This is a genomic window from Blautia sp. TF10-30 (assembly GCF_003481245.1).
GTDB lineage: Bacteria > Bacillota > Clostridia > Lachnospirales > Lachnospiraceae > Fusicatenibacter > Fusicatenibacter saccharivorans.
Window position 1 is genome coordinate 57,672 of record NZ_QUKM01000006.1, and the last position, 57,671, is coordinate 115,342.

General features: G+C 46.5%; 48 protein-coding genes, 1 tRNA gene and 1 pseudogene (2 of these 50 cut by a window edge). 31 read left to right on the forward strand and 19 right to left on the reverse strand.

Going from position 1 to position 57,671, the window contains the following annotated elements; translation table 11 throughout:
- The 3 genes from spoIIR to DXD02_RS07430 all read left to right on the forward strand — a co-directional run.
- A protein-coding gene (spoIIR, locus tag DXD02_RS07420) for a stage II sporulation protein R (protein WP_117510034.1) crosses the window boundary here: on the forward strand, positions 1-79 show its 3' portion. 668 nt of this gene lie to the left of the window's left edge; only the last 79 of its 747 coding nucleotides appear in the window; its start codon lies off the left edge, out of view; its stop codon occupies positions 77-79.
- Between the two features lie 197 nt (positions 80-276).
- The gene (gene murI / locus DXD02_RS07425) at positions 277-1,101 is read left to right on the forward strand and encodes a glutamate racemase (RefSeq protein ID WP_055221779.1); all 825 of its coding nucleotides are present in this window, start codon (positions 277-279) and stop codon (positions 1,099-1,101) included.
- Between the two features lie 39 nt (positions 1,102-1,140).
- On the forward strand, positions 1,141-1,593 hold the full coding sequence (locus DXD02_RS07430) for a DUF1934 domain-containing protein (protein WP_117801840.1): 453 nt from the start codon (positions 1,141-1,143) through the stop codon (positions 1,591-1,593).
- A 148-nt stretch (positions 1,594-1,741) separates the two neighbouring features.
- On the opposite strand, the gene DXD02_RS07435 is transcribed toward DXD02_RS07430, so the two are convergent.
- A complete protein-coding gene (locus DXD02_RS07435) occupies positions 1,742-2,197 on the reverse strand; it encodes a hypothetical protein (RefSeq protein WP_117510035.1) in 456 nt (151 codons plus the stop codon).
- Positions 2,198-2,440: 243 nt separating this feature from the next.
- Between DXD02_RS07435 and tig the strand changes: the two genes are divergently transcribed.
- A complete protein-coding gene (gene tig, locus DXD02_RS07440; protein ID WP_158568342.1) occupies positions 2,441-3,676 on the forward strand; it encodes a trigger factor in 1,236 nt (411 codons plus the stop codon).
- 238 nt (positions 3,677-3,914) lie between these two features.
- On the opposite strand, the gene fucO is transcribed toward tig, so the two are convergent.
- The 6 genes from fucO to DXD02_RS07465 form a co-directional block, all read right to left on the reverse strand.
- Positions 3,915-5,063, reverse strand: a complete 1,149-nt coding sequence (gene fucO / locus DXD02_RS07445) for a lactaldehyde reductase (RefSeq protein WP_022462806.1) — start codon at positions 5,061-5,063, stop codon at positions 3,915-3,917.
- A 110-nt stretch (positions 5,064-5,173) separates the two neighbouring features.
- Positions 5,174-5,281, reverse strand: coding sequence for a DUF6783 domain-containing protein (locus DXD02_RS16370; protein WP_368249169.1), 108 nt, complete (start codon positions 5,279-5,281; stop codon positions 5,174-5,176).
- Positions 5,282-5,286: 5 nt separating this feature from the next.
- Positions 5,287-5,868, reverse strand: a complete 582-nt coding sequence (locus tag DXD02_RS07450; RefSeq protein ID WP_118666644.1) for a TetR/AcrR family transcriptional regulator C-terminal domain-containing protein — start codon at positions 5,866-5,868, stop codon at positions 5,287-5,289.
- Between the two features lie 136 nt (positions 5,869-6,004).
- Entirely contained in the window at positions 6,005-7,249 is a 1,245-nt protein-coding gene (codB, locus tag DXD02_RS07455) for a cytosine permease (RefSeq protein WP_118666645.1), read from the reverse strand.
- Between the two features lie 66 nt (positions 7,250-7,315).
- The gene (locus tag DXD02_RS07460) at positions 7,316-8,404 is read right to left on the reverse strand and encodes a phosphoribosyltransferase (RefSeq protein ID WP_118666646.1); all 1,089 of its coding nucleotides are present in this window, start codon (positions 8,402-8,404) and stop codon (positions 7,316-7,318) included.
- A gap of 147 nt (positions 8,405-8,551) precedes the next feature.
- Positions 8,552-9,949, reverse strand: coding sequence for an alanine/glycine:cation symporter family protein (locus tag DXD02_RS07465; protein WP_118666687.1), 1,398 nt, complete (start codon positions 9,947-9,949; stop codon positions 8,552-8,554).
- A gap of 284 nt (positions 9,950-10,233) precedes the next feature.
- Here DXD02_RS07465 and DXD02_RS07470 point away from each other — a divergent pair, with 284 nt between their 5' ends.
- Positions 10,234-11,217 carry a dipeptidase gene (locus DXD02_RS07470; RefSeq protein ID WP_117801846.1) on the forward strand — a complete coding sequence of 328 codons (984 nt, stop codon included), beginning with the start codon at positions 10,234-10,236 and terminating at the stop codon, positions 11,215-11,217.
- A 2-nt stretch (positions 11,218-11,219) separates the two neighbouring features.
- Here DXD02_RS07470 and DXD02_RS07475 read toward each other — a convergent pair whose 3' ends face one another.
- The 6 genes from DXD02_RS07475 to DXD02_RS07505 all read right to left on the reverse strand — a co-directional run bounded on the left by DXD02_RS07475 (position 11,220) and on the right by DXD02_RS07505 (position 16,534).
- The gene (locus tag DXD02_RS07475; RefSeq protein ID WP_117801847.1) at positions 11,220-11,951 is read right to left on the reverse strand and encodes an ABC transporter ATP-binding protein; all 732 of its coding nucleotides are present in this window, start codon (positions 11,949-11,951) and stop codon (positions 11,220-11,222) included.
- 3 nt (positions 11,952-11,954) lie between these two features.
- Positions 11,955-12,833, reverse strand: a complete 879-nt coding sequence (locus DXD02_RS07480; RefSeq protein ID WP_117510044.1) for an ATP-binding cassette domain-containing protein — start codon at positions 12,831-12,833, stop codon at positions 11,955-11,957.
- Between the two features lies 1 nt (position 12,834).
- Positions 12,835-13,638 (reverse strand): ABC transporter permease, encoded by an 804-nt coding sequence (locus tag DXD02_RS07485; protein WP_022462692.1) that lies wholly within the window; start codon positions 13,636-13,638, stop codon positions 12,835-12,837.
- 77 nt (positions 13,639-13,715) lie between these two features.
- Positions 13,716-14,660, reverse strand: a complete 945-nt coding sequence (locus DXD02_RS07490; protein ID WP_022462693.1) for an ABC transporter permease — start codon at positions 14,658-14,660, stop codon at positions 13,716-13,718.
- A 257-nt stretch (positions 14,661-14,917) separates the two neighbouring features.
- Positions 14,918-15,469, reverse strand: coding sequence for a stage V sporulation T C-terminal domain-containing protein (locus DXD02_RS07500; protein WP_055221761.1), 552 nt, complete (start codon positions 15,467-15,469; stop codon positions 14,918-14,920).
- Positions 15,470-15,640: 171 nt separating this feature from the next.
- Positions 15,641-16,534 carry a DegV family protein gene (locus DXD02_RS07505; RefSeq protein WP_055267132.1) on the reverse strand — a complete coding sequence of 298 codons (894 nt, stop codon included), beginning with the start codon at positions 16,532-16,534 and terminating at the stop codon, positions 15,641-15,643.
- A gap of 357 nt (positions 16,535-16,891) precedes the next feature.
- On the opposite strand from DXD02_RS07505, the gene DXD02_RS07510 reads away from it, so the two are divergent.
- Entirely contained in the window at positions 16,892-17,113 is a 222-nt protein-coding gene (locus DXD02_RS07510; protein ID WP_055221757.1) for a hypothetical protein, read from the forward strand.
- 229 nt (positions 17,114-17,342) lie between these two features.
- Positions 17,343-17,738, forward strand: a pseudogene (locus DXD02_RS07515) (MATE family efflux transporter); the annotation flags it as partial.
- Here DXD02_RS07515 and DXD02_RS07520 read toward each other — a convergent pair.
- Positions 17,660-18,181: an Rrf2 family transcriptional regulator gene (locus tag DXD02_RS07520; RefSeq protein WP_330425862.1), complete on the reverse strand. Its 522-nt coding sequence runs from the start codon at positions 18,179-18,181 to the stop codon at positions 17,660-17,662. The pseudogene DXD02_RS07515 and the gene DXD02_RS07520 overlap by 79 nt on opposite strands.
- 230 nt (positions 18,182-18,411) lie before the next feature.
- Here DXD02_RS07520 and DXD02_RS07525 point away from each other — a divergent pair, with 230 nt between their 5' ends.
- Positions 18,412-19,038 carry a DUF3786 domain-containing protein gene (locus DXD02_RS07525; protein WP_055221749.1) on the forward strand — a complete coding sequence of 209 codons (627 nt, stop codon included), beginning with the start codon at positions 18,412-18,414 and terminating at the stop codon, positions 19,036-19,038.
- On the opposite strand, the gene DXD02_RS07530 is transcribed toward DXD02_RS07525, so the two are convergent.
- The gene (locus tag DXD02_RS07530; RefSeq protein ID WP_019162593.1) at positions 18,960-19,607 is read right to left on the reverse strand and encodes a TetR/AcrR family transcriptional regulator; all 648 of its coding nucleotides are present in this window, start codon (positions 19,605-19,607) and stop codon (positions 18,960-18,962) included. The genes DXD02_RS07525 and DXD02_RS07530 overlap by 79 nt on opposite strands.
- Before the next feature lie 168 nt (positions 19,608-19,775).
- Between DXD02_RS07530 and DXD02_RS07535 the strand changes: the two genes are divergently transcribed.
- The 21 genes from DXD02_RS07535 (at position 19,776) to DXD02_RS07640 (ending at position 49,903) form a co-directional block, all read left to right on the forward strand.
- Positions 19,776-20,546, forward strand: a complete 771-nt coding sequence (locus DXD02_RS07535) for an ATP-binding protein (protein WP_117762263.1) — start codon at positions 19,776-19,778, stop codon at positions 20,544-20,546.
- 85 nt (positions 20,547-20,631) lie between these two features.
- Positions 20,632-21,564 (forward strand): AAA family ATPase, encoded by a 933-nt coding sequence (locus DXD02_RS07540; protein ID WP_118666647.1) that lies wholly within the window; start codon positions 20,632-20,634, stop codon positions 21,562-21,564.
- 6 nt (positions 21,565-21,570) lie between these two features.
- Entirely contained in the window at positions 21,571-23,388 is a 1,818-nt protein-coding gene (locus tag DXD02_RS07545; RefSeq protein ID WP_118666648.1) for a cobaltochelatase CobT-related protein, read from the forward strand.
- Positions 23,389-23,404: 16 nt separating this feature from the next.
- Positions 23,405-23,599 carry a hypothetical protein gene (locus tag DXD02_RS07550; protein ID WP_055226254.1) on the forward strand — a complete coding sequence of 65 codons (195 nt, stop codon included), beginning with the start codon at positions 23,405-23,407 and terminating at the stop codon, positions 23,597-23,599.
- Between the two features lie 67 nt (positions 23,600-23,666).
- Positions 23,667-24,416, forward strand: coding sequence for an ATP-binding protein (locus tag DXD02_RS07555; RefSeq protein ID WP_118666688.1), 750 nt, complete (start codon positions 23,667-23,669; stop codon positions 24,414-24,416).
- A gap of 29 nt (positions 24,417-24,445) precedes the next feature.
- Positions 24,446-25,150: a LytR/AlgR family response regulator transcription factor gene (locus DXD02_RS07560; protein ID WP_117510049.1), complete on the forward strand. Its 705-nt coding sequence runs from the start codon at positions 24,446-24,448 to the stop codon at positions 25,148-25,150.
- A 23-nt stretch (positions 25,151-25,173) separates the two neighbouring features.
- A complete protein-coding gene (locus DXD02_RS07565) occupies positions 25,174-26,481 on the forward strand; it encodes an ATP-binding protein (protein ID WP_118666649.1) in 1,308 nt (435 codons plus the stop codon).
- Between the two features lie 183 nt (positions 26,482-26,664).
- Positions 26,665-29,526 (forward strand): glycoside hydrolase family 3 C-terminal domain-containing protein, encoded by a 2,862-nt coding sequence (locus tag DXD02_RS07570; protein WP_118666650.1) that lies wholly within the window; start codon positions 26,665-26,667, stop codon positions 29,524-29,526.
- Between the two features lie 26 nt (positions 29,527-29,552).
- Positions 29,553-31,991 (forward strand): glycoside hydrolase family 3 C-terminal domain-containing protein, encoded by a 2,439-nt coding sequence (locus tag DXD02_RS07575; RefSeq protein ID WP_243106466.1) that lies wholly within the window; start codon positions 29,553-29,555, stop codon positions 31,989-31,991.
- The gene (locus tag DXD02_RS07580; protein WP_005423172.1) at positions 31,988-32,578 is read left to right on the forward strand and encodes a hypothetical protein; all 591 of its coding nucleotides are present in this window, start codon (positions 31,988-31,990) and stop codon (positions 32,576-32,578) included. The genes DXD02_RS07575 and DXD02_RS07580 overlap by 4 nt, the downstream gene beginning before the upstream one ends.
- Positions 32,579-33,084: 506 nt before the next feature.
- Complete coding sequence (locus DXD02_RS07585; protein WP_117510053.1) at positions 33,085-33,552, forward strand: Hsp20/alpha crystallin family protein; 468 nt, start codon at positions 33,085-33,087, stop codon at positions 33,550-33,552.
- A 237-nt stretch (positions 33,553-33,789) separates the two neighbouring features.
- Positions 33,790-35,379, forward strand: a complete 1,590-nt coding sequence (locus tag DXD02_RS07590) for an ABC transporter substrate-binding protein (protein WP_117510054.1) — start codon at positions 33,790-33,792, stop codon at positions 35,377-35,379.
- A gap of 337 nt (positions 35,380-35,716) precedes the next feature.
- Positions 35,717-36,895: a cation diffusion facilitator family transporter gene (locus DXD02_RS07600; protein ID WP_117510056.1), complete on the forward strand. Its 1,179-nt coding sequence runs from the start codon at positions 35,717-35,719 to the stop codon at positions 36,893-36,895.
- A 135-nt stretch (positions 36,896-37,030) separates the two neighbouring features.
- Positions 37,031-37,102, forward strand: a tRNA-Gln gene (locus tag DXD02_RS07605).
- Positions 37,103-37,180: 78 nt separating this feature from the next.
- Complete coding sequence (locus DXD02_RS07610) at positions 37,181-37,885, forward strand: acyl-[acyl-carrier-protein] thioesterase (RefSeq protein WP_117510057.1); 705 nt, start codon at positions 37,181-37,183, stop codon at positions 37,883-37,885.
- A gap of 66 nt (positions 37,886-37,951) precedes the next feature.
- Positions 37,952-39,421 (forward strand): nicotinate phosphoribosyltransferase, encoded by a 1,470-nt coding sequence (locus DXD02_RS07615; RefSeq protein WP_055218976.1) that lies wholly within the window; start codon positions 37,952-37,954, stop codon positions 39,419-39,421.
- 13 nt (positions 39,422-39,434) lie between these two features.
- Positions 39,435-40,286 carry a CvfB family protein gene (locus DXD02_RS07620; RefSeq protein WP_022462037.1) on the forward strand — a complete coding sequence of 284 codons (852 nt, stop codon included), beginning with the start codon at positions 39,435-39,437 and terminating at the stop codon, positions 40,284-40,286.
- Between the two features lie 177 nt (positions 40,287-40,463).
- The gene (locus DXD02_RS07625) at positions 40,464-43,640 is read left to right on the forward strand and encodes an ATP-binding protein (RefSeq protein ID WP_118666652.1); all 3,177 of its coding nucleotides are present in this window, start codon (positions 40,464-40,466) and stop codon (positions 43,638-43,640) included.
- 11 nt (positions 43,641-43,651) lie between these two features.
- Positions 43,652-47,125, forward strand: a complete 3,474-nt coding sequence (locus DXD02_RS07630; protein ID WP_118666653.1) for a DNA polymerase III subunit alpha — start codon at positions 43,652-43,654, stop codon at positions 47,123-47,125.
- An 81-nt stretch (positions 47,126-47,206) separates the two neighbouring features.
- Positions 47,207-48,199 (forward strand): 6-phosphofructokinase, encoded by a 993-nt coding sequence (gene pfkA, locus DXD02_RS07635; protein WP_022462041.1) that lies wholly within the window; start codon positions 47,207-47,209, stop codon positions 48,197-48,199.
- A gap of 123 nt (positions 48,200-48,322) precedes the next feature.
- Positions 48,323-49,903 (forward strand): glucose-6-phosphate isomerase, encoded by a 1,581-nt coding sequence (locus DXD02_RS07640; RefSeq protein WP_118666654.1) that lies wholly within the window; start codon positions 48,323-48,325, stop codon positions 49,901-49,903.
- Between the two features lie 111 nt (positions 49,904-50,014).
- On the opposite strand, the gene DXD02_RS07645 is transcribed toward DXD02_RS07640, so the two are convergent.
- Entirely contained in the window at positions 50,015-50,920 is a 906-nt protein-coding gene (locus tag DXD02_RS07645; RefSeq protein ID WP_118666655.1) for a helix-turn-helix domain-containing protein, read from the reverse strand.
- Positions 50,921-51,129: 209 nt separating this feature from the next.
- On the opposite strand from DXD02_RS07645, the gene DXD02_RS07650 reads away from it, so the two are divergent.
- Both DXD02_RS07650 and DXD02_RS07655 read left to right on the forward strand, forming a co-directional pair.
- Positions 51,130-52,917: an ABC transporter ATP-binding protein gene (locus DXD02_RS07650; protein WP_118666656.1), complete on the forward strand. Its 1,788-nt coding sequence runs from the start codon at positions 51,130-51,132 to the stop codon at positions 52,915-52,917.
- A gap of 12 nt (positions 52,918-52,929) precedes the next feature.
- Positions 52,930-54,717, forward strand: a complete 1,788-nt coding sequence (locus DXD02_RS07655) for an ABC transporter ATP-binding protein (protein ID WP_118666657.1) — start codon at positions 52,930-52,932, stop codon at positions 54,715-54,717.
- Between the two features lie 79 nt (positions 54,718-54,796).
- On the opposite strand, the gene aroE is transcribed toward DXD02_RS07655, so the two are convergent.
- The 3 genes from aroE to DXD02_RS07670 form a co-directional block, all read right to left on the reverse strand.
- Entirely contained in the window at positions 54,797-55,669 is an 873-nt protein-coding gene (aroE, locus tag DXD02_RS07660; protein WP_118666658.1) for a shikimate dehydrogenase, read from the reverse strand.
- A gap of 201 nt (positions 55,670-55,870) precedes the next feature.
- Positions 55,871-56,761, reverse strand: coding sequence for a quinate/shikimate dehydrogenase (locus tag DXD02_RS07665; RefSeq protein WP_334291836.1), 891 nt, complete (start codon positions 56,759-56,761; stop codon positions 55,871-55,873).
- Positions 56,762-56,863: 102 nt separating this feature from the next.
- Positions 56,864-57,671: the 3' end of an oxidoreductase gene (locus DXD02_RS07670; protein WP_118666659.1), read on the reverse strand. Its footprint extends 1,214 nt past the window's final position; only the last 808 of its 2,022 coding nucleotides appear in the window; its start codon lies off the right edge, out of view; its stop codon occupies positions 56,864-56,866.

Consider the following 57,671-nt stretch of genomic DNA (forward strand, 5'->3'; position numbering starts at 1 on the left):
GCAGAATCTGTTGAGTGACGCCGCCTACCGCGAAATCCTGAAAAGTGACCGGATTTCGTTCCGGTTTTTCTGGCGTTAGGCGGATTTTTCGAAAGACTTTCAAGAGAAATGATTGCAATATTCCTCCATTCGGGTTAAAATAATGTATCAGCGACCTATTTTAACCAGGGTCGTGAAATGAAAAAAGAAATGTAAAAATTCAGATATATTAAATATAGAAATGAACCCCATTCGGCATGACAAAAAAGTAATGCCGGATGAAAAATGGAGGAAAGTATGAAAGCAGACAGACAGGCGCCGATCGGCGTCTTTGATTCCGGTGTCGGCGGACTGACCGTAGTGCGTGAGATTATGCGAAACCTGCCCGACGAACGAATCGTATATTTTGGAGATACCGCGCGTGTGCCGTACGGTTCCAAATCGAAAAATACCGTCATCCGTTATTCCCGCCAGATCGTACACTTTCTGGAAACCCAGCAGGTCAAGGCAATCGTCATCGCCTGCAACACCGCAAGTGCGCTGGCACTCGATACGATCGAAAAAGAGATTGATCTCCCGATCATCGGCGTGGTAAAACCGGGCGCACAGATGGCCGTCGAGACGACGCAGAACAAGCGCGTCGGCGTCATCGCAACCGAGAGCACTATTCAGAGCGGCCTCTACCAGCAGCTTATTACCGAGGCAGATCCGGCGATCACCGTTTACGGAAAACCGTGTCCGCTGTTCGTGCCGCTCGTGGAAGAGGGCTGGACAAAAGATCCGATCACCGAGGAAGTGGCGCGCCGCTATCTGGCAGAGATTCTGGATAAAGACATCGACACGCTGATTATGGGATGCACCCACTATCCGTTGCTGCGTTCTCTGCTGCGGAAAGTAGTCGGAGAAAAAGTAACACTCGTCAACCCGGCATACGAAACCTCACAGGCACTGCGCAGACTGCTGCGGGAGCTGGATCTGGAGAATCCGGGAAACGATGAGCTGGGCCGTCAGAAATACCAGTTCTTCGCAAGCGACGGCGTGGAGCGGTTCAATGCCTTCGCACATTCCGTTCTGCCGGAGCAGATCAGCGATACGAAACAGGTACAGATTGAAAACTATTAAAAACGACATACAGAAAAGAGAGAGGAACATCAGAAAAGGATGGAAAAAGACGTACTCATCAGCATCCGCGGACTGCAGTATCTGATGGATGAGGAATCCGGCGAACAAGAACCGGTGGAGGTTATGACGACGGGTTCGTACTACAAGAAAAATGGCCATCACTTTCTGATCTACGACGAGGCAACCGAAGGCTTTGACATGATGACGCACAACATGATCAAATTTACGGAAAACGCCCTCGAGGTGCGCAAGCGCGGCCTCATTGATGTCCATATGATTTTTGAGGAGGATAAAAAGAACATTTCGTTTTATCATACGCCATATGGCATAATCAACATGGGAGTTGCGGCGACGAAGGTCAGAATGAAAGAGACGCCGGATCAGATTTTACTGAAGGCAGAATACGCGCTCGACATCAACGACAGCTACGTGGGGGACTGCGTAATCGATATCGAGGTAAGACCGCGGGAAGGTGGAAAACTGAATTTATAAAAAAATACCCGGGAAGAATGAAAATTATTCAACTCGGGTATTTTCGCGAGCAACGAGCCAAAGTCCTGGCTTGCACGAGACCTTGGCGACTGCCGCGAAAGCAAAAAGAAACACGCAAAGCGTGTTTCTTTTTGCTTCAGATGAAATTTTATTTTTCCTCGCCGCGTGCCTTGCGGAGCATTTTCTGCCAGAAGCCGTTTTTCTTTGCCGGCTGCTCTAAAGAACCGCGGATGCCGCGAACTCCGGTGATATAGATACCGCTTACGGTAGCCTTGACTTCTTTTTTTACCGGGATCTGATCGAAGATAGCAGCGTCGCAGATCAGGGTCATGATTCTCGGACCGACTTTTGCTTTGACGATCGGCAGTTTTGCACGACGCATCATTTTCGGTGTCTGGTCGATGACCATCTGTGGAAGTCCGGAATCTTTCATGCGAAGCTTTTTCTTATCTATGATCAACATGGAGACAGTCTGTTTCATGGCCTCCATTTGTTCCTGCTGTGCGGCCTGTTTTGTCTGTGCTTTTTTACCGAAGTAATACAGCAGACCAAGGATGACAGCGATGACAGCTAATACGATTAATACGATAATCCAGGGTTTCATCCCTCTATTCCTCCTCTGCAAAAAATAATGTGGGCATCGGAACATACAATGCCAGTCTATGAACATTCTAACATTGATTTCGGCAAAACGCAAACACATTTTAGCGCAATCCAGGCGATTTTACGGTCGAAAATCATAAGAATTTCTAAAATCGGAGCCCCAGCCTTTTTTTTACCAGACAAGTATGGTAAAATGAGATTTACAACGCGCCGGGAACGGCGTAGTATGGAGGAAAATTCAAGAATGAAAAGAAAAGCAGCAGTCATGCTTCTGCTCATGACACTGGGAGCAGCCAGTGTGAGCGGATGTGGAAAAAACAATACAACAAGCAGCAGTTCCGTATCAAGCGCAAGCAGCACAAGCGCTTCCTCAGCATCCGATGCGTCGAGCGCAGGCAGCACATCGTCCGACAGCACAGCTTCTGAGGAATACGCTTCCCCGAGTGATGTAGACGGGATTCCGGTTGTCGATGAGGAAGTTGATCCGGCAGAGTGTGTAACGCTTGGAGATTACAAAAAGCTCACACTGGAAAAGAAAGTAGAGCAGGTAACGGATGATGACGTACAGACGGCCATTATGGCAGAGACAGCTGTCACCATGGACGATCCGGATGCCACCGTACAAAAAGGCGACACCGCCGATATTGCCTATGTTGGCAAAGTTGATGGCAAGGAGTTTGACGGCGGAAGCAGCGATTCCTACAATCTGGTGATCGGATCCGGTACCTTCATCGATGGATTTGAGGATGGTGTCATTGGAATGAAAACAGGGGAGACAAAGGATCTGAACCTGAAATTCCCTGACAGCTATCAGAGTACCGATCTGGCAGGAAAAGATGTTGTGTTTACCGTTACGGTAAATGCGTTTACCCGCCCGGCAGAAAACATTGACGGATGGGAGCTCGATGATGCATGGGTAGCAAAAAATACAGATTACAGTACTGTGGAGGAATACCGTGCCGGAAAACGCGCAGAGCTGGAGGCTGCAAATGAGACGACAGCGGAAAATAATCTGCAGAATGACGCGATGCAGCAGATGGCAGACGGCTGTACGTTTCACAAAATTCCGAAATCCTATATCACCCTTGGCGAAGAGGATTACGATAAACGGTATACCACTTATCTTCAGAATTACGGCATTTCCCTGGACGACTATCTGGAGCAGTATGCGGACAGAGCAACCTACAATCAGGAGAAAGCAACGTATGCAGGAACGATGGCAAAAAGTGCCCTTCTTCTGGATGCTGTAAAAGAGGCAGAAGGCTGGACTACAGATGACCAGGATTACCAGCAGATCTTAAACGACGAGGCAGCCAATGCCAATATGTCGCAGGAAGATTTCCTGAAAGCAGCCAATGACTATTACGGGGAAGATACGGTAGTGCGCAATATCATGATGGAGCGCATGATCAATATGGTTCTCGATAATGCAACGGTCAATACTGTGACTGTGGATGCAGACGGAAATACAGTAGAATAAAAAGAGAAATCACCCCGGAAAACAGGATAAAAATTTCTGTTTTCCGGGGTGATTTAACCGAATCAAGTAAGTCCCCTGCTTCCATTGCGAAAAGCAATAAGCAGTGGGTGGGGACTTGCTTGTATCAGGAGGAGTGCAAGCTCCTTCTGATAAACTGCGGAGCAGTTATTCAGTTATGAGCAAGTAGCGAAGCGGATTGCGAATATCCGCTTCGCATGTGGGAAACGAATTGTGTTCGTTACGCCATGATTTTGCGGAACAGATCCTTCAGATCTTCTACGCTTGCATCCTTCGGATTGCCCGGTGCGCAGGCATCTGCGTGTGCGGAATCTGCAAGGAACTGCAGATCTTCTTCTTTGACTGCCTCGAGAACAGACGGGATTCCAACGTCTGCGGACAGCTTCTTAACAGCATCAATCGCTGCTTTTCTGTACTCTTCCTGAGACATTTCGTCTACACCTGCAACGCCCATGGCACGTGCGATTTCACGGTATTTCTCACCGGTGCACTCCTGGTTGTATTCCATAACGATCGGAAGCATCATGGCACATGCAACACCGTGTGGGGTATCATAAACAGCACCAAGGGTGTGTGCCATGGAGTGAGCGATTCCAAGACCTACGTTCGAGAAGCCCATACCTGCGATGTACTGGCCAAGAGCCATTCCTTCGCGTCCCTCTTTGGTGTTTGCGACAGCACCGCGCAGAGATTTGGAGATGAGTTCGATGGCTTTCAGATGGAACATGTCAGTCATTTCCCATGCAGCTTTTGTGGTGTAGCCTTCGATTGCGTGAGTCAGAGCGTCCATACCGGTGGAAGCGGTCAGGCCTTTCGGCATGGAGGACATCATATCCGGGTCAACAACTGCGATGATTGGCATATCGTGCGGGTCAACGCATACGAATTTACGTTTTCTTTCAACGTCTGTGATAACGTAGTTGATGGTAACCTCTGCAGCAGTACCGGCTGTGGTCGGAACAGCGATGATCGGTACGCATGGATTTTTGGTCGGTGCAGTGCCTTCAAGGCTTCTGACATCCTCAAACTCCGGGTTTGCGATGATGATACCGATGGCTTTGGAGGTATCCATAGAAGAACCGCCGCCGATGGCGATCAGATAGTCAGCGCCGGATGCCTTGAAAGCTTCTACGCCGTGTTTTACGTTTTCGATGGTCGGGTTTGGCTTGATATCGCTGTAAAGCTCATAGTCGAGTCCGTTTGCGGTCAGAATATCGGTTACTTTGGAAGTAACGTTGAATTTAATCAGATCCGGGTCAGAGCATACGAAAGCTTTCTTGAAGCCGTGTGCCTTTGCTTCATTTGCGATCTCGGCAATAGCGCCTGCTCCGTGATAAGAGGTTGCATTTAAATTAATACGATTTGCCATGATTGAAAAACTCCCTTCTAAAATGAATAAATGGTTTTACTGAACTTGTTATTATATTAACAAATCCGGAAGGGAAAAAGAAAGTGACAGAAGAAGCGAAGTGTAACACTTTAAAAAAAATCGCCATTGTGACAAAAACAACAGAACAAAATTTGTGAAAAATAACCAGAGCGTGTCTGAAAAACCATTTCCGCAATCTGCAAGCCCCACTTTGACACGCGCTCTAAGAGAGCAGCTGCAGATTCCGGAACAGTTTTTTTAAGTCTTCCGGCATTGCCCGGACGAGAAGAGCGGCAAACTCGGAAGGTGTCAGATCCATGCCGGTAAGCACCCATTTTACGGTCATGGTGATGGAACCCTGACAGTACATTTCGAGAAGAAAATGCATTTCCGGTGAAACCGGACTGCCGCTTTTTTCGTGAATCAGATTTTCGTAGAACGCGAGAATCAGATCGAAATCGTGCTCACGCAGAGAATTCTGTTTGTCGTAGCGGAAGGCCGCGGCGAAAAAAGCTTTTTCTTTCTGAATATAGGTAAATTTCTTTTCCAGACTGTCAAAAACGGTCGTTCCGCGGCCCATATGTTCGAAGGATTTTGTCAGTAATTTATCAAAGTACCAGTTGATCAGATCGTATTTGTCGAGAAAATTACGATAGAAGGTCTGGCGGGTAACACCACAGATTTCACAGATCTGGCGCACGGTGATCTCTTCGACAGGGGTTGATTTCATGCACTCCTTCATGGATTCGGCAAGACGGTATTTTGTTCTTTCTCCTTTGGGAGCAGATACGGTGGAATGGATCATCCGGGCAGTTTCCTTTCGCTTCGAAAATTGTAACTATGCAGAGTTATGCATATATTATAACGCGAATCCGAAAAAATAAAAAGCCCTGAACATGTTCCGAAGATAAGATACAGGAACATATTCAGGACGATTTTGCTTATTTTCTTTTGTTTACGGCCTGTCCGACACAGTAGCATACAGCGGCAACAACCATACCGTTGATGGAAGCGATGCCCCAGTGTAAGAGGTTCGCAACAATGGCACCGAGAATGACACCGGCAACCGCAAACCAGTCTACGGTTTTAAGCTTCGGCTGATCGGCTTCAAAGTCCTCTTTGTTCATGAAGTAGGCGAGCACCAGAATCATGCCGACCGGCGGCAGGGTACAGTTCAGAATGTTGAGCCAGCCGCAGAAGTTGTAGTACAGCCATACGGAGGCAACCGTTCCGATGATACCGGAAAGGAGAACCATCGGTTTTTTCCTCTGATGGAAGATGTTGGCAAGACCAAGACCTGCGGTGTACAGAGCGTTGTCATTTGTAGTCCAGATATTAAGACCGAGAACGAGAACAGCCAGGTAGAACAGGTTCAGGCGGACCATAACCTCGAAGATATCGTTTCCGCCGACAAAGATCAAGGAAACGGCACCGAAGAAGAACATCAGGGAGTTTCCGATGAAGAAGGCCACAACCGTGGTGATGGCACCCGCTTTTCCGTCCTTTGCAAAACGTGCGAAGTTCGGGGTTGCGGTTCCGCCGGAAACGAAGGAGCCGATGACAAGACCGGCACCGCCGATGATAGTCAGAGATCCGCTGGATTTGGCAAACTGATCGATGATCGTTCCGTCGCCTCTCATTACGGCCATGACCATGGCGATCGTTCCGAGAATGGCAACACTTGGTACAGCGATATAGCTGACGATGGTCAGAGATTCAATACCAAAATAGGCAGAGGCGGTCATGCAGACGCCGGCAAGAATAACAAGTCCCCACTGTGCCGCAGTGCTTCCGCCAAGCAGCTCCTTGGAAACCGGAATTGCAAACATGGCAAGACCGACACCAAACCATCCGATCTGCGTAAAGCTGGTCATGGCTGACGGCAGATAGGAACCTTTTTCGCCAAAGGCTCTCTGGGACAAAAGATCAAGTGACAGACCGGTTTTTGCACCGACGTAGCCGAGCAGACCGGTATAAATACCAAGAATGATTCCACCAAGGATCAGTGATCCCAAAAAGCCCCAGAAATCGAGGCCGTCAGCGAGCTGCTGGCCGACCCACATGCTTGCCGAGAAGAAGGTGAAGCCAAGCATGATCATAAACATGGTTACTACATTTTTCCGGGCAGAAGACGGAACCGCGCTGTCCGCGAAGTCAACATCTTTTACTTTCTTTTCTTTTTCCATAATATCTCCTGAAAACTGTGATTACGGTTCGCCGAAATTCAGCGAACCGTAAGAAATGGTTTTTTGTTACAGCATGTATTTGCGAAGTGCTGCGGTAAACTCTTCAATTCGTTCAGCCGCAATTTCTTTCAGGGTAGCATCGCCAAGGCTTGCAATATAGCCTTTTTCCTGGCGGTACAGCCATTTGGTCACACGTTCATCGATTTCTTCGTAGTGATTGATGTGAATCCACTCTTCGTAGGATGCGCCAAGCGGGCAGCCGAGCTTCTCCTCGAGCAGTCTGGTGAAGTCGATCCGGTCGGCCTTCTCCAGCATTTTATTCCAGAAATCGAGAACCTCCTCGACATGCTCATGGATTTCATAGCGTCTTGCACCGCCATCGTAGATGATGCATTTTTCAAACAGCGGATCGCGCATGGAAAGCGTTTCTCTTCGGAACTCCGGTGCAATGATACCGTCTTTCCAGTAGAAATCGACATCCGGCAGATTGATTCCGGATACGCCCTTGTCCTGATAGGTGCTGAAGATTCCTTCGTAATATACGGTGATAAAGCCTTCAAACTCCGGCCAGAACTCGCGGATTTCTTTTGTGAGACGTTCCAGGATTTTGATTCCGGTTGTGCCGCCGATCGTAAAGATGATAATGTTGCGAAGGGAAGCACCGTGCTCACGGTAGAAATCGGTTACGTAGCGCAGGCAGTGGATCAGCGTCTCACCCGTTGCGATGATATCGCCGATCAGAAGTGTGCTTCCCGGAACCATCGTCAGCTTGCTGTATTTGATTTCCAGCCCTGCGATTTCTTCCTCTTTAAAGACGCGCTCACTTGACAGAAAACTGATGTCATGTACACGAATGTGCTCACGGTAGCAGCTTTCCTCCAGCGGATAATTCAAAGCGCCGCGCAGGATGGAAAGGATGTTGGCTGCGGTTACCTTTCCCTGCTCTTTAAAATAATAAAGCATCTGTGAAGTAGACGGAATCAGGCAGTGATAAACCTCATATCCGACAACCTCCGGTGTGTTCAGAAGCTTTCTTGTCTCTGCTTCGGAAACGACATAGTATTCGTTCTCATAATCGCCGCCTGCGAGGCGGTAGCAGTCCACGCCCTGTTCCGAAAACTCCGGCACCAGTTTTACTTCATTCCATTTTTCCATTCAAAAGTTCCTCCCGGTTTTCCCTCTTTGGTAAACATGTTATAAACTTTTAACAGTGTAAGGAGTAGCAACCTGATTGTCAAGGGAAAAGGCGAATTTACATGATTTTCTTACAGAAGAAGGGAATGCGCCGCGAGAAAAGAAATTTTACCGGGTTTTGCCTTCTCCGCAAAAGTATTCCTTTGTAAGCTCCACAACCTTGCCCGAAAGCAGGAAGAGCGCAATCAGGTTCGGGATTGCCATGAGGCCGTTGAAGGTCTCGGCAATGCTCCACATCAGGCCGAGGTTTGCAGTGGCGCCAAGGATGGCAACCAGCGCATAGGCGGCCATAAAATATTTTGTGATTCTTTCGGAGAATAAAAACTCGATGCAGCGTGCACCGTAAAGTCCCCATCCGAGAATCGTGGAAAAGGCGAAGCAGCACATCGCGAACGCGGTGAGCAGCGAAACCCAGTTTCCGTATGTAAGGGTAAAACCGCTGATGGTCAGCTCTGCGCCGGCAGCCTGTCCGTAGGTGATGGAAGTACCGCTGCAGAGAATAACAAGTGCAGTTAAGGTACAAATCACGATCGTATCAGTAAATACCTCAAAGATACCGAACATACCCTGTTTGACTGGTTTTTTTGTGTCGGCACAGGCATGCGCGATCGAACCGGTACCAAGACCTGCCTCGTTTGAGAAAATACCGCGGGACACACCTTTTTTCACACTCATGAGCATGCTTCCGACGATACCGCCTGTAACAGCAGAGGGACGGAAGGCGCCCTCAAGGATCGATACGAAAACAGACGGAATCCGGTTGAGATTCAGCAAAATTACACCGATGGCAAGGACAATATAAAACAGAGCCATAAACGGAACGAGCTTTTCTGTTACCTGTGCGATCCGTTTGACACCGCCGAGCAGGATCAGCGCTACGAGTGCCGCAATAATGATACCCTGAATCAGGTTGGAGGTCGGGATCGCGTCTTTTGAGATCACATGGTAATTCATCAGTGCGGAGTTGACTGCGGTTGTGATGGTGTTGACCTGCGTTGCATTTCCGGTTCCGAACACAGTCAGTACACCGAAAGCAGCGAAAAGATAGGCCAGAAAATGCCATTTTTTGCTGAGACCGTTTTTGATGTAATACATCGGTCCGCCGACGAGTTCCCCGTTGGCGTTTTTCTCGTGATAGAAAACAGCCAGTGTTACCTCGGCAAATTTCGTACACATGCCGAGCAGGGCGGAAACCCACATCCAGAACACGGCACCGGGTCCGCCGATAGCGATAGCGCCGGCAACACCGGCAATATTACCGGTACCGACCGTGGCGGCAAGTGCTGTACAGACCGCCTGGAACGGTGTAATTGCGCCATCGGAAGCATCTCGTTTGCGGAACATTCTTCCGAGCGTTGTGCGGATCGCATACGGGAATTTTCGAATCTGGAGAAAACGGGTGCGCAGACTCAGGTAAAGGCCGACACCGAAAATGCAGATCATAGCCGGAACACCCCAGATAAAATTGTTCACGGCATTGTTGATGGTTTCAATCAGTTGGAGCATAGATACCTCTTTCTTTTTCATAAGCAGAAGCACTTTCTTGGAAGATCAGTGCTTTCATAAAGTAACACAATGCAAAAAGTATATCATCTCAGACGAGATTTGCAAGTTTTTTTCGAGAAAAAACGCGGACCCCCAATTTTTTGCGATTCCGGAAAGATATATTTTCTCTAGCCTTATGGGTTTACCATGAGCCAGGCGGTTTTTTACGTTTTCTTCCAGTTTTTGTGAAGGAATGCAGCGAAGTATGATAGAATAGAGAAAAAACAGAAAAGAGGATTATTGCCATGTTTCAGGTAATTGATATGCACTGCGACACCATCCCGGCGCTGCAGTGGAAGGAAAAACAGGAGCATCTTGCGGATGCGGATCTTCAGATCAATCTGGATAAGCTGGAAAAGGGCGGCAGCCTCTGCCAGTGCTTTTCTCTGTTTACGTTCCTGAAGGGACTGAAAGACGAAACACCGTTTGAGCATGTGAGAAAGCTGGCTGATCTCTGGAAATCAGAGGTGGAACGGTATCCGGACCGCATTTGTCAGATCAAAACGTATGCGGATCTGATGCAGGTACAGAAGGAAGGAAAAATAGGTGCGGTGATGACCGTCGAAGAGGGTGGTGTTTACGAAGGCAGTATCGAAAAACTGCACACACTGTACGATCTCGGTGTGCGGATTTCCACGCTGACCTGGAACTTTCCGAATGAGCTTGGATTCCCGAACCCGGCGCAGGAAGAGGGAAAGCCATATCTTCCGGATCTTGAAAACGGGCTGACACCGACCGGTATTACCTTTGTCGAGGAGATGGAGCGGCTCGGCATAGTGATCGATTTATCACACTTAAATGATGCCGGAATCCGCGATGTTTTTGCACATACGAGAGGTCCGGTCATTGCATCCCATTCCAATGCGCGCGGTGCGTGCTTCCATCTGCGAAACCTTTCAGATGAAATGATTCGTCAGCTCGCAGAGCGTGGCGGCGTCACCGGTATCAATTTCTGTCCGTCGTTTCTGCGCGAGGAGGAGCCGGCGGCGAAAAAGGCATCGACGATGGATATGGTACGCCATATGAAATATCTGCGCAACGTCGGCGGCATCGATATCATCGGCCTTGGAACCGATTTTGACGGTTTCAGCGGTGAAACGGATGTGCCGGACACCGCGCATATGCAGCATCTCGCAGATGTAATGAGCCACGACGGTTTCACCGATGAAGAGATAGAGAAGGTCTTTTCCAAGAATGTACTTCGGGTGTTTAGAGAATGCTGGAAATAAAACTACAGCTCCGGTGATGCCGCCAGAAGCTCCTTTGTATAATCATTCTGCGGATGCACAAACAGTTCTTCCGTCTCCGCGTTCTCCACAATCCGGCCTTCTTTCATCACGAGAACCCGGTCGCACATCTGATAGATCACGTTGAGGTCATGCGAGATAAAGAGAATCGAGAGCTGAAGCTCCTCCTGAAGCTGAACCATCAGCTCCATGATCTGCTTCTGAATCGTCACATCGAGAGCGGAAACCGGTTCGTCGGCAAGGATCAGGCGTGAGCCCTGGATCAGTGCGGCCGCGATGCTGACTCTCTGGCGCTGGCCGCCGGAGAGCTCATGCGGGCGGCGTTTCAGGTGCTCTGCGGAGAGACCGACTCTTTCAGCCATCGCAAGAACCCGTTTTTTTCGTTCTTCTTTCGGAACCTTCTGCATCCGAAGCGGTTCTTCTAAAATCCAGGAGATTTTCTTCGCCGGATTCAGGGAGGAAAACGGGTCCTGGAAAATCATCTGCGGATGGTCGACCTGCGAAATTATTTCGCCCTCATCTGGGCGGATAAATCCTAAGATCACTTTGGAGAGTGTCGATTTTCCGCATCCGCTCTCTCCGACGAGACCGAGAATTTCATTTTCATGAAGCTCGAAAGAGATATCATGAAGCACCGTTTTTCTCTGCTTTCCCTCCTGATAGGAGGCAGAAATATGGCTGACTTTCAGAATGTTGTTTGGACTGATTTCTTCCATGGGTTATTCCTCCTTTTCCGCAGGCGGAGCAGCTTTTTTGTCAGAGCCTGTCGGCCATTGAGCTGTTGGAGCGATTTTGATTCGCTTTCGCAGCGATGTTCGTCGGTTCGGAATTGCATCGAGCAGGCGGCGGGTGTAGTCTTCCTTCGGGTGGAAAAAGACATCGTCCACACTGCCGGATTCCACAATCGTCCCATGATTCATGACGATGACCCGGTCACAGAGCGAACGGATGACGCCGAGGTCGTGTGAGATAAAAAGAATCGCCGTGTGATGGCGTTCATTGATTTTTTTCAGCAGCTTTAAGATCTGCGACTGAATCGTCACATCAAGAGCTGTTGTCGGCTCGTCTGCAATCAGAAGCTTCGGTTCTGTAATAAGCGCCGCAGCGATCATCACCCTCTGGCGCTGACCGCCGGAGAGCTGGTGAGGGTATTTGTTGCAAAGCTTTTCCGGGTCGGGAAGCTCGACCTCATGCATTATGGCAAGAACCTTTTCATGACGTTCTGCCGGTGTGCAGCTCTCATGAATCAGCAGTCCCTCTGCAATCTGTTCTTCGATGGTCAGAACCGGATTTAAAGAGGTCATCGGCTCCTGAAAAATCATACTGATTTCTTTTCCACGGATGCGCTGCAGATCCTGGCTGGAAGCGTGCGCAACGGAAGAACCTTCGTAGAGAATTTCTCCGCCGGATACGGCGGAATTTTCCTTTAAAAGGTGCAGAATGGAGAGCGCCGTCTGGGTTTTGCCGGAACCGGATTCCCCGACAATGCCAAGCGTCTCACCTTCTTCTAAGGAAAAGGAGATGCCTTTTACCACTTCGGTCGGTGGCGTGGTATCGTAAAATGCAATTTTTAAGTCACGTACATCGAGAAGTGCCATATCAGTTACCGCCTTTCTTCTGTAATCCGTCGCCGAGGAGCGATACGCCAAGCGCCAGTAAAATGACAGCAAGACCGGGGAAAACAGAGCCCCAGGGAGCAGTCATCAGATACGTCTGGGATTCTGAGAGCATCCGTCCAAGCGAGGCATCGGGCGGCTGGACACCGATGCCGAGAAAGCTCATGCCGGCCTCGGAGAGAACGGCGTTGTTGAAACCGATTGCTGCCATCGAAAGAAGGGACGGGACCGTATTTGGCAGGATATGTACAAATATGATCCGAAGATGGGAAACACCCATCAGACGGGCACTTTTGACATAGTCCATATCTTTGCGTGCGAGAAATTCGCTTCTGGTGATACGTGCAAAGCTCGGAATGAATACGATACCGAGTGCAAGGATCACGTTGTATTTGCCGGGACCCAGCAGCGCGATAAATACCAGCGCCAGCAGGATTCCCGGAAAGGAAACAATGACATCGTTTATGCGCATCAGGATTTCGTCAATCCATCCGCCAAAATACCCGGTGAACGCACCGACAAGAACACCAATGGTTCCGCCGAGTAGCAGAGTAGCGAAAGCGACGAAGAAGGTTGTACCGGTTCCTTTTAAGACGCGGCTGAAAATATCGCGTCCAAAGTGATCGCAGCCGAACGGGTGCGACAGAGAGGGAGCAGCAAACTTGGCTGCGCCGTTCATTGCATCCGGGTCGTACGGTGTATAGAAAAAGCCGATCAGAAGAAACAGAAGCATAAAAGCGGTGAGAACAGCTCCGATGATCAGCGTGAGATTGCGTTTCTTTTTCATAATGAAAACCCTTTCCTTTGTCGTGGGCGGCTCCCTGCGACCTTTCGGTCGCGGGAGCTGATGATCGAAAGCTCCCGTCAGTCTTTTACGCGGATACGCGGATCAATTCTGCCATACAGCAGATCTACCACGAAATTGATGATAATAATGAGGGCGGCGATCAGTACAAGGATGCCCTGAACCACGGGGTAATCGCGGTTGGAGATCGAAGTGATCAGAAGATTGCCCATGCCCGGAATCGAAAAAACCTGTTCCAGAATAATGCTGTTTGCCACAATATCTGCGATTGTCATGCCCCAGAAGGTCAGTACCGGAATCAGGGCGTTTTTCAGCACATGGTGATACATAACACGGCGTGTACTGTTTCCGCGGGAATAGGCGGTGCGCACATAGTCGGCATCGAGCTGTGAGAGCACAGAGCTGCGCAGCATTTTGACAGCCATGGAACAGCGCGGAAGTGCAATGGCGGCAGACGGTGCAACAAGATAACCGATAAAACCGGAAAAATTTTCAGAAATCGGCACATAGGCGCCCGGCTGAAACCATTTGAGAATCAGACCGAAAAGATACGTGATCAGAATACCGATGAAAAATCCCGGCACAGACATGATCACCTGATTGATCGTCATGATCAGCCGGTCCAGATGGCCTCCGGCGTGCTGTGCTGTGAAAATACCGATGGGAATCGAGACAACAAGGATCATCAGGAATGCGATAACGGTGATAGCGATGGTAATCGGAACTTTATCGCGGATCAGTTCTCCGACCGGCATCGAGTACGAATACGAGGTGCCGAGATCTCCATGAAAAAAGCCGGTTACCCACGAAGCATACCGTTCCAGAACCGGCCGATCCAGTCCCATTTCCTTTTGCAGAGCCTCAATCCGCTCCGGCGTCGCCTCCGTGCCAAGCTGCGATTTTGCCGCATCTCCGGGTATGACGGAAAAGGCAAAGAACGATAAAAAGGATACAAGAAGCAGCGTAAGAAGGAGAGAGCCGAATTTCTTTGCAATGTATTTCATGAATGGAAATTCCTCCTTGTGTAATGTAGGATACTCCGGGAATTTTTCCCGGCTTATAAAAGCAGGCACAGAAAAGCTTCGGGCGTATCGGCTGAAGGTTTTCGTGCACGTCATTTTTATTGTAGACAATGCAGGTGTAAATAGCAAGATAAAATTGGAATATCTCGAATTACAGAATAACAGGAAAAGGCCTCTTGCATAACCGGTGCGGATGATGCAAAAAGCCTTTGATAAATTGCCTTCGATAAATCCCCTGTTTAGTTTTCCATTTCCCGTCCGAGATACGTTGCCGCTACCTGGAGGAGCTTCTTTTCCGTGTCGCCCGGCAGGGACTCCCTGTCTTTGCCGCAGAGAATGACCGAACCGATGGCATCACCGGAGGAGAGAATCGGAAAAATGAGCTCCGGCAGAGGAGTAGTATTGTCTGTGTTTTCCAAAATTGAAAAATAAGCCTTTTCACCGGGACGCGCAAGTACTGTTTTCCGGTTCAGAATCGCCTCCTCCAGCCGGCTGCTGATGGACTTGCCAAGATAATTTTTCTGTTCCGGCCCGTTTGCCGCCACAATCTGTTCCTGATCCGAAACACAGACGAGACATCCGGTCACCGTTGAAATCGATTTTGTAAACCCTGCTGCGCATTCCGCCAGCTCTTCGATCGGTGAGTATTTCTTCAGGATAATCTCACCCTCCCGTCCGGTATAAATTTCCATGGCCTGTCCCTCCCGGATCCGCATCGTGCGCCGGATTTCCTTGGGAACTACCACACGCCCCAGATCATCAATCCTTCGAACAATTCCCGTCGCTTTCATATGAAAAATTCCTCCTGTTTCCGCAATGTACTTTCCATAATTTGTGCTGTATGGGTAGTATGTGGAAAAACAGGTGGAATTATGCATGGAAAAAAGAAACAGTATTTCCGCTGTTTGCAGCAATTTCGGAAAAATACAGTGGAACAGCAGTGGTTAGTCTGGTTGCTCCTTTTACAGAAGACTGCGGTCTTTTCCGAGATAGAACAAAGCGATCGTATCCGGTCCGACGTGGCTTCCGGTGCAGTAATCGTAGGAAGTATTGATAAACTCACGCACCTTCACTCTTTTCTGGATTTCTTCCATCATATAAAGAGATTCCTCATAGGCATCTGCATGTGCGATTCCGACGATCTGCTTTTCCGGTTCTTCGATCGTTTCACAGAAAAGACGAATCAGTTCATTTAAAACGGCCTTGCGTCCTCGGACATTCTTGTAGGAAACAATATAGCCATCTTCACTTCCACGCAGAATCGGTTTGATTTTCAGCATATTTCCGACCACAGCGACACTTCCCTTGATTCTTCCGGTACGGGAAAGATATTTCAGATCGCCGACGGTGAAAACACCGTTCATTTTGCTAACGTAGGTTTCCAGAAGATCTGCCGCTTCGTCTACGTTCATGCCCCGATCGCGCATTTCGCTGGCATAGATGGCGAGGATGCCCTGTGCAAGAGAGGCATTCAGGGAATCGACGAGGCGGATTTTACGTTTTCCGCCGTATTCCTCAAGAAGCTCCTCGGCAGCAAGTCTTGCGGAGTTATAAGTTCCGCTGATGTTTTTGCTTAAGGAAAGATAGATGACATCCTGATCTGCCTCAAGAGCGGTGCGGAACGCATCCGCAAAATTTGCGGTGCTGATCAGTCCGGTCTTGATTTCACAGCCGGTGCGCATGGCATTGTAATATTCTTTTCCTTTGGAAAGCTCCTCTTCCGGTGACAGATCCGGGTCGAAGCAGACCAGCTCTTTTCCATTCACAAGATTGACGAAAGAAACGACATGGATATCGTATTTTTTCGCAGTAACAGCAGGCAGATTTGCCGCTGAATCAACAAAAACCTGAAACATAAATAAAATTCTCCTTTGTAGTGTAAATGTCCCCCAAAATGATGTAACTTTTGATAAGCATTGTAGCACATTGTATCACCAAAGAAGAGAGATTTCAATGGAAGATAGACAACATACTACAAAGGAGTGTGCCGACAAGTTGATTCCTGAAATCATCTGTTTTCGGAAGAAATTTGACCAGGTATCAATGCATAGTAATAATGACTAAAAACGGCAGATGTATTTTTAGTAAAAACCGCTTTTGAAATAAAAATAAAATCGTTTTATAATAGAATCATAGCGAGTAGTGTAATGATGTGGGAAAAAACCATATGATACTGCTCGCTTTTATAAAACTATTTTCAGGAGGAACCGTATATGCATGAGTATGAAATCTTTATTGAAGAAATAAATCCGTGTGGAGGGGAGAAACATAGTAAAAAAACTTTGATCGAAGCAGAAGCAGTCAGTCCGGAAGCTTATGTAAAAGAAAACGGAAGATTTCCGGTTCTTGAATCCATGTGCAATGAAAGTGGAGATGTTGTAATAGTAACAGGAGATAATAAAGGTTCTTTTGTACGCTATACTTTTACGGAATAAAAGTGCCGGTCGGTAAGGAGAAAATTTTGTTTGACTTTTTGAAAAAAGAGGCAATATAATTACAGAAAACGAGTGGCGAGTAAGCGTAAATCCAGTTTACCGGCTGCTCGTTTTTGGTTTGCAGAAAATAAATATTGCCGTGAAAAGTGTGTAGCCTGTCAGCGTAAGTCCAGCTTATAAGATAAGGTGAACACTTTTTTTGTGCCAAAAAGAAAGGAGTTAAAACAAAATGGCGGAAAGCAACAAGATGAAGGAGATGCCGGTGAATAAGCTGATGATCAGGATGGGAATTCCGATGATCTTATCTATGGCATTGCAGGCAGTCTATAACATTGTAGACAGTGCATTTGTAGGAAATATGAGAGTGGGAAGTGAAGAGGCATTAAATGCACTGACACTGGTATTTCCGGTACAGATGCTTATGGTGGCAGTAGGAATCGGAACCGGTGTAGGAACCAATGCGCTTCTAGCAAGGACGCTTGGACAGGGAAACGGTAAAAAAGCTGCAAAGGTAGCGGGAAACAGTCTGTTTCTTGGTGTGATCATTTATGTGGTCTGCTTATTATTTGGTATCTTTGGGGTGAAAGCATATATTTCATCGCAGACAGTAGACACAGAAGTACTTATATTCTGTAAGTTATTTTCTATAGATATCCGCTGATAGTAGGTATCTATGATATCCTGCAAAGTAATCGTATTCATTTTTTCTTCGGCAGCCTTTTGAATTTCATTATAAAATCCCTGCAAAGATAACTGAATGTTAATACCAACGCCACAATCTGGATTGGTATGAGTATCTAAATGAAGCAATGGTTTATCACCTTCAACTGCTTTATAAATATCCAGCAATGTAATCTGATCGGCTGGTTTTGAAAGAGAAGGACGGGCATGTCCGGCTACACTGGTCATAAGTTCCGCTTTTTTTAGTTTTAACATAAGCTGGCGTACAAAGCCGGGATTTGTATGGACACTTTCTGCAATTGAGGCACTGGAGAGGGATTTTTCCTGGTTGATAGCAATCAGAACCATCACATGAACAGTATCACTTAATTTCGTTGAATATTTCATGATAAGAAACTCCTTGTAGTATGATATAATGATCTTGTTTTCACGTTTTTGGGATGAAAATATTTCTGGTTTGTTTAAAACATCCTAAGTTCTCAACAGTTCTTTTTAATGTGTTGATAAACTGTACATTTTTTAATGCTTTGATGATTGTAAATAATATAATTACAACTATAATGGAGATTAAAGGAAAAGTCAACACAGATACTATAAATGTTCACAAAGGAGAACTTATGGAATACAAAAATCAAACAGAAAATCGTGCATTTCAGGAAATGTTGCAGGCAGCAGTAAAACGGCTGCAAAATCGTTCCGGAGAGGAGATTGCTGCAAAAAGCGGGGCTGTTTTTCATAGCAGCCGGAATGTACTTGAGATAATGAGTTTTTATGAAACGATTGAAATTCAACTTCCTGAATTCTATATTAACTCAGACATAGATGAATGGCATTATCTGACGTTGCTGCATTATCTGGATATGGCCGATGGCACAGAAGGCTCACAGAAGCTCATTACTTTTGGTAACCTGAAAGATGGATTGATACGGGGAACCAAGTTTGACCGGACTGCAGAGCAGAAACTGGAAAAGCTTTTGCAGGATAAAGATCCTGAGAAAATTCAGAAAGCATGTAAAAACCTGGGTGCAGAATTCACAGAGACAAAGGCGGATCTGTGTGCTGTTTTTCCAGTTCTGCCAAGATATCCGGTAACTTTAAAGATATGGTTTGCAGATGAAGAATTTCCTGCATCTGGCAAAATATTTCTTCAGGATCATGCCGATCATTATCTGAGTGTAGAAGATGCGGTAACAGTTGGAGAAATTTTGCTGCAAAAATTATCGGAAGCCTTTTCTTCTCTCTGATCATGAATCAGAAAACTTTCCAACCCGGCTTTGATAAATTTGTCGATTACTGTCTGAATCTGTTTCCAGTCATTACAGTGATTGCGGAGCATCAGTCTGTTGATGGAAAGGCAGCCATTCATTTGAAAATAAAAAACCGATTCTGCCTGTTCAAAGGTCAGGAGGCTGTGTGACATAAGCCAGGTCACATAGCCTTCTTTTGTATTTTCTGCTATTTTTTCCAGAAGAATAGGGGCAATTGCATCATCCAGAAACAGTGCCCTGTATTGTGATTCCATCTGTATTTTCTGACAGAACGGATAGGAACAGCTTTTTTGATTTAGACAGAATAAATGATCTACAGTTGTTAACATATCCTGAGTCATATCATTAAAAATATCTGATAATACATCATGGATATCGTAGTAATGAAGATAAAAAGTGCCACGGTTGATTTCAGCATTTTTGCAGATCTCTGTAACTGTAATTTTCGTAAAACTTTTCTGATTTAACAACTCTAAGAACGTATCTTTTATGGTTTGCCTGGTATAGCGGGTACGGCGATCTTGTTTTCTCGTTTTTTCTGACATTATATACTCCTGTATTAGTTAGTATCATATAATTTCTCAACAATTTTTCTGATGTGTTGAGTAACCATACAAATCTCACAGATTGATTATTGTAATTTATATAGTAACAACTATAATGAGGTTTAAAGAAAAAGTCAACAGATTGTTCAGAATTTTAGGAGGAAAAACATGGGACATGTAATTGCAGTATCAGGAAAAGGTGGCGTAGGAAAAACAACTCTTTGTGGATTGTTGATCCAGTATTTATGTGAAAGCGGAAAACGTCCGGTCCTAGCGGTGGATGCAGATGCAAATGCAAATTTGAACGAAGTGCTCGGTGTTGAGCCGGAGGTCACACTTGGGGAGCTGAGAGAAGAAATTGAGCGGGCAGGCATAGACCCACGATATCAGATTCCCTCCGGTATGACAAAACAGGCATATCTGGAAATGCGTCTTTCTGATGCGATTGCAGAAGAAGACGATTATGATTTGATGGTAATGGGACGAACCCAGGGACAGGGCTGCTATTGTTTTGTAAATGGCCTTGTACAGACCCAGGTTCAGAAACTGCAAAGCCATTATCCATATATTGTGGTTGATAACGAAGCGGGTATGGAACACATCAGCAGAGGAATTCTGCCAATGATGGAAGTTGCGATTCTTGTGAGTGACTGTTCCAGAAGAGGTGTTCAGGCAGCCGGACGTATTGCAAAGCTGATGAATGAATTAAACTTTAAACCACAGAAAACTGGATTAATCGTGAATCGTGTTCCGGATGGAAAACTGGATGCCGGAACTCTGGAAGAAATCCGAAATCAGGGATTGGAACTGTTAGGCGTTGTGCCACATGATGACCAGGTATATCAGTATGACTGTGATGGAAAGCCGATCATACGGCTTCCGAAAGATTCTCCTGTAAGAAGTGCACTGGGAGAAATTGTAAAGAAATTAGGATTGTGAGTTGGAGGATTGAAAGTTTGAAGATTGAGTAAACAGAAATATTATCTGATTTGATATAACCAATTGCAAAGAAAGGAAAATCTTCATGAGAAATCATTGGACAGAAATAGAAAAATATTTAGAAGACCAGAAGATAGCGCAGGAACTGATTGGAGAACTGAGAGATTTTCACATGCGTTATACGGTAGAGGATCAGGTAAAGGAACGAGTAGAAAAACCGGATATGCTGTTTTATGGGAAAAAGATTCTGGAAATGTCAATAGCAGCGCTTCTTCAGGGAGATAACCTTTTACTTTCCGGCGCGAAAGCTACAGGAAAAAATGTACTATGTGAGACACTGGCATGGATATTCGGAAGACCGGAATACGACATTTCTTTTCATGTAAATACAGACAGTGCCGATCTGATTGGAACGGATACCTTTATAAATAATGAGGTTCGCCTTCGGAAAGGCCCCATCTACCAATGCGCGGAATTTGGAGGATTTGGAATCCTGGACGAAATCAATATGGCAAAAAATGATGCGGTTTCTGTACTGCATGCCACACTGGATCATCGGCGCAGAATCGATATTCCAGGATATAACAGGATTTTACTTCATCCGGCAACACGATTTATCGGCACGATGAATTATGGCTACGCAGGTACCAGAGAGCTAAATGAAGCATTGGTTTCAAGGTTTATGGTAATTGATATGCCTGAAATGGATGAGGATAGTGTCCTTTTTATATTAAGACAACATTTTCCGGATGGGGAAAAAAGTGCACTGAAAGCTTTTGCAGGACTGTTTCTGGATTTGCAGATCAAAGCTTATCATGGAGAAATCTCAACAAAATCTCTTGACCTGAGAGGATTGGTTTCTGCTGTAAAAGCAACAAGAAGCGGACTTTCTCCAATTGATGCAATCCAGATGGGAATCATAAATAAAAGTTTTGATGTATTTGAAAAAGAGATCGTAGAAGATGTGGTTTCTACCAGAATCCCATCTTCCTGGACCGGAAAAGACATATGGGGGTAAACTTGTATGGAGGATGTCAGATGGCCGGCGGAACAACTGGAAGAACATCATCTGGAGATCAGCAATCGTATCAGAAATCTTTTTTGGACAGTCAGTGGTGATTATGATACGGAATTTGAACCGGATACAGAAAAATATGTTTATTCAAAACAAACGGTTCTGTATGAGGCAGTGAAGCAGGGTGCCTTTGCACGATATTTTGATCAGAAGAAACTTGGCATGTATTTGATGAAAAAAATACATTTTTCTGCTGGAGAAGATATGCTTTTGCCTCTTGCTGGATTATGCATGGATGCTGCAGTGAATCGTTTTATCATTCGAGAACGTTTGGGAACAAAGGAAATCAGAGAACAGGCGTTCAGAGAATTGGAAAAGGCCGAGGAAGAGCAGGTATCAGACAAAGCTGGAACAGACCTGATTCACAGGATTAGGCTTCTGTATATAAGGCATGTTCTGGAGAACACAGACGATGAGGGAATGGATCCACAGGCAGAGATTGCATTGTACAAGATTCTTTCTCTGAAGGATGCGGAAAATACGGAAGATGTCATAAACGTGATAGATGAGATTTATAATCATGTTCTGGATCCCTCTTTTGAAAAAAGGAATGGAAATCTGGAGAAGATTCTGAATTTACCGGATATGGCATTAGCCAATGACGCGTGGCAGGAATGCATGACGGATGAACAGATGGAAGACATCATTCAAAAATATCTTTCTAATCTCAAAAAAAAGATGATGAGTCTGGATATCAGAAACAAAAAGAAAAAAAGATTTTATTTCTCTCCGGAAAATGAAGAAGTTCCGGAAAGCTCGGAGAATATAAATCCACAGGCAGTGCGACGGATACGGGAATATGTGGAACTGAATTACGGAAAATCGTATCTAAGTGAATCGGAGCAGGCCAGAGTCAACCGGAAATTTTGTACAGGAATCCATAAAAACTGTAACCTGTATCTTACAGATGGAATATTACAGAGCCCTGTGATTAAAAATAATCAATACCGTTTTTCTCAGCTTCAGTTTGAAAAAAATAAAGCCTATTATGGAAATAATCACTGGATCATTAAAAGAAATATTTCTGTGTTGGCAGAGTCACTGAAACGGGCCTTTATAATCCGAAAGGATGATTTTGTCAGCAGATCTGATGCAGGACAGCTTGTTCCTGAGAGATTATGGAAAATTGGAAGAACAGACGATGACAAGTTATTTAATAGAAAAAAGAGATCTGACGATTCTGAGTTTGTAATAGACGTCCTGATTGATTCCAGTGGTTCCCAGGCTGACAGACAGGCTCAGGTAGCGGCACAGGGATATATTATCAGTGAAGCATTAAGCCAGGCAGGAATTCCTCATCGGGTGACAGGATACTGTGCTTTCTGGGGATATACAGTACTTCAGAGATTTCGGGATTATGAAGATTCAAGGGAAACAAATGAAAGAATCTTTCAATTTCGGGCATATGCCAATAACAGAGATGGGCTTGCACTAAAAACAGTCTCTTCCTCTCTCATGGAGCGACCGGAAAAAAATAAGATTTTAATCGTATTAAGTGATGGAAAACCCTGTGATATGAGCATACAACGACCAGGAACCCGCCAGCCCAAGATCTATGACGGAGAAAAAGCTGTGAAAGATACTGCATATGAGGTACGTCGGGCCAGAAATCAGGGAATTTTCGTAATTGGTATTTTTGCAGGGAATGAAGAAGAGCTCTCCGTGGAAAAGAGAATCTATGGAAAAGACTTTGCCTATATTCGTAATATCAGCAATTTTTCCCGTATAGTAGGAACTTTTTTACGAAGACAAATTGATATGGAATGAAAATGGAGGAATCACTATGGGTAAAATTGAATTTTCCAATTGCCAGGATGTAAGAAATCAGAAAAGGATACAGGAATTAGATTGTCCACGCTGTCATGAACCGGGAGGCATTGAAGCCTTTGTGAAAGACGGGATACTTGCAGAGGACGGAGTATGTGATAACTGCGGATATATTCTTCCAGAAGGAACAGAACTGGAGGAAGTGGAGTAAGACAGTTTGAAGTATGGTCATATGTAATGCCTATTATTTAGAAAAAAGAAAAGGAGTAAAGATAGAGATGAAAATAGCAGTTTGCGGAAAAGGTGGATGTGGAAAAAGTACAGTAACCAGTCTTTTGGCTAAGGCTTTAGCCAGACGAGGAAAAGAAATTTTGGTAATTGATTCCGATGAATCTAATTATGGTCTACACCGACAGCTGGGTATGAAGCTTCCCAGAGATTTTACAGACTATTTCGGTGGTAAGCAAAATGTTTTAAATGATATGATGTTATCAAAATTTACTCATCAGTTTTTTGAGGAAACCTGGACTATAGATGATATACCGGAAGATTATTATAGTCTGAAGGACGGTGTAAAACTGATGACCAGTGGAAAAATTCATCAGGCAAATGAAGGGTGTTCTTGTGCTATGGGAACTGTTATGACTCAATTTATCCAAAATCTCAGGCTTACAGAAGACCAATTTGCGCTAATGGATATGGAGGCTGGTATTGAACACTTTGGACGTGGAATTGATAACGGTGTAGATTTGATATTGATAATCATAGATCCATCCTATGAATCCCTACAGCTTTCCAAAAAAATCGGGGAATTATCGCAAAGTATTCGAAAACCATTTTATTACGTTCTAAATAAAGTAACAAAAGAAAATCAGGAAATGATGTATGAAGCTGTATGGAATTCAAGTCGAGTCGCTGTATCTCTTAGTGCGGATCCTGGTATTATGGGAGAGGGACTGATTGGGAAAGAACTATCAGAAAAACCAGATGCTATTGAAAACTTAACAGAATTTCTACTTTCTATTTAACAGAATAAGGAGATTTAGGTGGGTATAGGATGATACAGATTGCAATTGTGGAAGATGAAGAAATTTACGTAAAACAATTAACAGAGTATATCCGGAAATATCAAACGGAAAGGGGAAGATCAATAAAGGTTACGGTATTTGGTGATGGAGAAGATATCACTGAGAATTACAGTGGCGGTTTTGACATTATTTTGATGGATATTCAGATGCGGTTCATGGACGGTATGACAGCAGCAGAAAAAATCCGTCAGATGGATCAGAAAGTAATTATTATGTTTATTACAAATATGATTCAATATGCAGTACGTGGATATGAAGTTGATGCAATGGATTATGTGGTAAAACCAGTTGAGTACTTTTCTTTTTCGCAGAAACTGGATAAAGCAGTTGGACGTATGCGCTCTGAGGTTAAAGAATTCCTTACGATTCCGATTGGGGAAGGAGTTGTGAAGATAGATATAGCAGATATCTATTATATTGAGGGGCAGAGACATAATGTAATTTATTATACTTCGAGAGGAGATTACTGTTCAAGAATTACGATGAAAGAACTCGAAGAAAAACTTGCGGTACATAATTTTTTTCGATGTGCAAAGGGATACCTGGTAAATATGAATCATGTAGAGGGATTTGTTGGTTCTGATTGTGTGATCCATAATGTACATATACCTGTCAGCAGAACCAGAAAAAAAGAATTCATGAATCTGCTTTTGCAAAACCTCAATATGGAATGATTTCATGCGAAATGGAGGATACTATGTTATATCAGGATATTCCAAGAATTTATACGGCAATAGCAGAGTGGGGATCATGTCTGGTTTATCTTTATATCCTAAAAAAAGAAAACATGAAATCTGTACATTTTCTTACAGGCAGTCTTTTCATGTTGGCAATGCAGAGTATTTTTCTGACTTTGACAGGCAGCGTAACTGAAATTTTGTGGATTCCCTGTATGATGATCGCTGCAGGTATGATGTATGGATTTCTTATGGTCGGAGGAAATATGAAGCCTCTGGGAGCGGCTTATTGCTGTGCCCGTGCATTTGTTCTTGCTGAGTTTGCAGCTTCGCTGCAGTGGCAGATGGTATCTATTGTACAGGCATGGGGGAATCAGAGCCTTGGGGTTGAAATTCTGATCACGATGGTTGTTTTTGGAGGCTGCTTTACTATTGATATTTATTTAGAAAAAGATCTTCTGAAGCAGAATTATCTTGAACAGATGACAGTAAAGGAAGTAGTAGCGGCGGCAATCATGGCTGTTGCAATCTTTGCTTTTAGTAATCTGAGCTTTTTAAATGAAAATGCACCATTTGCGAGCAGAGAACGTGCAGATGTTTTTTCTATCAGAACACTGATCGATTTTGGAGGAATTGCAATCCTGCATGCTTATCAGAGCAGGATCAGTGAGTATGTTGCCGAGAAAGAACTTTCAGTAATGAATGTGATGCTGAAAAGCCAGTATGATCAATACCGAAATTATCAGGACAGCTTGGATCTTATACAAATGAAATACCATGATCTGAAACACCAGATAACGGGACTTCGTGCGGAATCAGATGAAGAGAAACGAAAAAAATGGATTGATTCCATGGAAAAGGAAATCGCTGCTTTTGAAAATATAAGCAGAACGGGGAATCAGGTACTTGATACGATTTTGGCAGCTAAGATTTTCCATTGTCGAAAAAATCATATACAGATTACCTGTGTGGCAGACGGAAAATTATTGGATTATATGCATGTAACAGATATATGTTCTATATTTGGAAATGCTTTGGATAATGCGATTGAACATGTAATTTTGATTCCAGATCCGGAAAAAAGACTGATCCATCTGACAGTATCCGCTCAAAAAGGATTTGTGTTTATCAAGATAGAGAATTATTGTGAAGCAGAAATTTCCAAAAATGAAGAGGATCTGGTTACAACAACAAAAAAGGATAGTAAAAACCATGGTTTTGGATTGAAGAGTATTCGTACAGCTGTAGAAAAATATGATGGTTCTGTAGTATTTGGAGTACAGCAGAATTGGTTTGAACTAAAGATTCTTTTACCCAGAGTATTGTGATGCTCTGGGTATTTTTGTTGCCAAGCATACGACAAAAAGGTCCGGTGGACCTTTTTTAGTATTTTGTGCCATCTTTGCTGCATCTGGTGCCAAAAACGGCATGAAACAATAACCATGTTATAGTAATGCTAACAGGAAATGACACCTGAAAAAGACGAGAGAGTCAAAGGAGGAAAAAAGAGAATGATCAGTGTTGAAATGGAAGATGTTCTGGCGGTATTACAATTATGTAAACCGTATATTATCGGTATTGTTACTACACTTGTAATTGGAATCGTAATTATGATTGCATGCCGCAGGATGTCCAGGGACAAAAGATTTCTGATAAGAGGGGAAGCTGCGATCGCAATGGTTCTTGCAGTTGCTGTCTGCGTAAATATGATCTGTTTTGGCCCAATGGCTACGTTGATCGGACTGGCAACGGGAAATGGAACTTTAAGTGATGCAACAAATGAAGAAGCTGCAGGAGTAGCGGAAGAGATAATGGAAGACGGAATTGTTCTTCTGAAAAATGAAAGCCTGCTTCCTTTAAATGAAACAAAAAAACTGAATATTTTTGGATGGGAATCTATTAATCCGGCTTACGGAGGAGCTGGTTCCGGTGGAATTAATGATCTGTATGATATTGTCAGTCTGAATCAGGGACTTGAAAATGCCGGATTTTCTATTAACCAGGAACTGGTTGATTTTTATAACAATTATGGTGCAGATAATCCGGAAATGTCTATCCAGAAACAGAGCTGGACATTACCGGAGCCACCTGTAGATACTTACAGTGATGAGCTTATTAAAAGTGCGAAAGAGTATTCTGATGTGGCAGTTGTGGTTCTTTCCAGAAAAGCAGGTGAAGGTCATAATGATATTCCTATGGATGTAAGAAAAGCAGCATATGATAATAATTCTGATGAATATGATGATTTTCCTGAGGGAGAGCATTATTTACAGCTTTCACAAACTGAGAGAGATATGGTGGATATGGTTTGCTCAAACTTTGATAATGTGATTGTAATTTATAATGGAGCAAATCAGTTTGAACTTGGCTTCGTAGATGAATATCCTCAGATTAAATCTGTTGTATGGTGCCCAGGAACGGGAAATGTGGGATTTAATGCACTCGGTAAAGTATTTTCAGGTGAAGTCAATCCTTCCGGAAAAACACCGGATACATTCATTTATGATATGACGACTGCTCCGTGGTGGAATAATGCAGAAAAAACGGAGTATACAAATCTGGCAGATATGGCCGTTGAAGGAATGAACGCAGGAACCGCTCAGGTGTATGCTCCGGCATTTACGAATTATGTGGAAGGCATTTATGTAGGATACAAGTACTATGAAACAGCTGCACAGGAAGGTTCGATTGATTACGATAAGACTGTACAGTATCCATTTGGATATGGGTTGAGTTATACGGAATTTGAACAGAAAATGGGTGAACTGGAGGAGAAAGACGGACAGATTTCTGTAGATGTAGAAGTAACCAACACCGGAGATGTTGCCGGAAAAGATGTAGTAGAAGTGTATTATAAACCGCCATATACAAATGGCGGAATCGAGAAATCTTCTGCAAATCTGATCGAGTTTGCAAAAACAGATCTGCTTCAGCCGGGAGAAACTCAGACTGTTACAGTTACATTCAGTATAGAAGATATGGCTTCTTATGATGAGAATCATGCAAAAGCATATGTTCTTGAAAAAGGGGATTATGTGATTTCAATCAACAGCGATTCACACACTGTGCTGGATCAGAAAACTTATACTGCAGGTGATGATGTAGTATATAAGGGAGAAAATAAAAGAGCATCAGATGATATTGCAGCATCAAATGTATTTGAAAATGCAAAAGGCGATGTGACATATCTTTCACGAGCAGATCATTTTGCAAATTATGAAGAGGCTACAAAAGCGCCGGCATCTGCAGAACTGGGTGAGCCATATGTTTCTGAATATCATCTGAACAGCAACTTTGATAAGACTACATACCTCAATGATGAGGATGTAATGCCGACAACGGGAGCAGATAATGGACTTACATTAGCTGATATGCGTGATGCTGATTATGACGATCCTCGTTGGGAAAAACTTCTGGATCAGCTTACTGTTGATGAAATGGCAAATATGATTGCAATGGCGGGTTATCAGACAGCTGCGATGGATTCTGTGGGAAAAGTGGCTACACTTGATTTCGATGGACCAGCAGCAATTAATAACAACTTTACAGGAGTTGGTTCTATTGGATTTCCAATTGAAGTTGTGGTTGCTTCCACATGGAATAAGGAACTTGCACAGGCCTGGGGTGAATGCATGGGCAAGATCAGCCAGGAAATGGGTGCAGAAGGTTGGTATGCACCAGGTATGAATACTCATAGAACTGCATTTGGTGCAAGAAACTATGAATATTTCTCAGAAGATGGAGTTCTTTCAGGAAATATGGGAGCAAAAGCAGTAGAAGGAGCAAGAAACTATGGAGTTTATTCTTACATCAAGCATTTTGCTATGTATGAAGGCAACGCCAAAATGGTAAGTGTCTGGTCAAATGAGCAGGCAATCAGGGAAATCTATCTGAAACCATTTGAAATTTCTGTGAAACAGGGTGGCGCAAATGCGGTTATGGTTTCCTGGAGTTTCCTTGGAGATAAATGGACTGGAGAAAGCAGCAACCTTATGAAGACAGTTCTCAGAGATGAATGGGGATTCAGAGGAATGGCACTTACAGATTTCTTCCGAAACAATGGTCATGGATTTATGAATGCAGATGCAGCATTGGCAAATGGAGTAGATGCAATGCTGTCCACATTCAACGGAGAAGAGAACAATGTAGCTAATCCGGAGCATCCAACATCTGTACTTCAGATGAGAAATGCCTGCAAAAATGTCATGTATACAGTTGTAAGCAGCTGGGCTTATGATGGAAAACACAAAGAAATAGGTATGGAAAACTGGAAAAAAGCAGGAATTGGTATCGACGTAGTAATAGCACTTTTCATAGCAGGAATGGAAGTATTGGTAATCAGAGGATATAAGAAAAGAAAGAATGCTGAATAAGGATGAAAGAGGGATGGAAAACAGTTATGAAGCAGCAAAAATTGGTTGAAAAGATGACAATAGAAGAAAAGGCAGCGGTACTCAGTGGAAAAACTGTCTGGCAGACCAGAGAAATTGACAGGCTTTCCATCCCGTCCATCTTTCTTTCAGATGGACCGCATGGAATCAGAAAACAGGCGGGAGCAGGAGATCATCTGGGACTGAATGCATCCTTGAATGCAACCTGTTTTCCCACAGCAGCGACGATAGCAAACAGCTGGAATCAGGATCTGGGGGAAGAGATTGGACAGGCTCTTGGAGAGGAAGCAGCAAGTATGGATGTAAATATCCTGCTTGGTCCGGGATTAAATATTAAAAGAAGTCCATTATGTGGAAGGAATTTTGAATATTTCTCAGAAGATCCATATCTTTCCGGGAAGATGGCAGCGTCATATATTCGTGGAATACAGAGTAAAGGCGTTTATGCCTGCCCGAAGCATCTGGCGGTTAACAGTCAGGAACTTCGGAGAATGGCAATGGACGCAGTTGTTGACGAACGGACATTAAGAGAAATCTATCTGACCGGTTTTGAGATAGCTGTTAAAGAAGGACACGCAAAAGCAATCATGAGCAGTTACAACCAGATTAATGGGATTTATGCTAATGAGGACAAACATCTTTTGACAGATATCCTGCGCAAAGACTGGGGATTTGATGGAATTGTAGTAACAGACTGGGGCGGAAGCAATGACCATGTGAAAGGTGTTGCTGCCGGATCAAATCTGGAGATGCCGTCCTGTGGGTACGATTCTGCAAGAGAAGTGATTGAAGCTGTCCGAAATGGAAAGCTGAAGGAAGCGGATTTGGATGAAAGAGTTGGAGAACTGGTGGATGCAGTGACGGAACTGACATCAGAGAAGAAGCTTTCAGATAAAAATTTTGACAGAAACGCACATCATCAACTGGCAAGGAAAGCAGCAGCAGAAAGCATGATTCTTCTGAAAAATGAAAAACAGATTCTTCCGCTGGATACCAAAAAATCCATCGCTGTTATTGGAGATTTTGCTTTTTCACCCAGATATCAGGGAGCAGGATCTTCTATGGTCAATCCTACAAAAGTAGAAGATATGTCATCGATTTTGCAACAATATGATCTGAATATTCTGGGAATGACAAGAGGCTATCAGAGAAATGGAGAAGTAGATGAGAATGATAGAAAGTTTGCGTTAAATTTGTCTATGAACGCGGATATTGTGATTTTCTGCTTTGGCCTTGATGAGATCAGTGAGTCAGAAGGACTGGACAGAACCCATATGCGTATTCCACAGAATCAGATAGATCTTCTGCAGGATATCAGTAAAGTGAATGAAAATATTATTGGAATACTGAGTGCAGGATCTGCGATAGAAATGCCATGGCACACCTGCTGCAAAGCGATTTTGCATGGCTATCTGAATGGACAGGCAGGCGCTTCTGCAACATTGGATATTCTGACCGGAAAAGTGAATCCATCAGGAAGACTGGCAGAAACATATCCCATATCTTATGAACAGACACCGGCATTCCGATATTATCCAAGTAATGAGAAAACATCGGAATACCGCGAGAGTGTTTATGTAGGATATCGCTATTATGATACTTCAAAAGTACGGGTGCAGTTTCCATTTGGTTTTGGACTTTCCTATACGGAATTTACATATTCTGATCTTATCATAGAAGAGGATGGAATCAAAGTTTCAGTTACCAATACAGGTGACAGAGACGGAGCTGAGGTTGTTCAGATGTATGTAGGACTTCCTAATGCAATCGTGTTCCGACCGGAAAAAGAACTGAAAGGTTTTGCAAAAGTTTATCTAAAGGCAGGAGAAAGCAGACAGCTCAGGATTCCGTTTGATGATAAGACTTTCCGTTATTGGAATATAAAAACGGGACAGTGGGAAATAGAAACAGGAACTTATCAGATTATGGTAGGAGCCAGTGTTGCAGATATTCGTTTAACAGGTATGACCGAGAGAACAGGAAATAGTAAAGGGTATCCGTATAATCCGGCAAAAATGCCTTACTATTATACAGGAATCGTGCAGAAAATATCAGATGAGGAATTTCGTGAACTTCTTGGCCATGAGATACCGAACAGAAGATGGAGTGGAAATCTGGAAATCAATGATGCAATTTGTCAGATGTATTATGCAAAAAGCCGACTTGCAAGACTGATATATAGATGTCTCACAAAAATGAAAAAGAAGAGTGAGGCACAGGGAAAGCCAGATCTGAATATTCTTTTTATTTACAATATGCCGTTCCGGGGGATTGCCAAGATGACCGGCGGGGCAGTCAGTATGGAAATGGTATATGGAATTGTCGATGCTGTGAATGGTCACTTTATGCTTGGAGTAAAAAAAGTAGTTGGCGGATATTTCAGAAACAGAAGAAATAATAAGAAATATGAAAAATTATTAAAAGGAGCCGGAGGGAAGTGCAGATGAATCATATAAAAAATATATGGAAATGTTTTGAAGAGAAACATTCTGCTATTGCAAAATGGCTTTATCAGATATTCTATTTTGTTATATTCAGTATGGGCGTGACAGTATTCCAGTATCTTGTATTTACATTTTTACCAGGGATTTTGGGAATTGGTCTGGCTGGTACAGAATTTATGTGGCCAAAGGTTTCCATGAATCTGTTTGGAGTAAAATTTACATGGAGTTTGCTGGGGTATAATGTATTGCGTGATGCAACGGGGAATATACTGATCGGTGGTGGACTTGGCTATTTTATCAGTTATGAATTGGGGTCATTTCTTGCACAGTGTATTAATTTTCCACTGCAGAGAAATATTACTTTTAAAAGCCATGGAAATCCTGTATATCAGGCAATCTGGTATTTTGTTGCATGGGTGGTAATCTCACTGATTTGTAATGGATTTAATAATCTGTGGATGCCGGTTGCATCTGCATATGTGGCACCGGCAGTCTATAACATGCTTGTGACAATTATTACAGGTGGAGTTTCCATGGTGATTTTTTTCTTTGTGTTTAAAATTATTTTCCCAGAGGGGAAGGCTGAATAGAAGAAATTAGCAAGTATGCCTGAAATCTAATAATAAAAGAGATGAGGAGTAGTAAGAAAATCAGACAAATATATTTTTCCAAGAATTTGTCGTAAAAATGTGGTCAAACCAAGAAAATCGAGTGCGAAAGAGAATGTTACGCCATGCACAGCTCGGGAAAGAATTCCCTCGCTGTAGGGCTGTCGCCCTATAAAATAGCAAAAAAAGACGCCTTTGCAAGTAAACTAGCAGGGCGTCTTTTTTCACCATTTTGCATGGCTCGTAGCGTTCACAAAATCTTCACAAAATAATTAGCACTCGCCTCTTGACAGTGCTAATAATAAGTGTTATATTACAGCTAGAACAAAGGAAGAGGGATACAAAGAGAGGAAAAGAAGAAAACCTCCGGTATCCGGAAGCCTTTCCGTTCCAAAGAAACAGGTAAACAAAAAGATCCGGTGAAAAGAAAAACCGGAGAAAAAGCATGGATCAGGTTCCATGAGAAGAATAAGAAGGAGCGATGACTTATGTTAATGCCTAGTATTTTTGGAGAAAATTTATTTGATGACTTTTTCAACGATTTTCCGTTCTATGATTATGACAAAGAGATGAAGAATACAGAAAAGAAACTGTATGGCCGCAAAGCCAGCCATGTGATGAAAACAGATATTCGCGAGCTGGATAATGGCTACGAGGTAGTGGTTGACCTTCCGGGCTTCACAAAAGATGAAGTTCAGGCCACACTGGAAAATGGTTATCTGACCATCAGTGCAGAGAAAGGTCTTGACAAAGACGAGAAAGAAAAAGAGAGCGGCCGCTACATCCGTAAAGAGCGTTACGCAGGTGCATGCAGCAGAAGCTTCTATGTAGGTGAGGATATTACCGAAGAGGATATCAAGGCTGAATTTAAACACGGTCTGCTGAAACTCTTCGTACCGAAGAAGGAAGCAAAACCGGCTGTGGAGCAGAAAAAGACAATCTCCATTGAAGGATAAAAGAAAAAAAGCAAAAGCGTTTGCCGCCCGGGAATGTTAAAATTCCCGGGCGGCAAAATTTTTATCTTTTCTGGTACATCCCGAGGGAAAGAATCCGGAATACGCGGGCGGATATACGTGATTTTCGGATTCGGAAAATAAATTGTATACAATAATGTACTTGCTATTTGGGAACAGGTCGGATACAATAGGCGTGACAATTACAAAATGAGAGAACTCGTATCAAAAGGAGAAATCATGAAGAAAAGAAGAAGCGTACTTGCGCTGCTTTTAGTTGCAGCTCTTACTGTTGTACTTGGCGGATGCCAGGATGGCAAGGATGGGAAAGCAGATTCTTCCGATACCACAAGTTCTCAGGTATCAACGGAATCAACCCCGACAGGGGAACCTGTTATGGGAGGTTCCATCACGGTAGGAATTCCTCAGGACATTGAGGATAGTCTTGACCCACACAAATCTGTTGCGGCAGGAACGAAAGAAATCCTATTCAATATTTATGAGGGCCTTGTAAAGCCCGATGAAGAAGGAAATCTGAACGATGCGGTGGCAGAGAGTCATTCGATCTCGGAGGATGGAAAGGTTTATACCTTCAAGCTCCGGAATGGTGTCAAATTCCACGATGGAACGACCGTCACTGCAGAGGATGTAAAATATTCAATCGAACGCTGTGCGGGTATCAACGGAGACGGAACGCCTCTGGTAGAGGCATTTTCCAATGTGGACAAGGTTGAAATTCCGGACGAGAGCACGATCGACATCTATTTAAAAGAGGCAGACACCGAGTTTCTTGCCTATCTGACGGTAGCGATTGTACCTGAGCATGTGGAAGATCTGGAAGCAGATCCGGTCGGAACAGGCCCGTTCCACTATGTATCACGGTCCCCGCAGGAAAACATTGTCCTTGAAAAATTCAGCGATTACTGGGATACGGAAAATCAGGCGTATCTGGACAAGGTAACATTTCGAATTGTCAAGGACAGCAATGCAGTCGTAACAAACCTGAAATCCGGTACACTGGACATGTATGCACGTCTCAGTTCCACACAGACAGCGCAGCTTGCCGAAGATTCCGATTTTACGATTTATGACGGCGGTATGAACCTGGTACAGGCGCTGTATCTGAACAATGCCGTGGAACCGCTCAACAATGTGAAGGTGCGCCAGGCGCTGTGCTATGCGGCAAACCGCCAGGAAGTGCTGGATATGATTGCGGACGGAAAAGGAACGATCATCGGAAGCAGCATGTTCCCGGCATTTGGAAAATATTATGTGCCGGAACTGTCAGAGCGATATAATCAGGATATTGAGAAGGCAAAAGAACTGTTAAAAGAAGCCGGATACCCAGATGGATTTGAGCTTACGATTACAGTGCCGAACAATTATCAGCAGCATATCGATACAGCCCAGGTTCTGGTAGAGCAGCTTAAAGCGATCGGTGTTACTGCCAAAATTCAGCAGGTCGAGTGGGACAGCTGGCTGTCGGATGTATATGCAGACCGGAAGTTCCAGTCCACGGTTGTCGGCGTTGATGCGGCATATCTGACCGGACGCGCGTTGCTGGAACGGTTTACCTCAACATCATCCAAGAACTTTATCAACTACAGCAACGAAGAGTATGATAAACTGTATCAGCAGGTTAAGACCAGCACGGATGAAGAGGAGCAGGTTGAGATTTACAAAAAAATGGAAACACTGCTCTGTGACGATGCGGCAAACCTGTATATCGAGGATATGGCATGTGAGGTTGCACTTCGGAGCGATTTTGCGGGCTATCGGTTCTATCCGCTGTATGTGCAGGATATGGCGAAAATTTATAAAGTAAAATAGTAGCTATTCCGTTACGGCTCGCTGGGTACCGGTGGGCGGTAACGCTATTTCAGGCAGGAAAAAGAAAAACTCTCATTCGATTGTCAAATCTGCCTGAAAAGAGATAAAATCTGAAAAAACAGAGAAAAAGCGGCGCAGAATTGCTGAAAAGAAGCAGTCTGCGTTGCTTTTTCTCTCTGTCGATAGAATCTCCGAAAATATGTTAGGCTTGACTTTTTTTTCAACACTGCCTACTATAGAAAAAGACAGAAAAAACATAAGGGCTTCGCGGCGATGCGTGAGGCCCTTTTTATCTAAGCTAATGTTTCTGAATGTATTGTGGAAAGAAGGGGAACCCATGACAGATTTTCTGGTAAGATGTTTTGTAAAAGAGTATGAGAACACTGACAATGCGGATGTGCGGACGAGATATGGTATTTTATCCAGTATGGTAGGAATCTGCTGCAATGTATTGCTGTTTGCCGCCAAGCTGCTGATCGGTGTTGGGATGCATTCTCTGGCGATCATGGCGGATGCGTTCAATAACCTTTCCGATGCGGCATCTTCGGTCATCAGCTTTGTTGGTGTCAAGATGGCAAACAAACCGGCCGACAAAGAGCATCCGTTCGGGCATGGACGGATCGAGTATATTGCAGCGCTGATCGTTTCGTTTCTGGTTATTGAAGTCGGCTTTACGTTTTTAAAGAGCTCCCTGGAGAAAATTCGCAATCCGGAAGAGATCACATTTCAGATGGTTCCGTTTTTGATTCTGGTGCTCTCGGTTGGTGTAAAGCTGTGGATGGCGCTTTTCAACCGAAAACTGGGAAACCGCATTCAGTCGAAGGTGATGCTGGCAACGTCGGCGGATTCCATGGGCGACGTGATCACGACGAGCGCAACGATCGCTTCTATATTGATCTGCCATTTCCTTTCGGTTAATATCGACGCAATCGCAGGACTTGTTGTGGCGGTACTCGTTATGTGGTCCGGTATTTCCATTGCAAAAGATACATTGGAACCGCTGATCGGGCAGGGCGCGGATCCGGATCTGTATGCACGGATCATGAAAGAGGTTGCTTCCTATGAAGGAATTGTAGGAACCCATGATCTGATTGTCCACAACTACGGGCCTGGCAGAAGTATGGCATCGATCCATGCGGAGGTGCCGCGAGATGTCGATATCGAGGTATCGCATGATATTATCGACCGCATTGAACATGAGGTCGGCAAAAAATTGGGGATTCTGCTGGTCATCCACATGGATCCGGTGGAGATCCACGATGCGACGGTTCTTGCGACAAAGGAGAAGGTAAGAAACGTAATTTCCATTCTCGATCCGGAGCTTTCCTTCCACGATTTCCGTATGATCAACGGGGCGGAGAAAAAGAAGCTGATTTTTGATCTTGAAATCCCGTATTCTTATAAGAAGAAAGACTGTGATCGCGTGATCGGGCAGATCGGGGCGCTGATGAAGGAAATGGATGAGAAGTATGAATGCGTCGTCAACATCGACAAAAAATACGTGGCGGGAGAGTGACAACGGCCGGGTTGAGCCGTCAAATCCCTTCCAAAATGTTCCAAAAGTCAGTTTTTTGAAAAAAATAAAAAAATTTCAAAAAAGGTGTTGACTTTTCTCTTGCGATAGTGTATTATACATTTTGTCGCAAGGCAATGGGCTATCGCCAAACGGTAAGGCAACGGACTCTGACTCCGTCAGTTCCTGGTTCGAATCCAGGTAGCCCAGCTCATTAAAAGGTCTCAGGTCTCGTACCTGAGGCCTTTTTCGATGCTCAAAAACAAATACAGCAGGAGGAACGAAACGATGAAGTATTCCTTTACGAGCAGAATCCGCTACAGCGAAATCGGTGAGGACGGAAATCTCACCCTGCCGGGGCTGATCAATTACTTTCAGGACTGCAGTACCTTCCAGTCGGAAGCGATCGGCGAGGGCGTTGCGGAGCTCAAAAAACGAGGCTGCGCCTGGGTGCTGTCCGCGTGGCAGATTCATGTGCGCCGCTATCCATCCCTTGGTGAAGCGGTAAAAATCACTACATGGGCGAGCGGCTTCAAAGGATTTCTTGGCATGCGTAACTTCACGATGGAAACAGAAGACGGCGAAATGCTCGCCTGTGCCAACTCCATCTGGTCTTACGTCAATATGGAAACGGGTCATCCCGTCCGCGCACCGAAAGAGACGACAGACGCCTATGGCATTGACGATCCGATCGACGAGGATTTCGGCGAGCGCAAAGTGAAAATGCCGGAAGCAGATTTCATCGGCGAACCGTTCCCGGTGCAGCCGCACAACCTCGATACGAACCACCACGTCAATAACGCACAGTTCATTTCCCTTGCCGGTGAATGCCTTCCGAAGAACTTCACCGTGCGCCGGATGCGCGCCGAATACAAACAGCAGGCGCACCTCGGCGATGTCCTGCATCCGCTGCGCGCCGAGACGGAAAACGGCTGTTTTATCTCGCTGAACGATGAAAAAGGACAGCCATACGTAGTTGTGGAATTTCAATGATTGTGGTACAATCGGAAAGAATAAGATACGAACGTAATAAACACAATGAGGAAAGGGGAATTTGCCATGAGAGCGCAGAACCTTACACTGTTAACCGATTTATATGAACTTACCATGATGCAGGGCTACTACGAGAACCCGTCCGATCAGATCGTGGTATTTGATGCATTTTACAGAAAGAATCCATGCGGCGGCGCATACGCCGTATGTGCAGGACTTGAGCAGGTAATCGAGTATGTCCGCGATCTTCACTTTTCACCGGATGACATCGACTATCTCCGTTCCCTCCATATTTTCAACGATGATTTCCTGGAGTATTTAAGAGGCTTCCATTTCACCGGAGATATCTATGCGATCCCGGAAGGAACCGTCGTATTTCCAAGAGAACCGCTCTTAAAAGTTGTCGCTCCGATCATGGAGGCACAGCTTGTAGAGACCGCGATTCTGAACATGATCAACCATCAGAGCCTGATCGCGACGAAAGCATCCCGCGTTGTTTACGCGGCAAAGGGCGACGGCATCATGGAGTTTGGACTCCGCCGTGCACAGGGACCGGATGCCGGTATCTACGGCGCGCGTGCTGCCATGATCGGCGGCTGCATCGGAACCTCCAATGTCCTGACCGGACAGATGTTTGACGTTCCAGTCAAGGGAACCCACGCACACAGCTGGATCATGAGCTTCCCGGATGAGTACACCGCATTCAAAACGTATGCGAAAATGTATCCGGAAGCATGCATTCTTCTCGTAGACACCTACGATGTTCTCGAATCCGGTGTTCCGAATGCGATCCGCGTCTTCAAAGAGATGAGAGCAGAGGGCTTACCGATGAAGGGCTACGGCATCCGCATCGACAGCGGTGACCTGGCTTACCTGTCGAAAAAAGCATATCAGATGCTCGAGGCAGAAGGTTTCGGTGATGCCATCATTTCCGCATCCAGTGACCTCGATGAGTACCTGATCGACAGCCTGAAAACCCAGGGTGCGAAGATCAATTCCTGGGGCGTCGGCACCAACCTGATCACATCCGGTGACTGGCCGGCATTCGGCGGCGTTTACAAGCTGGCAGCAGCAAAAGATAAAGATGACGCAGAATTCACACCGAAGATCAAGCTGTCCGAGAACTCCGAGAAAGTAACAAACCCGGGCAATAAGACGATTTATCGTATTTATGATAAAGAAACCGGAAAGATCCGTGCCGACCTGATCTGCCTCGCAGACGAGACCTTCGACGAGAGCAAAGATATGATCATCTTCGACCCGATCGAGACCTGGAAAAAGACGAAGATCAAAGGCGGAACCTACACCTTACGCGAGCTCCTCGTTCCGATTTTCCAGAAGGGCGCATGCGTCTACACTTCTCCATCCGTCATGGAGATCCGCGACATCTGCACCAGAGAGAAAGATACCCTCTGGGAGGAGTCCAAACGTCTGGTCAATCCGCATGAGGTTTACGTGGATCTGTCCGACAAGCTGTACCACATCAAGAGCGACCTGCTCGAGGAGATGAGCATGAAGGCTCTCGGCGAGCAGTAAGAAAGGAAGTCAAATGTTAAATATAGGAAGAAAGCAAAAGCTGGTAGTAGTAAAGAAAGTAGAATTCGGTATTTATCTTGGGGAGACCCGGGAAGCAGGCGAGAAGGAACGTGTTCTTCTGCCGATCAAACAGGTGCCGGAAGGAACAAAAGAGGGAGATGAGCTGGAAGTATTTCTGTACCGCGATTCCAGCGACCGTCTGATTGCGACAACCAGAGAGCCGAAGCTGGTGCTTGGAGAGCTGGCTGTCTTAAACGTAGCTGCTACCGGAAAGATCGGAGCATTTCTGGACTGGGGTCTGGAAAAAGATCTGTTTCTTCCGTTTAAACAGCAGACCCGCCGCCTCCATCCAGGTGATGAGGTTCTGGTTTCCCTCTACATCGACAAGAGCGACCGTCTCTGCGCAACGATGAAGGTTTACCATTTCCTGAAAACCAATTCTCCGTACGTCGTAGGCGATATCGTAAAGGGAAGAATCTACGAGATCAGCGGAAACTTCGGCGTTTTCGTTGCTGTTGATGACCGCTACTCCGGCCTGATTCCAAAGAGAGAAGCACAGGCAGACTATCATGTCGGCCAGGAACTTGAGTGCCGCGTTACAGAAGTCAAAGAGGACGGAAAACTCTCCCTGTCCGCACGCGGAAAAGCGTACGAGCAGATCGCAATCGATGCAGAGAGCGTTCTTTCTGTGATCGAGGAATTTGCAGGTGTCCTTCCATTTGATGACAAAGCATCACCGGAAGTGATTCAGAGAGAATTCGGCCTCAGCAAAGCAGCATTTAAGCGCGCGGTCGGCCATCTGATGAAAGAAAAACAGGTTGTCATCCGCGACGGTAAAATCTGGACGGCAGAAAAAGCAAAATAAGAAAAAATCGGGCACTGGACAGGAAGCACATCCTCTCCGGTGTCCGTTTTTTTGTGTCAGACAGCAGATAAAATTTTGAAATTTTTTCTGCGCCCGGTTTGCGGTTGCGCGAAGAGAGGATTGCGCTTATAATATGATCTATATGACAAAAAATGACACAGGATCTGATGGAGAGCGATGAAGAAAAAGAAAAGTAAGAAAAAAACATCTTTTATTTCCAAAACCGCAATGACGGTTTTGACGATCATTCTGATTATTCTGTTTTTCTGCATTATGTCGATGGTCGAGAAAATACAGGGAACGGCCCGCGTTGTCAACTATGCCGGTCTGGTGCGCGGAAAAACGCAGCGGATTATCAAGCTGGAGGATGCGGGAGAACCGCAGGATACGATGATTGCAGACATCAACGCTTATATCGACGGTCTGCAGAACGGAAGCAGCGAGCTGGATCTGGTGCGCCTGGATGACCGGGATTTTCAGGATAAGATGACTGAGCTGGCATCGTATTTTGAAGAGCTGAAGGCAGAGATTCTTCTGGTGCGTGAAAAAGGATATGAGAATACCGCGATTATCGAAAAGAGTGAGACCTTTTTCAAAATCTGTGACGAGGCGACGGGCCTTGCGGAAGCGTATTCGCAGAGAATGGCGTCTTCGCTGAAGAAGCTGGAGCAGGTGGTAGTAGGAGATATCATCGGTCTGGTGTTTGTCATCGGCATGGAGCTGATCAAGGCCGTCCGCTATGCGGCGATGAACCGTATTCTGCAGAAGAAAGTCTATCTCGATGAGGCGACGGGCCTGCCAAATAAAAATAAATGCGAAGAGATTCTGGAGGAAAGCGACGGAGGAGAAGAAATTTCCGGCGCGTATGCGGTCTGCGTGTTTGACCTCAACAATCTGCGCACGATCAACAACAGTCTGGGTCACGACAAGGGAGACGAATATATCCGTTCCTTTGCCGTTCAGCTTCGAAAAGCAGTCCCGGAGGAGTATTTCGTCGGAAGAAACGGCGGAGATGAGTTTCTTGCCATTCTGCGCGGACTGAACCGCGAAGAAGTGGAAGCGTGCATGAATCACATCCGCACGCAGACGGCAGAATATTCCCGCCAGCACCCGGAGATGCCGATCAGCTACGCCGGAGGCTATGCACTGTCCACGGAATTTGAAGACTGTGATATCCGGGAACTGTTCCGCCATGCGGACCAGAACATGTATATCGACAAAAACCGCGCGAAGATGGAAGAAGCCGCCGCAGAGCGGAAGATCAGCCTGGAAGCGCTGGACGTCGTAAAGAAAAAGGGATACCATTTTTCCAACTGTATTTACTGCAATGCAAGACAGGACCAGTACCGGATTCTGCGTGCCGTTTCGGGCTTTTTCCTTGCCGAGGACGGCAGCTATACCGGTGCGGCCGAGCATATTGTGCAGGGCATCACGGATGAGGAAAAGAGAAAGGAAATGCGTAGAATGCTGGATCTTACCCATCTGAAGGAGTGCTATCAGAAGGGAGAAGAGAGCGTAGAAATTCTGTACGAGTATCAGGAGGGCAGCGAAGGGGAAGCGCTCTGCCGGGGAAAAGTCACCATTCTGTTCTACGACGCGGCCGAGGATGGCGGACTGCACCATTTTCTGATGGGCTTTGAGCGGTTCCGCTCCAATGGGGAAGCTGCTCGGAATGAAAAAGAACAGCTCGACCAATACTATGAACAGATGAAACAGTCGATCATTGAAAACAGCCACTACGCCGAGGCACTTCTCGAGACGGCCGAGGCCGTGTTCGCCGTTGATCTGACGAATGATTCGCTGGAGCAGATTTTTTACCACAGCGGGCAGAAGAAATTTGACCTCAATATAGATCTGCCGTGTTCCTACGAGAAATACTGCGGGGAATGCAGTGCGTTTGTCGCGGAGGAGACATTGGAATCATACCGCATTGTGGATTCCTCGAAGAAACTGCTGCAGCGCTTTGAAAACGGAGATAAGCAGGTAGTCGTGGAGTATCAGGAAACAGATGAGTCTGGCAGAAGAATATGGTTGCAGAAGACGGTTCTTATGTCACAGGATACCGTCTACGACCGAAAGACAAAGCGGGAGAGCGTTGTGGTACACGGCATGATCCTTTTCCGTGATACGTCAGAGTTCCACAGCCGGGAAGAGAGGGAGAAGATACAGCTTCAGGATGCCTTTAGAGCTGCAGACAGTGCAAGTCGTGCAAAAACAGAATTTATGAACCGCATGAGCCACGATGTGCGCACGCCGATCAATGGCATTATGGGCATGCTGGATATCATCCGCAAAAACCGGCAGGATGAGGCAAAAGTGGACGACTGCCTCGATAAAATCAATCTTTCCGCAAGCCATCTGCTGGCACTCGTCAACGATGTGCTCGATATGAATAAGCTGGAGTCCGGAAAAGAGACGATCGAGAGCGTTTCTTTTGACCTGACGCATCTGATGGATGATGTAGCATCCCTTGTCAATGCGCAGATTGCGGAGATGGGCATTACCCACCGTACGCACCGCGGTGAGCTGACGCACACGAGACTGATCGGCAGTCCGCTGCGCCTGCGGCAGATTATGCTGAATCTCTTCAGCAATGCAATCAAGTACAACAAGCCAGGCGGAATGATCGATACGTATGCGGGCGAAGTCTCCTGCGACGGAACCCGGGTCGTCTACGAGTTCCGCATCATGGACAGCGGTATCGGAATGAGCAGCGAATTTATCGAAAAAGAGCTGTTCCATCCGTTCACACAGGAGAAGTCCGGTGCGAGAACGCAGTACAAGGGAACGGGCCTTGGCATGTCGATCGTCAAAGAACTGATCGAAAAAATGCAGGGCACGATCGAGGTAACGAGCCAGCAGGGCGTCGGAACGACGTATGTATTCCGGCTTCCGTTTTACATTGACTGCGAGGGACAGCGGATTCAGGAAGTAAAGACACGGATCGCAGGAAAAGAGCTTGTCCGCTTCCACGTTCTGCTTGTCGAGGATAATGAGATCAACATGGAAATCGCCGAGTTTTACCTGACCGATCACGGTGCGACGGTGGAAGAGGCATGGAACGGCCGCGAGGCGGTCGAAAAGTATGCGGCGAATCCGCAGAAATTTGATGTGATTTTAATGGATCTGATGATGCCTGTGATGGGCGGCCTTGAGGCAGCGCAGCAGATCCGCGCCATGGAGCTTCCGGAAGCAAAACAAGTCCCGATCATCCCGATGACGGCGCAGTCCTCCGAAGAGAGTAAAGAGGGATGCCGCGCAGCGGGCATGAACAGCCATCTGACCAAGCCGATCGAGCCGGACAGCCTGGTGCAGACGATCTTGGAGACAACGGAACATGCCTTTGGAAAATAGAGGAGAAAACGATGAGTTTTACGCATTTACATGTACATACCGAATACAGCCTTCTGGACGGATCGAACAAGATCAAAGAGTACGTTGCCAGAGTCAAGGAGCTTGGCATGAACAGCGCCGCGATCACCGATCACGGCGTCATGTTCGGCTGTATTGATTTTTATAAAGAAGCCCGCGCGCAGGGCATCAAGCCGATCCTCGGCTGTGAGGTTTACGTGGCGCCGGGTTCCCGTTTCGACCGCGAAACCAGCCGCGGAGAGGACCGGTACTACCATCTGGTTCTGCTGGCGGAAAATAATACGGGCTATTCCAATCTGATGAAGATTGTTTCGGCGGGCTTTATCGATGGATTTTACTATAAGCCGCGTGTCGACATGGAGATTCTGGAAAAGTATCACGAGGGCATTATCGCGCTTTCCGCCTGCCTTGCAGGTGAGGTGGCGCGTGCGATGGTGCGGAACCAGTACGAGATGGGAAAAGAGGCCGCACTGCGGTATGAGAAGATTTTCGGAAAAGGCAATTTCTTCCTGGAACTGCAGGATCACGGCATCTCGGAGCAGCGGATGGTCAATCAGCAGCTGATGCGCCTCTCGGCAGAAACCGGCATCGAGCTGGTGGCGACGAATGATATTCACTACACGTACGCAGAAGATGCGGATTCCCATGACATTCTTCTGTGCCTGCAGACCGGAAAGAAGATCACGGATGAGGACCGCATGCGCTACGAGGGCGGCCAGTATTTCGTGAAATCCGAGGCGGAGATGGCATCGCTCTTCCCGTATGCACCGCAGGCAATCGAAAATACACAGAAAATTGCAGACCGGTGTAATGTGGAGATCGAATTTGGTGTCACAAAACTTCCGAAATTCGATGTGCCGGAAGGATACACTTCCTGGGAATACTTAAATAAGCTCTGCTACGACGGCCTCGAGGAACGGTATCACCCGGCGACGGATGAACTGAAAGCGCGGCTGAAATACGAGCTTGATACGATCAAAACGATGGGTTACGTCGATTACTTCCTGATCGTGTGGGATTTCATCAAATTTGCGCGCGACCACGACATCATGGTCGGACCGGGACGAGGATCGGCGGCCGGAAGTATTGTTTCCTACACCCTTGGCATCACACAGCTGGACCCGATGCGGTACCAGCTCCTGTTCGAGCGTTTCCTGAACCCGGAACGAGTTACCATGCCTGATATCGACGTGGATTTCTGCTTCGAACGCCGCCCGGAGGTCATCGACTATGTAACGAGAAAATACGGCAAGGACCGCGTTGTACAGATCGTCACATTCGGTACACTGGCGGCGCGCGGTGTCATCCGCGATGTCGGCCGTGTGCTGGATATGCCGTATGCACAGGTCGATTCGATTGCGAAGATGATTCCGAATGAGCTGAATATCACGATCGACAAGGCACTGCAGATGAACCACGAGCTGCGGGAGCTGTACCAGGGCAATGAAGAGGTTGCACATCTGATCGACATGTCACGGAGACTTGAAGGTCTGCCGCGCCACACGTCGATGCATGCCGCCGGTGTTGTCATCGGCTCGCGTCCGCTGGTGGAATTTGTGCCGCTCTCGCGAGGAAGCGACGGAACGATCGTCACGCAGTTCACGATGACGACGCTCGAGGAACTGGGACTTCTGAAAATGGACTTCTTAGGGCTTCGGACCCTGACCGTCATTCAGAATGCGACAAAGCTCGCAGAGCGTTACAGCAATAAGAAAATTGATCTGCTTCACATCGATTACAACGATCCGAAAGTGCTCGGCATGATCGGCGCATCGAAAACGGTCGGTGTATTCCAGCTCGAGAGTGCGGGAATGAAAAACTTCATGAAGGAGTTAAAACCGCAGAGCCTCGAGGATATCATCGCCGGAATTTCCCTGTACCGGCCGGGCCCGATGGATTTTATTCCGCAGTACATCAAAGGAAAAAACAACCCGGAATCCGTTACGTACGATACACCGCTCTTAAAACCGATTCTGGAGCCGACGTACGGCTGTATCGTCTACCAGGAACAGGTTATGCAGATCGTACAGGCACTGGCGGGCTATTCGCTTGGACGGGCTGATCTGGTGCGCCGTGCGATGTCGAAGAAAAAGGCATCCGTCATGGAAAAAGAGCGCCAGAATTTCGTTTATGGAAACGAGGCCGAGGGCGTGCCGGGCTGTATCAAAAACGGCATTGATGAGAAGACAGCGAACAAGATCTACGACGAGATGATCGACTTCGCGAAATACGCCTTCAACAAATCCCATGCGGCGGCGTACGCGTTCGTATCGTACCAGACGGCATGGCTGAAATACTATTACCCGGTTGAGTTCATGGCGGCTCTGATGACCTCCTGCATCGATAACCCGGGAAAAGTCGCAGAGTATATCTTGAGTTCCCGCCAGATGGGCATTTCTATTCTGCCGCCGGACATCAACCGAAGCGAAGGAAAATTCACGGTAGACGGCCAGGCGATCCGCTATGGCATGGCGGCGGTCAAAGGCATCGGAAAGCCGGTCATGGAGGCGATCGTGGAGGAGCGGAGTGCAAACGGACCGTTCCGCTCGTTAAAGGATTTCGCGGAGCGTCTGAGCGGAAAAGAAGTCAACAAGCGGACCGTCGAGAACTTTATCAAGGCGGGTGCATTCGACTGCTTCGGCGTGACGAGAAAGCAGCTCATGTTCGTCTACGCCAATGTGCTCGATGATGTGGCACGCGAGAAAAAAGATTCGTTAAGCGGCCAGATGAGTCTGTTTGACTTCGCAGATGAGACGACCAAACGGTCGTATGAAACGGTGTACCCGGATGTCGGAGAATACGAAAAGAGTGATCTTTTGGCGCTCGAAAAAGAGGTGCTCGGCATCTACGTCAGCGGTCATCCGCTCGAGGAGCAGGAGGAGTGCTGGCGGAAGAACATTTCCGCGGTAACGACAGACTTCCAGCCGGATGAGGAGACGGGTTTCCCATCCGTCACCGACGGCGCGAAAGAGATTGTCGGCGGCATTATCACGGATAAAAAAATCAAATATACAAAGAATAACAAGACAATGGCATTTCTCACACTCGAGGACCTCGTCGGCAGTATGGAAATCGTCGTATTCCCGCGCGATTACGAGAAAAACGCAGCGATGATGCAGACCGATGCGCGTGTCTTCATCCAGGGCCGTGTTTCCGCGGAGGATGATAAGCCGAGCAAGCTGATCTGCGAGAAAATTTTCCCGTTTGCAGGCATCCCGAAAGAGCTCTGGATCCAGTTCCCGGACAAGGAAACGTACGAGAGAGAAGTGGCGGATCTGTACCAGATGCTGCATGAATCCGACGGCAAGGACAGCGTGATTCTCTACATCAAATCGATCAAAGCGATGAAAAAACTGCCGCCGAGCCGCAATGTGCAGGCAGATGCCCGTCTGGTGGCGTCACTTCAGGCAAAATTCGGTACCGGAAACGTGAAAGTTGTAGAAAAGAGTATTGAAAAAAGGGCCTGAATGCTTTAAAATAAAACTGTGTGTGATTAATAAATAAAACTACTCGTTTATTAATGTGTGTGATGAGATGGAGGAATTCATATGGCAACGACTAACAAGGTAAAGACAATCGGAGTGCTTACCAGCGGTGGTGATGCACCAGGTATGAACGCAGCGATCCGTGCAGCCGTAAGAAGAGGTCTGCAGAAGGGCGTTCAGATGAAAGGTATCCTGAAAGGCTACGACGGACTGATGAACGAAGAAATCATCGACATGACAGCCCGCGATGTATCCGACACCATCGAGCGCGGAGGTACTATCCTTTATACCGCCCGCTGCGCAGAGATGCGTACACCGGAAGGCCAGAAACGTGCTGCAGATGTCTGCAGAAAACACGGCATCGACGGACTGGTAGTTATCGGCGGAGACGGATCTTTTGCAGGAGCGCAGAAACTGGCAGCTCTTGGAATTAACACCGTAGGTGTACCGGGAACCATCGACCTGGATATCGCCTGCACAGAATATACCATCGGTTTTGATACCGCGGTAAACACTGCAATGGAAGCCATTGATAAAGTAAGAGATACTTCCACTTCCCATGAGAGATGCTCGATCATCGAGGTTATGGGACGTAATGCCGGATATATCGCTCTGTGGTGCGGTATCGCAAATGGCGCAGAGGATATTCTTCTTCCGGAGAAATACGATTACGATGAGCAGAAGATCATCAACAACATCATCGAGAACCGTAGAAAAGGCAAAAAACATCATATCATCGTAAATGCTGAGGGCATCGGCCATTCCACCAGCATGGCGCGCAGAATCGAAGCTGCAACCGGCATCGAGACCCGTGCAACGATTCTTGGACATATGCAGCGTGGAGGAAGCCCGACATGTAAAGACCGTGTATACGCGTCTATCATGGGTGCTTACGCAGTGGACCTTCTTCTGGAAGGAAAAACAGACCGCGTAGTTGCATACAAGAACGGTGAATATGTAGATTACGATATCGACGAGGCACTGTCCATGACAAAGACTCTGCCGGAATATCAGTGGGAGATCGCAAGAGCTCTTTCTTATAACTATACGAAATAAAAAAATATCACGAAACAGACTGTTTTTAGCAAGCAGTCTGTTTCATTGGTATAATAGCGGGAATAAAAATGTTTCCGCGGACGGAATAGAGAGACAAAATAAAAAAACAGGAGGAACTTAACAATGGTTACCTGGAACAATCTTGATAAACTGGCTTCTTTTGAGGAGCTGAAAAAAGTGGAGCGTGTCAATCTTGCCGAGGTGATGTCCGGCGAAAACGGAGCAGAGCGCGTAAAATCTTACAGCGTTCCGATGGCAGAAGGACTTGCGTATAACTACGCAGCAAAACAGGTGAATGAGGATGTCCTTGCCGCACTCGTAAAACTGGCAGAAGAGGCACAGCTTTCTGAAAAATTTGAGGAGCTTTACAACGGTGCTGTCATCAACACCGGAGAGAACCGTCTCGTGCTTCATCAGCTGACCCGCGGCCAGCTCGGAAACACCGTTACGGCAGACGGCGTAGACAAACGTGCTTTCTACGTAGAGCAGCAGAACCGCATCGCAGAGTTCGCGAACAAAGTACATGCAGGTGAGATCACCAACGCAGCAGGTGAAAAATTCACCACCGTTGTGCAGATCGGTATCGGCGGAAGCGACCTTGGCCCGCGTGCGATGTATCTGGCTCTGGAAAACTGGGCAAAGAAAAACGATTGCTTTAAAATGGAAGCAAAATTCATCAGCAACGTTGACCCGGATGACGCAGCAGCTGTTCTGAATTCGATCGACGTAGCACATTCCATCTTCGTTCTGGTATCCAAATCCGGAACCACACTGGAGACTCTGACCAATGAGTCCTTCGTAAAAGACGCTCTGAAAAATGCAGGCCTGGATGCATCCAAGCATATGATCGCCGTTACCAGTGAGACTTCTCCGCTGGCAAAGAGCGACGACTATCTGGCAGCATTCTTCATGGATGACTATATCGGAGGCCGTTATTCTTCCACATCCGCAGTCGGCGGCGCTGTTCTGTCCCTGGCTTTCGGACCGGAAGTATTCGCAGCATTCCTCGAGGGCGCTGCAGCAGAAGATAAACTTTCTGCAAACAAAGACGTATTACAGAACCCGGAGATGCTCGATGCGCTGATCGGTGTTTACGAGAGAAACGTTCTTGGCTATCCAAGCACTGCAGTTCTTCCGTACTCCCAGGCACTGAACCGTTTCCCGGCTCACTTACAGCAGGTAGATATGGAGTCCAACGGTAAATCGGTCAACCGCTTCGGCGAGCCGGTCAATTACCCGACCGGTCCGGTTCTCTTCGGCGAGCCAGGTACCAACGGACAGCATTCCTTCTATCAGCTGCTGCATCAGGGAACTGATATCGTTCCGCTGCAGTTTGTAGGCTTCCGCAATAACCAGATGGAGACCGATGTCGACATCCAGGGCAGCACCAGCCAGCAGAAACTCTGTGCAAACGTAGCAGCTCAGATCGTTGCATTTGCCTGCGGTAAAGCAGATGAGAATAAAAACAAAAACTTCGAAGGCGGCCGTCCGTCCAGCATCATCATCGGAGATCAGGTAAATCCGAAGACGCTGGGAGCACTGCTTGCACACTTCGAGAATAAGATCATGTTCCAGGGATTCCTGTGGAACGTAAACAGCTTCGACCAGGAGGGCGTACAGCTTGGTAAAGTCCTTGCAAAACGCGTTCTGGCTCACGAGACAGACGGAGCACTGAAAGTATTCAGCGATCTGCTCAACATCTAAGAAGTTTAAATCAGAAAATTTAAGATATGAAAAGGCGGCATACCGGATTTTCTTTCTGAAAGTTTCAGGGGGAAAACGGTATACCGCCTTTTTTATTACTATATTATGGGGTTATCCCAGCTTCGCCGGAAGCGACGAGGACACTGTGGACTGATGCTCCTGCCGGAACTGCCGCGGGGTGATCTGATACCGTTTTTTGAACGTACGGATCAGGTGGCTGCAGTCTGCAAAGCCGGTCTCGGTGGCAATAAAGTTCAGGTCATAATCGGTAAAGAGGAGCAGGTTCTCGACCTTGTTCAAACGGATAAATTCGATATACTGCTTGCAGCTCTGCCCATAGTGTTTTAAAAACAGCTTGGCAAAGTACGAATAGCTCATATTGTATTTATGCGCCAGCTCTTCGATGTTGATATTCTCCTGTGAATGACGGTCGATGTAGACGAGAATGTCCTGCATACTTTTCTCTTCACTCTCGGAGATGGTTTCGAGATCAAAACAGATTCCCTGGCAGTGCCACGTCCGCAGAAGGCGCAGGAACAGTGTCGAAAACAGCGAATAAATATACGCGTCGTAGCCGTACTGTTTCGCATGGGATTCTTTTTCAATGGTTGTGAAAAAATCGTTCAGGTCGAGCCCCGGAAGATCCATCTGCGTAAAGAGCAGGGAAGGATGCGTCATGGAGGCAACCTTATGGAACGCAAAGCTCAGGTTCGGAAGATAGCTTCCGGTGAGATGAATCCGGTTCAGATTGAATTTTACGCAGAAAAAGCGAAACGGTTTGTCATGATCCGCGGCAAGCGCATGGACTGCCTGCGGCGGAAAAAGGATGAAAGAGCCGGCCTCCATCGGATAGACAACATCGTTGCAGCTCACAAGGAGCGAGCCTTCCTGCAGATAAAGTACTTCAGTAAAATAGTGCCAGTGTGATACCACCGGCATGGAAAAGGTTTCCGAGCTGCAGGAAAATGCCTCGATCGGTGAGCGCAGGATATCATTGTATTCAAATAGATTTTTCAAAAGTAAATTCCTCCTGTTCCGGTTAAAAAGTTCTGCAAAAAATTACGAGGATTATTCAAAAGAATCGTGCATGAAGATAGAAACGTTCTATTTTTATACAGTCGCATTATATCATAATGAAATGAAAATTGATACAATGGCGAAAGCATTTGAAAGAGAAAAATGCAGAAACCTTTTGATTTTCAGAAGATAAGGGGGGATATGAAAAAATGAAAAGCAGCACAAAACCATTCCCGAAAACTAAAATCCAATGGCTGTGGGAAAACATGGAAGGAAAGCGTGCGCTGTATCTGATCGGCATGATCGGAACGGTATTATATAACGTTCTGCAGCTTACGATTCCATATTTTTCGGGAAAAATTGTTGACCTGTTTCTGACAGGTGAAAATGCAGTGCAGAATCTGCAGACACACCGGGATCTGTTTTACCGCCTGCTGATTGCGATGATTGGCTTCACGTTTCTGCGTGTCGTTATTGTCTACGGCAGCTGTATGATTTACGAGCACGTATCACAGAGCGTCCTGTACCGGGTGCGGAATTACCTGTATGACAAAATCCAGCGGCAGGATATGACGTTTTACAGCACGTACCGTACCGGCGATCTGATGACGCGTCTGACCGGAGACCTCGATGCCGTCCGCCATATGGTCGCATGGGTCATCCGAATGGTGATTGAGTCGTTTTCCCTGTTCGCGGCAGCGGCCATTTTCTTCCTGTACACGAACTGGAAGCTGGCGCTCTGCATACTTGTGATTTCGCCGTTCGTATTCTGGATCATCTACCTGTTCCGCAACCGTGTTGCCCCGATGCATGCGGCACTGCGTGAAAAGCTGGCACAGATGAATACGTGTGCGCAGGAGAATATCTCCGGAAACCGCGTCGTCAAGGCGTTTGCAAGAGAAGAGTACGAGATTGAGAAATTCGACCGCGCTAATACCGATTACGCGGAGACAAACAAAGCAACCGCGATGGTATGGCTGAAATTCTTCCCGTTTGTCGAGAGTATCGCTAACCTGATGCCGGTTGTCCTGCTGGCAGTCGGCGGTGTCTTTATGATTAAGGGCCAGCTGACCATGGGTGATTATGTGGCATTCTCCGGCCTCATCTGGGCAATCGCAAACCCGATGCGTCAGATGGGAAATATCATGAACGAGTTCCAGCGGTTCTCGGCGGCTTCAAAAAAAGTCATGGAGCTGTATTATTCCGAGGCGAAGATCAAGGACGAGGAAAATGCAGTGGCACACCCGGAACGCTTCGAGGGAAAAATCGAGTTCGACAACGTTTCGTTCCAGTATGAGGACGGTGATCTGCCGGTTCTGCATAACATTTCGTTTACGGTTAACCCGAATGAGACCGTGGCGGTCATGGGAGAGACGGGATGCGGAAAGACATCCCTCATCAACCTGATTCCGCGTTTCTACGAGCCGACAGAAGGCCAGATCCGCATCGACGGTATTTCTGTGGAAGATCTGAAGCTGTATGATCTCCGGAAACACATCGGACTTGCGACGCAGGATGTCCTGCTGTATTCTGATACGATCGAGGGCAACATTGCTTACGGCGATGACTCGATCAAGATGAATGAGGTCATTAAATTTGCAAAATATTCTGCCGCGGCAGACTTTATTTCGAAGATGCCGGAGGGTTATGACACTCTGGTCGGTGAGCGCGGTGTCGGTCTTTCAGGCGGCCAGAAGCAGAGAATTTCCCTGGCGAGAGCGCTGGCCATCCGTCCGTCGATCCTGATTCTTGACGACACGACATCGGCCGTCGATATGGAGACGGAAAAACAGATCCAGCATTCCTTACGAGAACTGGATTTCCCGTGCACGAAAGTTATCATCGCGCAGCGAATCTCCACCACAAAGACGGCGGACAAAATTATCGTGCTGCAGAACGGTTACATCAAGGAGATGGGAACGCACGAGGAGCTGATGGAAAAGAAGGGCTATTACTACGAACTGGTGAAACTGCAGACCGGTGTGGATGAACTGTAGGAGGGGGAAGCAATGGCAAAAAATACATACAAGCAGGATGAAGTGCTCGAAGAACCTTTTGACATCAGACACTTACTCCGGGCATCATCTTATATTAAAAAATACGCGGGCCGGATGGTTGTGGCGATTCTCTTGAGCGGCATCGGCGGCGCGTTCGGCTACGTTGCGCCGATGATTATCCAGCGGGCACTGGACCTTGCGATTCCGGACAAAAACGAGAAACTTCTGTTTTCTCTGGTCGGAATGCTCGTCGGCATCTACGTCGTCAGCGTCATTTTCACGACGATCCGAAGCCGTATCATGGTGGATGTCAGCCAGAATATCATCTACGATATCCGAAAAGACCTGTTTGAGCATCTGCAGGAGCTGCCGTTCCAGTATTACGACGACCGCCCGCACGGCAAAATTCTGATCCGTGTGGTCAACTACGTCAATTCGGTATCGGATATGCTTTCGAATGGACTGATCAACATTGTGCTGGAGTGTTTCAATCTGCTGTTCATCGTCATTTTCATGTTCCTGGTCGATGTGCAGATGGCGCTCGTCGTTCTCTGCGGCGTGCCGGTGCTGTGCGTGTTCATGGTCTGGATCAAGAATAAACAGAGACGGGCATGGCAGGCAGTTTCAAATAAGAACTCGAACCTGAATGCGTATCTGCAGGAAAATATCGTCGGAGCCCGCATTACGCAGATCTTTGCGAGAGAGGATGAAAATGCGGAGATTTTCAAAGATCTTTCACAGGACTGCCGCAGAACGTGGAACACGGCGGTACGCTATTCCAACCTGGTATGGCCGGGCATCGATTCCATTTCCGTCTGCGTGCGCGCAGCAATCTTTTTAGCAGGCCTTATGCTGTTCGGACAGGGCAGCAAATCGCTCGGTACCATCGTGGCGATTTCCAGCTACGCATCGTACTTCTGGCAGCCGATCATGAACCTCGGAAATATCTTCAACAACTTTATCAACAACATCGCTTACCTGGAGCGTATCTTCGAGACAATGGACGAGCCGGTAACGGTAAAGGATGCCGAGAATGCTGTGAAAATGCCGGAGATCCGCGGTGAGGTGACGTTTGACCATGTCAACTTCTCTTACGATGAATCGAAGCAGATTTTAAAAGACGTTTCGTTCACGGTAAAACCGGGCGAGAGCGTGGCGCTCGTCGGACCGACGGGAGCCGGAAAGAGTACGATTGTCAATCTGATCTCGCGGTTCTATAATGTCAACGGCGGCCGTGTCCTGATCGACGGCCAGGACATCTCGCAGGTGACGATCCATTCCCTGCGTGAGCAGATGGGCATTATGATGCAGGACAGCTTTATTTTCTCGGGAGACATTGAGGACAACATCCGTTACGGAAAACTCGATGCGACACTGGATGAGATTGTCAATGCGAGCAAAACCGTCTGCGCGGATGAGTTCATCAGCAAAATGCCGGACCGCTATCAGACCGAGGTACGGGAGCGCGGCTCCATGCTGAGCCAGGGCCAGAAACAGCTGATCTCGTTTGCCAGAACACTGCTTTCGGATCCGGCGATCCTGATTCTCGATGAGGCAACCTCGAGTATCGACGTGCAGACCGAGAAAGCACTGCAGACTGGCCTCAATGCGATGCTGAAGGGCAGAACATCGTTCATTATTGCCCACCGTCTGTCTACGATCCGCAACTGCGATAAGATCATGTATATCGACAACGGCGGTATCATGGAAAGCGGAACGCACGACGAACTGATAGCAAAGAAAGGATATTACTACAAACTGTATACGGCACAGCTCGACGAAGTACAGAAAGCGGGCTGACACCATTTCAGGACAGCAAAAAGGCTTCTGCCGGCGGATGAAAATCCGGGGCAGAAGCCTTTTGAAATTGTGTGATATTTTATTTTCCGGAGAAGTATTTCTCTTTGATGATCTCAACCGGCATATCCTCGCCAGTCCACAGTTTGAAGGAAGCAGCTCCCTGGTATAACAGCATGTACATACCGTTTCCGGTCTTGCATCCAGCCTCTTTTGCCTCACGCAGCAGGCGGGTTTCCTGCGGATTGTAGATCACATCGAAAACGAAGAGGTCTCTGTGGAACATCGTTGTGTCGGTGATGATGGTGTTCTCGGTTTTTGGAGCCATTCCGACGGAAGTTCCGTTGACAAGAATGGCGCTGTCTGCGATGGATGCGCGAAGGACTTCCGGATCGGAGAAGTCGTGCAGGGTAACCCTGCAGGAAGTACGCTCATTGAGTTTTGCAACGATTTCCTCGGCTCTTCCGAAGAAATTGTCTCTGACGTTGAATACATTGATCTCAGCCACGCCGTCGAGGGCTGCCTGTACCAGGATTGCAGTAGCAGCGCCGCCGGCACCGAGCAGAGTCATCTTTTTGCCGATGATGTCTACGCCGTTTTCTGCAACTGCTCTCATGAAGCCGACACCGTCGGTGGTGTAAGCGGTGAGAACGCCGTTGTCGTTGACGATGGTATTACATGCGCCGGAGATCTCCGAAGCAGGAGAAACCTTGTCTGCCAATTTGCACATAATATTTTTGCCAGGCATGGTGATGTTCCAGCCTCTTGCACCCATGGTGCGGAGTCCTTCGACTGCCTGCGGCATTTTGTCTTCCGGTACATCAAAGGCAAGGTAGCTATAATCAAGGCCGAGCTGGTCGCATGCTTCGTTGTGCATTTCCGGAGAAACACTGTGTGCAACCGGGCTTCCGAGTAAACATAATAATCCGGTGTGTCCTGTGATGTGTTTTGACATAATTTGAAATCCTCTCTCTCCTCGTATTTCAGCATGATGATAAATCGTGCTGTAGCGCTTTAAACTGCTACTATATGAAGTGAATTATACTCCAGATGCTGAAAGAAAGCAAGAAAAAAAGAGGAAATGACGCAAAGTTCATTTCCTCTTTTCGTGTTGGTTTTTGATTAAGGTTTAAGATGGAAAAGATTCGCCCGGAAATCAGATTCCAAGTTTCTCTTTCATGTAGTCAACCGGGGTATCTTTTCCGGTGTACAGCTTGATTGCAATGAGTGCCTGGAACAGCATCATACCCATGCCATTGAAAACCTTTTCGCATCCTGCTTCTTTGGCCTGTTTCATCATAACGGTTTCGCGCGGAGCGTAAACGGTATCCGTTACGATGAGATCTTTTTTAAAGAAGGAAGGATCAGGAATGTTGGAAAGGTCTTCGAGTGGATGCATTCCTACGCCGGTAGCATCGCAGAACAGGTCAGCTGCGTGCATTTTTTCTTTCAGGAGATCTTTGTCTGCCAGGTCGTTCATGGTAGCCTTGCAGTTGGTGTTCTTGTTGATCAGATCAACAATTTCCTCTCCACGGCTGTAGAATTTGTCTTTGATGTTGAAGATTTCAATTTCTGCAACGCCATCCAGAGCACCGCGCACTGCAATTGCAGTAGCAGCACCGCCGGTTCCGATCAGGACCATCTTCATTCCCTTGAAATCGATGCCTTCTTCGGTCAGTGCCTGCCAGTATCCCATACCATCGGTGTTGTAGCCTTTCAGTTTGCCGGTTACCTGACCGTTTTCGTCGCGGAGGTTGACTACGGTGTTGATAGCGCCGCATAACTTAGCTGCTTCATCTACCTCGTCCAGATATTTGTGGACAACAGTTTTGTTTGGCATGGAAATATTGGAACCGAGCATTTTCAGCGCGCGGATACTCTGCACAGCATCTTTTAAAGAATCGTTATCAACTTCGAAAGCAAGCTGAATGACGTCATCTCCGTTTTTGTCGTATGCAAGGTTGTGGGTTGTCGGAGACTGGGTGTGACGGATCGGGTAAGCCATTAATCCAACTAATTCGGTATGTCCTGTAATATTTGGCATGATATTTTCCTCTTTTCTTTTTTCATGCTGCGCTGTTTCGGTTTGAAAAAGAGGCAGCGCAGCAGATGATATACAGTTTTTTGTCGGGCTGCTTAAAGTCGATACTTACTCAAGCGGCTCCAGATGCAGGTATCCCTGGGACTCCAGTACATTCAGGATCGCGCGGCCTTCCATGGTACCTTCCATGATACGGCGTGCACGTACGGAATCGCCGATGGTGTATACATAAGTATTGGTATCAGCGAATGCTTCCTGGATCTCCGGAAGAACCGGGTTGTTGGAGCGCATTCCAAGGCAGTTGAATCCGTAATCGAATTCAAGATCCTGAATGGTTCCATCTGGAAGTTTTACTGTGAATGCATTCTCTTTTACTTCCTGAAGAGCAGTGTTGACATATTCTTTTACACCGTATTTGTCGTGTGTCTCACGCATGGAGCATTTGGTGATCGGGTCTGCAAGCATACCGATCTGCGGCAGCATATCGATGATGGTACACTCGGCGCCTCTCGGTGCAAAGTATTCAATAACGTCAAGTCCTACGGAACCGCCGCCGACTACAACGACTTTCTTGCCCTGACAGGCTTCTTCCGGATATTTTCCGGCGTTTACATTGTTGATCATACCAAAGATGGTATTTACGTTTCCGGCATCGATGTTCTCTTTCAGGCCTTTGATCGGTGGAACAAGCGGAACGGAACCGGTGGAGTTTACAATGATGTCCGGTTTGAACTGTTTGATCTTATCCACCGTAGCTTCGGTGTTGAGGAAAATATACAGGTTTTTCAGTCTGGCGGCTCTTGCCTCAAGGTATTTCGGGAAATCTTTCATACGGGTCTTGCTTGGAAGATCGGAGATGAAAGTGGAAAGACCGCCGATGTGATCGTTTTTCTCAAGTACGAAAACGTTGCATCCG

Coding starts and splice junctions, on each gene's coding strand:
- DXD02_RS07620 (WP_022462037.1), top strand. CDS start 39,435: ATGTTAAATATAGGAAGAAAGCAAAAGCTGGTAGTAGTAAAGAAAGTA.
- DXD02_RS07575 (WP_243106466.1), top strand. CDS start 29,553: ATGAAGCAGCAAAAATTGGTTGAAAAGATGACAATAGAAGAAAAGGCA.
- DXD02_RS07570 (WP_118666650.1), top strand. CDS start 26,665: ATGATCAGTGTTGAAATGGAAGATGTTCTGGCGGTATTACAATTATGT.
- murI (WP_055221779.1), top strand. CDS start 277: ATGAAAGCAGACAGACAGGCGCCGATCGGCGTCTTTGATTCCGGTGTC.
- DXD02_RS07610 (WP_117510057.1), top strand. CDS start 37,181: ATGAAGTATTCCTTTACGAGCAGAATCCGCTACAGCGAAATCGGTGAG.
- DXD02_RS07505 (WP_055267132.1), bottom strand. CDS start 16,534: ATGTTTCAGGTTTTTGTTGATTCAGCGGCAAATCTGCCTGCTGTTACT.
- DXD02_RS07520 (WP_330425862.1), bottom strand. CDS start 18,181: ATGAAATATTCAACGAAATTAAGTGATACTGTTCATGTGATGGTTCTG.
- DXD02_RS07435 (WP_117510035.1), bottom strand. CDS start 2,197: ATGAAACCCTGGATTATCGTATTAATCGTATTAGCTGTCATCGCTGTC.
- DXD02_RS07625 (WP_118666652.1), top strand. CDS start 40,464: ATGAAGAAAAAGAAAAGTAAGAAAAAAACATCTTTTATTTCCAAAACC.
- aroE (WP_118666658.1), bottom strand. CDS start 55,669: ATGTCAAAACACATCACAGGACACACCGGATTATTATGTTTACTCGGA.
- DXD02_RS07490 (WP_022462693.1), bottom strand. CDS start 14,660: ATGAAATACATTGCAAAGAAATTCGGCTCTCTCCTTCTTACGCTGCTT.
- DXD02_RS07460 (WP_118666646.1), bottom strand. CDS start 8,404: ATGGAAAAATGGAATGAAGTAAAACTGGTGCCGGAGTTTTCGGAACAG.
- DXD02_RS07590 (WP_117510054.1), top strand. CDS start 33,790: ATGAAGAAAAGAAGAAGCGTACTTGCGCTGCTTTTAGTTGCAGCTCTT.
- DXD02_RS07560 (WP_117510049.1), top strand. CDS start 24,446: ATGATACAGATTGCAATTGTGGAAGATGAAGAAATTTACGTAAAACAA.
- DXD02_RS07565 (WP_118666649.1), top strand. CDS start 25,174: ATGTTATATCAGGATATTCCAAGAATTTATACGGCAATAGCAGAGTGG.
- DXD02_RS07600 (WP_117510056.1), top strand. CDS start 35,717: ATGACAGATTTTCTGGTAAGATGTTTTGTAAAAGAGTATGAGAACACT.
- DXD02_RS07500 (WP_055221761.1), bottom strand. CDS start 15,469: ATGAAAGCGACGGGAATTGTTCGAAGGATTGATGATCTGGGGCGTGTG.
- DXD02_RS07615 (WP_055218976.1), top strand. CDS start 37,952: ATGAGAGCGCAGAACCTTACACTGTTAACCGATTTATATGAACTTACC.
- pfkA (WP_022462041.1), top strand. CDS start 47,207: ATGGCAACGACTAACAAGGTAAAGACAATCGGAGTGCTTACCAGCGGT.
- DXD02_RS07480 (WP_117510044.1), bottom strand. CDS start 12,833: ATGGCACTTCTCGATGTACGTGACTTAAAAATTGCATTTTACGATACC.
- DXD02_RS07640 (WP_118666654.1), top strand. CDS start 48,323: ATGGTTACCTGGAACAATCTTGATAAACTGGCTTCTTTTGAGGAGCTG.
- DXD02_RS07550 (WP_055226254.1), top strand. CDS start 23,405: ATGGGTAAAATTGAATTTTCCAATTGCCAGGATGTAAGAAATCAGAAA.
- DXD02_RS07655 (WP_118666657.1), top strand. CDS start 52,930: ATGGCAAAAAATACATACAAGCAGGATGAAGTGCTCGAAGAACCTTTT.
- DXD02_RS07580 (WP_005423172.1), top strand. CDS start 31,988: ATGAATCATATAAAAAATATATGGAAATGTTTTGAAGAGAAACATTCT.
- DXD02_RS07555 (WP_118666688.1), top strand. CDS start 23,667: ATGAAAATAGCAGTTTGCGGAAAAGGTGGATGTGGAAAAAGTACAGTA.
- DXD02_RS07535 (WP_117762263.1), top strand. CDS start 19,776: ATGGGACATGTAATTGCAGTATCAGGAAAAGGTGGCGTAGGAAAAACA.
- DXD02_RS07470 (WP_117801846.1), top strand. CDS start 10,234: ATGTTTCAGGTAATTGATATGCACTGCGACACCATCCCGGCGCTGCAG.
- DXD02_RS07475 (WP_117801847.1), bottom strand. CDS start 11,951: ATGGAAGAAATCAGTCCAAACAACATTCTGAAAGTCAGCCATATTTCT.
- DXD02_RS07465 (WP_118666687.1), bottom strand. CDS start 9,949: ATGCTCCAACTGATTGAAACCATCAACAATGCCGTGAACAATTTTATC.
- DXD02_RS07450 (WP_118666644.1), bottom strand. CDS start 5,868: ATGATCCATTCCACCGTATCTGCTCCCAAAGGAGAAAGAACAAAATAC.
- codB (WP_118666645.1), bottom strand. CDS start 7,249: ATGGAAAAAGAAAAGAAAGTAAAAGATGTTGACTTCGCGGACAGCGCG.
- DXD02_RS07530 (WP_019162593.1), bottom strand. CDS start 19,607: ATGTCAGAAAAAACGAGAAAACAAGATCGCCGTACCCGCTATACCAGG.
- DXD02_RS07525 (WP_055221749.1), top strand. CDS start 18,412: ATGGAATACAAAAATCAAACAGAAAATCGTGCATTTCAGGAAATGTTG.
- DXD02_RS07430 (WP_117801840.1), top strand. CDS start 1,141: ATGGAAAAAGACGTACTCATCAGCATCCGCGGACTGCAGTATCTGATG.
- fucO (WP_022462806.1), bottom strand. CDS start 5,063: ATGGCAAATCGTATTAATTTAAATGCAACCTCTTATCACGGAGCAGGC.
- DXD02_RS07485 (WP_022462692.1), bottom strand. CDS start 13,638: ATGAAAAAGAAACGCAATCTCACGCTGATCATCGGAGCTGTTCTCACC.
- DXD02_RS07510 (WP_055221757.1), top strand. CDS start 16,892: ATGCATGAGTATGAAATCTTTATTGAAGAAATAAATCCGTGTGGAGGG.
- DXD02_RS07630 (WP_118666653.1), top strand. CDS start 43,652: ATGAGTTTTACGCATTTACATGTACATACCGAATACAGCCTTCTGGAC.
- DXD02_RS07650 (WP_118666656.1), top strand. CDS start 51,130: ATGAAAAGCAGCACAAAACCATTCCCGAAAACTAAAATCCAATGGCTG.
- DXD02_RS07540 (WP_118666647.1), top strand. CDS start 20,632: ATGAGAAATCATTGGACAGAAATAGAAAAATATTTAGAAGACCAGAAG.
- DXD02_RS07545 (WP_118666648.1), top strand. CDS start 21,571: ATGGAGGATGTCAGATGGCCGGCGGAACAACTGGAAGAACATCATCTG.
- tig (WP_158568342.1), top strand. CDS start 2,441: ATGAAAAGAAAAGCAGCAGTCATGCTTCTGCTCATGACACTGGGAGCA.
- DXD02_RS07585 (WP_117510053.1), top strand. CDS start 33,085: ATGTTAATGCCTAGTATTTTTGGAGAAAATTTATTTGATGACTTTTTC.